Raw genomic sequence first — 56333 nt, 5'->3', positions numbered from 1 at the left:
GCTCGGGCGCAGGGAAGATCGGCTGGCCGGTCCGCCGGTCGAGCACGAACAGATTGCCCGTCTTGGTCGACTGGATCAGCGCCGGCACGCGGCCACGGCCCGGCAGGTCGAGGTCGATGAGCGCGGGCTGTGCCGGCACATCCATGTCCCAAAGGTCGTGGTGCACGGTCTGGTAGACCCAGCGCGGCTTGCCCGTCGCGATGTCGAGCGCCAGCACCGACGTCGCGAACCGCTCGGTCGTCGCGGGCCGATTGCCGCCCCATTGGTCGACCGCCCCCATGCCCATCGGCAGATAGACGAGACCCAGCGCCTCGTCCGCCGCCGGCGTGCTCCAGCTGTTCGGCGACGATGGCGTATAATGCTTGCCCGCCCCCAGCGGCGCGGTGTCGTTGGGATTGCCCGGATCGAAATTCCACACCAGCTTGCCGGTCGCCGCGTCATAGCCGCGGATCACGCCCGACGGCACCTTGGTAGAGATGTTGTCGAACACCGCCCCACCGGTGACGACCAGCCCCTTCGCCACCAAGGGCGCCGACGTCACCTGATACCAGCCCTGGTTGTAATGCGGCTGCCCCGGCAGCAGGCTCACCGTCCCGCCCTGACCGAAACTGCGGCACAGCGCACCCGTCTTCGGGTCCAGCGCGATCAGCCGGCTGTCGTTGGTCGCCAGGAATATCCGCTGCGGACAGTCCGCCACGCTCGCGCCGGCCTTGGCACCATCCCAATAGGATACGCCGCGGCAGGTCAGATGCTGCATGTTCTTCGATGACGTCGCGATCCTGGGATCGAAGCGCCAGCGCTCCTTGCCCGTCTCGGCATCGACCGCGATCACCCAATTGTGCGGGGTGCACAGATACACCGTGTCGCCGACCTTGATCGGCGTCATCTCGTATGTCGTTTCGCCCGGATCGCCCGCGCGCTTCAGGTCGCCGGTCTGCAATTGCCAGGCGACCTTCAGGTTGCCGACGTTTGCCGGGGTGATCTGCGTCAACGGCGAGAATTTGTCGCCGCGCCAGCTGCGGGCATAGGCCTGCCAGTCGTCGTCGGGCACACCGCCCGCGTTGGCGACGGCTGGACTGCGTGGCCCGGGCAGCGTGCCGTCCAGATTGTGCACGTCGCGCAGCAGCGATACGATACCGAACACTGCCGCCAGCGCCATCGCGCCCGCCAACGGCCCCGCCGCGCGGCGCCAGCCTGTTCCCGGTACCAGCCGCTTCACCGTCCATGGCAGCACCAGCAATGCACCGAAGATGAAGATCAGGTCGCCACGCGGCACCAGCGGCCACCAGTCGGCGCCGATCTCCGCCCACGCCCAGATCACCGTGCCGATCACCAACACCGCGAACAGATGCAGCGCCGCCACCCGCCGTCGCCACAGCAACGCCGCGGTCGCCAGCATCGCCAGCCCCGCCACCGCGTAGAACAGGCTGCCACCCAGCGTCGCCAGCCACAATCCGCCGGCCAGATTGAGCAGCCCCACCGCACCGATCACCACGGCAAGGATATGGGGCCACCGGGCGGGGTGGCGGGCTTGGATCATGGACGAACGCTCCGGTTGCAACTCCCGATACTACTGCTGCGCCGCAGCAATGTTCCGTTACAATCGGGCGTTACGGTATGATTTTGGCGCTATTGGCCCAACCAACCGGTCCGGAACGCCATCTGCGCCGGCGTCACCGCCACGCCCGCCGTCTCGCCGCGGACCAACTCGAACGTCGGATCGACCGCCAGCCGCAACGTCGCGCTCCGTTCGATGCCCCGCTGGCGATAGCGCACAGCGATCCGGTCACCCGGCCGATGCGCGGCCAGCATCGCCCTCATCGCCGCCGGGTCGCTCGCCACCATGCCATCAAGGCTCAGGATGATGTCGCCGCGTTCCAGCCCCGCCGCATAGGCCGGCGCGTTCGGCCACGGCGTCTCGCCGACCGCCACGCCGCCATCATCCGCCACCATCGTCAGTCCGGCCCAGCCGCGCGTTGCGGCGGCGGGCCGCAGTACCAGGCCCGCCTGGCGCAGCAACGGCGCGTAATCGGGCAGGGCGCTGGCATGCACGCTCCGGTCGAAGAACGCCTTGGCGAACGCCGCATCGTGCGTCACCTCGGCCAGCCCCCGCTCCAGGTCGGCGGGCGTATATTTGCGTTCCGGATCGCCCATCGTCGTCCACAGGTGGCGCATATACGCATCCAGCGTCAGCCCGCGCTGGCGCAGCTGCAGGTCGAGCGCCAGCGCGATCATCGCGCCATAGGGATAATAGGATACGTAGATGTTGGGATTGACCTGATCGATCGCCTTCGCCGCATCGACGAACGGCGCGCGCAGGCTCATCTCCTCCGGCCCGCCATAGCGCCGCGCCGGCCGGTTGACGACGGCGCTCAGCGTGCTGCCGAGCCCGGCGAGGAAATCGTCGACGCTCGTTTCGCCCGCGCGCCGGATCATCAGCGGCCCGTAATATTGCGTGAACCCTTCCGCGAACCACAGGCTGGGCGTGGGATTGGCGCGGGTGAAGTCGAACGGTTCCAGCTCGGCAGGGCGCAGCCGCTCGACGTTCCAGCTATGGACGAATTCGTGGCTCAGTGTGTTGATCTGGGCGAAGTTCGCCGCGCGCAGCGGGCGCTGGTCGGTGATGATCGTCGAATTGCGATGCTCCATGCCGTCGCCGGCGATCTGCGGCATGTAGTCGGCGATGAACGTGTACGTGCCATAATCGTAGCGCGGAGCCTGCCCGAACAGCGCGTAATGCTGTGCGATCACTCGCTGCGCCTTGGCCGCGAAGGTATCGACATCGGCCTCCGAGCCGGTGTGATGCACCGCCAGCCGCACTAGCTGCGTCCGCCCCTTTGCGTCGGTGACCGGCCATTGCCGCAAAGCGAAGTCGCTCAGCTCGGTCGGACTGTCCATGAAATACTGGAAGTTCGGCGCCCAGAACGTCCCCGCATCCCTGGCCGCGGGCAATTGCGTCGCCACCTTCCACCGCGGGTCGAAGGTGCGGAACCGCACCCGGATCGCCTTGTCCTCATATCCCGGCGCCCACAGGAACGTCGCGGGCATGTTGAGATGGGCATGGGTCGCGTCGATCTGCGCATAGGTGCCGTCGCCCCAATCGCCGAACAGCGTGTAGGTGACCACCACCGTCCCGTCATGCCCCGCGACGCTCCAGCCATAGGGGTCGTTGCGCCCCACGTTCAGCGCCCGCCCGGCCCCGTCCCTGGCGGTGACGTCGTACACGTTCTTGGCGAATTCATGGATCGCGTAACGCCCCGGCGAAGACCGCGCCATCTGCACCCGCAACGGCCCCGGCGGCACGCCGCGGAACGTCGCGGTCACCTGCGCCTCGTGGTGGACCGCATTGGGGAAGGATACGTCGTACACCACCGCCGCCGCAGCCCCCGGATCGAGCGCCTGCTGCGATGCGATCGCCCTGGCAGCCATCGTCGCCGCGTCCGCTGCCGATGTCGTGGCCGTCGGCGTGCGCGCCTGCACGTCCACCGCCGCCAGCGCCAGCACGCCCGCCAGCCAATATCCCGCCTTCATCGCCACGCCGCGCATCCTTCGTCCGTTCGGGCATCTATCTGCACGCGCTGCGGAACGTCTGGCAAGCGTCTGCCCTCACGCCGCCCGGCGCAGCACGAACCCTCCCGCCGCATTGGCGACATGGCCCAGCCGTTCCAGCGCCTCCAGCGTCGCCTGCACCCGCCGTTCCACCCGCCGCCCCTGCGCATGGCGCCGCGCGATCCCCTCGGCGGTCGCCGGGCCGCCGACGCGCAGCGCCGCCAGCACCGCCGCCGTCTGGCCGATCGCATCGCGCGGAAAGGCCGGCTTGCGCGCCTGCGCCGCCGGCAACATCGCCTCGATCTGCTCCGGTCCGGGTCTGCCGGCCGGCAGCGCGGTCAGCCCGGCGCGGGCGATCTGATAGTCCGGCCGCAGCCAGCGCACCCGCCCGCCGCGTTCCTCCGCCCGCCGCCGCAGGTTCAGGTCGATCAGCCGCGCGACGATCGCCGCATCGTCCAGGTCGGTCGGCCAGCCATAGGCGTCCGCCACCGCGACATCGATCCGGTCGTGCAGTTCGATCAGGATATCCACCCGCCCACGTCGTCGCCGATCCTCGTCGACCCTGGTCAGCACCGCACCCGAACGGATCCGCTCGCGCACATTGTACAGCCCCGTCAGCGTCAAGTCGTCATGCTCCGCCAGCACCGCCTTGCGCGTCGCGTCCAGTTCCTCCGCCAGATCGCCGATCGCCTCTGCCTGATCGTCGGTCAGGTCCGGGAAGGGAAAGGGATCGAACGCCAGCGTGTTGTTGTAGCGTGGCCGATCCTCCAGCGTGCCGCCCGACGCCAGCGCCCAGGCGACATGCACCCGCGCATTGAGCACGCCCAACATAGCCGCATCGTCGCTGACGATCGCCATGATCCCCTGATCCGGCATCACATCGCCGTCGATGAACGCGAACAGGCGGTATTTCGCGGTGACGATCGTGCCGATGTAACGGCGCAGGTCGCGGGTCCCGTCCCGCAACTCGGCATGCGGCAATGCCAGCTTCCACCATTCCTCGCGCCGCCGTCGCACCGGATTGTTCGCCCGGCTCGGCTTCGCGGTGGTCAGCAGATGCTGGTACACCGCAGGATACCGCCGCCGCAGCCCTTGTTGGTCGAGATCGTGCAGGTCCAGTACGTGCACCGGTCGCACCTGCCCGCTTTTGAGATCCCCCGCGGTCATGAAGCGTCGGCAATGATGCGGAACGTCCCCTCCCGGAAACAGCGTCCGCCGCAGCTTCGATGCGATGACATAGCCATCGCCGTGGAATTCGACGCCGCGCACGCTCAGGAAGCCATTGGCCATCAGCGGCTGGGCGATGCTGCTCGACGCGCCGATGCCAAGGTCCGCGTTGATCGTTCCGACCCGGGCGTTGAATTCCACCTGCGGTGCGTCGGTTCGCAACCCCCGCTCGCTGGCAAGCGTCAGCAGCGTGCCCTCGCCCGCCCCCGCCTCCGCCACCGTCATCGCGATCCGCACCGCTGCGGCATCGCGGCTCGCCTTGGTCCAGGGGTGGTCGGGCACCGCCATGGTCAGGCTCACCGCCCTCGCCCCCGCCAGTCGCCGCGCGATCACCCGCCGGCTGAAATCCTGCGTGATCGAATTGGTGGTGACGAACCCGAACCGCTTCAGCCGGGTACCCGTCTCGGTCAGTCGCTCGGCCGCGCGGTCCCACCAGTACATCACGAAATCCGCCGACCGGTTGATCTTCGGATGCGCCTTCCACAGCGCCGTCGCATAGGCATCGCCCAGCCGCCCGCGCAGGTCCTTGCCGCCGATGAAGGGGGGATTGCCGACGATATAGTCCGCCTCAGGCCAGTCCGGCCGCCGCGGCCGGTCGGCGGTGCCGCCGAGCACCGCATCGCGCACCACGATATTATCCAGCCGCTCCAGTACCGGGTCAGCGACCACGCCGCGATTGCGCAACTGCCATTGCAGATAACCCAGCCATAGCACCAATTCGGCGATCGCCGCCCGCGGATTGAGTTCGATCCCCAGGAACTGCTGCGGATGGACCGTCGCCGTCTCCAGCGCCAAGGCCTCCTGCCCGCCCAGGTCGGCGAGCACCTCCAGCACGTCGCCCTCCAGCCGCTTCATCAGCTCGAGCGCGACGTACAGGAAATTGCCCGTCCCGCACGCCGGGTCGAGCACCCGCGTCGCCGCCAGCCGCTCGTGGAACTCGTGCACCGCACGGATCGCTGCGCCCACATCCTGCGTCCGCTCTCGCTCGACCGTGCCTAGGACCACGCTTTCCCACTCGCGCTGCAGGGGTTCAATGATCGTCGCGATGACCAGCCGCTCGACATAGGCACGCGGCGTGTAATGCGCGCCCAGCCGCCGCCGTTCGACCCGATCGAGCGCCTGCTCCAGCATCGTGCCGAAGATGGCCGGCTCGACGTCGCGCCAGTCGTGGCGGGCCGCGGCGCACAATTCGCCGATCTCCTCGCGCTCCAGAGGGATCGCGTGGCAATCGGCGAACAGCCCGCCGTTGAACCGGCGCACGCCGCGGCGCAACAGCGCCGAAAAACCGCCGGTGTCCATCGTCCGCCACAGATCCTCCAGCATCGGTGCGAAGGTGTCCGGGTGCTCCAGCGCATCGGTCAGCACCTGGCTGAAGCTGCCGGGTTCCAGCAGGCCGGTGTCCTCGGCAAACATCGTGAACAGGCAGCGCATCAGGAAATGTGCGACCGGCTCGGCGGCATGGCCGCGATCTTCCAGCCGCTTGCTGACGTTGGCAAGCCGACCTGCAATATCCCTGGTGACCTTGGCGGCATGGCGCGACGGGTCGAGCGTCTGCGGCTCCAGCCAGATCGCCCGCAACCGCTCGCGCACCGCCGGATCGCGCAGGTCGTCCAGATAGATGCGGAACCCGGCACGGTCCGGAAACTGCCGGTAGTTCTTACCCTGCCCCGAAAAGTCGGCGAACACCTCGATCGCATGGCCGACGTCCACCACCAGGATGAACGGCGGCCAGCCATGGCTTTCCGGCAGCGCCCGGGCATATTGCTCCGCCTGCTCGCGGGCGTTGCGCATCAGCACGTCCCAGCCGCGATGCGCGCTGCGCCGCCCGCGCGGCACCTCGATGCCCGGCAGCGTGGCCTGCGCATCGCCCAGCGCCACCTCCTTCGCGCCGCCCCGCTCGCGGCTCTGTTTCGCCTCCAGCACGAAACTGCCCTTGCGATACAGGTCGATCCGTCCGTGCCGCCCGCTGCCGGCCGCGTCGGGAAAGGTCACCGCGCGCTCGAACACATAATCGTTGCGCGCATGGGTGGCGTCCGCCGGGTCGGGTGGCGGCAGGTCGAGCAGCGCGCACAATTCCGTCAGGAACAGCGGAAAGTTCGCCCGTTCCGCGCCGCCTTCATTGCGGCGCCATCGCTCGACGAACCGCTCGATCGCCTCGTCCATCCCCGCCGTCCCCCGCTGCCCAGGGCAGGCAGGGTGGCGTGGATCGAGCGCAGCAGGCTATCGAAGACACATCCGCTTACATCCGAAACGGAGGGAGGATCAGGCCTTCTTTCCCCCGAACAGCCGGCCCAGCATCGCTTCGGCCGCCTTGCCCACCGCTTCGGCGATCGCCTGCGGATCGGGCTGCATCTGCGTGCCCTGCGGCGGCACGGGCGGCACGGGCGGCGTCGGCGCTTCCGGCTCAGCCGCCGAAGGGGCCGCAGCCGGCGCGTCCGAAGCCGCCGCCGCCGCCTCGCGCTTCGCCCGCCCCTTCGCCACCGCGGCGGTCGCCGCCGCCGCCGCCATCGTCAGTCCGGCCGCCAGCATCTCGCGTCCCTGCGGGCTCTGCGCCTTTTCCAGCAATGCGCCGCCGATCTCGCGCACCTCCCTGGGCAGCTTCACCCCCATCACTTCCTTCGGCAGCTTCGCCTTCTTCGTCTTCTTGCCCATCGCCGCAGCCTCATCAATGTGTGTCGGACAGGTAAGACACCGGCTCGGCGCTTTCAATGCGGCTCGCGCGTTCCTACTTGCGCAGACTAGCCCCCGGCACAGAACAGAAGTAGAACCAGCCACATGCTGACCAAGATTTCCGTACGCGGCGCGCGTGAACACAACCTCAAGGACGTCGACGTCGACATCCCCCGCGATACGCTGACGGTCATCACCGGCCTGTCCGGGTCGGGCAAATCGTCCCTTGCCTTCGACACCATCTATGCCGAGGGGCAGCGCCGCTACGTCGAATCGCTCAGCGCCTATGCGCGTCAGTTCCTCGAACTGATGCAGAAGCCCGACGTCGACCATATCGAGGGGCTGTCCCCCGCCATCTCGATCGAACAGAAGACGACGTCGCGCAACCCGCGCTCGACGGTGGCGACGGTCACCGAGATCTACGACTACATGCGCCTCCTCTGGGCGCGCGTCGGCATCCCCTACAGCCCCGCCACCGGCCTGCCCATCGCTGCGCAGACCGTCAGCCAGATGGTCGACCGCGTCCTCGCGCTGCCCGAGGGGACGCGCGCCTATCTGCTCGCCCCCGTCGTCCGCGGTCGCAAGGGCGAATATCGCAAGGAACTGGCGGAATGGCAGAAGGCGGGCTTCACCCGCGTCCGCATCGACGGCGAGATCCATGAGATCGACGAGGCCCCCGCGCTCGACAAGAAGTTCAAGCACGACATCGAGGTCGTCGTCGACCGCCTCGTCGTCCGCGGCGACATCGGCACCCGCCTCGCCGAATCCTTCGAAACCGCGCTGAAGCTCGCCGACGGCCTCGCCTATATCGACCCGGTCGACCAGGTCGAACCGCACACCCCCAAATCCGAAGTGCTCGGCGACAACGCGCCCGCCGGCCGCATCGTCTTCTCGGAAAAGTTCGCCTGCCCGATCAGCGGCTTCACCATCGCCGAGATCGAACCGCGCCTGTTCAGCTTCAATGCGCCCCAGGGCGCCTGCCCGGCCTGCGACGGCCTCGGCGAAAAACTGCTGTTCGACGAGGACCTCGTCGTCCCCAATCACGGCCTCAGCATCAAGAAGGGCGCCGTCGTCCCCTGGGCGAAATCCAACCCGCCCAGCCCCTATTACATGCAGGTCCTGGGCTCCCTCGCCCGCGAATTCGACTTCAGCCTCGACACCCCATGGTCCGACCTGCCCGAAAGCGTCCACGCGCTTATCCTCAACGGCAGCAAGGGCAAGCCCGTCACCCTCACCTTCGTCGACGGCAAGAAGAAGTACGACGTCAAGAAACCGTTCGAGGGCGTCGTGGGCAACCTCAACCGCCGCCTGCTCCAGACCGAAAGCGCGTGGATGCGCGAGGAGCTGTCGAAATACCAGTCGTCGCGCCCCTGCGAGGTCTGCCACGGCGCGCGCCTGAAGCCCGAAGCGCTCGCGGTGAAGATCGCGATGCAGGACATCGCCTATGCCACCCATTTGTCGGTCGTCGACGCGCTCGCCTTCTTCACCGATATGCCCAACCACCTCGGCGACCAGCAGCGCGCGATCGCCGAACGCATCCTGAAGGAGATCGTCGAGCGCCTGGGCTTCCTCAACAACGTCGGCCTCGACTATCTCAACCTCGATCGCACCAGCGGCACGCTGTCGGGCGGCGAGAGCCAGCGCATCCGCCTCGCCAGCCAGATCGGCAGCGGCCTGTCGGGCGTGCTCTACGTCCTCGACGAACCCTCGATCGGCCTGCACCAGCGCGACAACGACATGCTGTTGAAAACGCTGCGCCGCTTGCGCGACCTCGGCAACACCGTGCTGGTGGTCGAACATGACGAGGATGCGATCCGCACCGCCGACTACGTCATCGACATGGGGCCGGGAGCCGGCGTCCACGGCGGGCAGATCGTCGCGCAGGGCACGCTCAAGCAGATCCTGAAAAGCAAGACCAGCATCACCGCCGATTACCTCAACGGCACGCGCGAGGTGCCCGTCCCCTCCACCCGGCGCAAGGGCAACGGCAAGCAGTTGACCGTCCACAATGCGCGCGCCAACAACCTCACCGGCGTCACCGCCTCGATCCCGCTCGGCACCTTCACCTGCATCACCGGCGTCAGCGGCTCGGGCAAGTCGAGCTTCACCATCGACACGCTTTACGCCGCCGCCGCGCGCGCGCTGAACGGCGCGCGCATTCTCGCCGGCAAGCACGACAAGGTCACCGGCCTCCAGCATCTCGACAAGGTGATCGACATCGACCAGTCGCCGATCGGCCGCACCCCGCGGTCGAACCCGGCGACCTACACTGGCAGCTTCACCCAGATCCGCGACTGGTTCGCCGGCCTGCCGGAATCGCAGGCGCGCGGCTACAAGCCCGGCCGCTTCAGCTTCAACGTCAAGGGCGGCCGGTGCGAGGCGTGCCAGGGCGACGGCGTGCTCAAGATCGAGATGCACTTCCTCCCCGACGTCTACGTCACCTGCGACGTCTGCCACGGCGCCCGCTACAACCGCGAGACGCTGGAGGTGAAGTTCAAGGGCAAGAGCATCGCCGACGTGCTCGACATGACGGTCGAGGATGCCGCCGAATTCTTCAAAGCCGTCCCGCCGATCCGCGACAAGATGGAGATGCTGGTTGAGGTCGGCCTCGGCTACGTCAAGGTCGGCCAGCAGGCGACGACCCTCTCCGGCGGCGAGGCGCAACGCGTCAAGCTCGCCAAGGAACTCGCCCGCCGCGCCACCGGCAACACGCTCTACATCCTCGACGAACCGACCACCGGCCTGCACTTCGAAGACGTCCGCAAGTTGCTCGAAGTCCTCCACGCACTGGTCGAACAGGGCAACACCGTCGTGGTGATCGAACACAACCTGGATGTCATCAAGACGGCGGATTGGGTAGTCGACCTCGGCCCGGAAGGCGGCGTGAAGGGCGGCGAGATCGTCGCGGTCGGCACGCCGGAAGAGGTAGTGAAGGAACCGCGGAGCTTTACAGGGAAGTATTTGGCACCATTACTAAAAAAATGATGCACTATGCTTTATGACAATGATAAATCTTCTCTGCTCAATAGCCCGTCAGAAAACCCTTTCATTACAATATACGGCCTCATTAGGGGTGAAACAAATCGATATCTGAAGCGCCGGGTTTGCCCTACGCGTTCGATAATTTCACCTCTTTTTAATTCACTGAATTCTTTAAGGTGATTTGCAAAACTTGGGATGTCGTAATCTTTACCTGAACCAGCTTTTAGAGGAGATTTCACAGAAGTAGCTGTAAAGTATCCAAAATCATCCGTTTCTGCCATCGCACACGCCAATAGGACCTGTTGAAATATATTACCCGGCTGTGAACTCAGAACTGCTTTGTAATGTACGGCCTTGACCGATTGCTGCCATTGCTCAAGCGCATTTTTGATTCCTTTATCAAGATCTTGCTCTTTTATCTCAAGGCGCTCTTCGTCAATTGCAGCCCTTGAGACATGGAGGCCCAAAAGGTGGGTGACGTAAGGCAAGCCTTGCGATAAAGATATTAGCTCTAACCGTGATTTGGCCTGAATTTTCATACTAAGGCGAGTTAAGCCTTTATCGATAATTTGCCCGATCTCGTTTTTCGACATTCGGGGCAGCGCCACCTGGACTAATGCGCGCTCGACCGAGGCGTGATTCTCGATTAACGAGTCAACAGATTCAGCAACCCCGACGATCAAAATCGTTGCCTTAATGGCCGCGTCTGAAAGCGTCTTGATCGTGTCGGCCATCAGCCCGGTTACGGATTTTGTAGTAATACGGTCAAACTCGTCAAATATTATAAGTATATCAGATGCACTTGATATACTTGCTAGTAGTCTCTTAATGTCATTTGGTGATGATTTATCGGGAAGATTGAACTCTAGCGATGTCGTTCCCATTCGATCAGCCTGACCGAATCCAAATCCTGGTTCAATCGTATAAACAGAAAGTTCTTGAAATGCTTTTCGCCAAAGCGACTCAAAGTTATCCCCGGCGTCACACGTGACTTTACAGGTCGAGAGCGTGCGTCCAGCAATCTGCATTGCCGACATGACGTTCGACAGAGACGTCTTGCCCACACCCCTGTCGCCAAACAGAACTGCGTGATAGCCTACTTGAGTTACGGCATCGCTAACTTTGCGTAGCTGATCGATACGACCAGCAAACAAATCGCGATCATTAACCGGCGTTCCCGGCGTGAACGTTGATCCCGCCAGCGCGTACAGTTGCTCAAAGTCCAGCTTGTTGTTCATAAACACCGCACCCGTTTATCATAAGCGACAAACACTAGCGGCATAGAGCAACTGCGCAATCTATTTTAGCGGTTCATCTGTTACGTGAGGCGTAATGGCGCTGAACCCTGCCGCCTTGCGCAGCGCCGCGTTCATCCGGCCCTGCCACCCCGGCCCGTCCGCACGAAACCGCTCGATTACATCGGGATCAAGGCGCAGCGTCACCTGACGCTTGGTAGCGGCGCCGATCGGCGGACGGCCCGCGCTTCGCCAGGCACCCGGCCGGATAACCCGGTCGCCGACCGCGACCTCTGCGGTGGCGAACATCTCTTCGGTCCATTCCGGCGCGTCGTCGGGATCAGTCCAATTGCCCGAACCAGTGCTGTTCTCGCTCATTGCACTTCCTCATCGAAATGATCCGCCGCCCGGTGTCTGTCTCCGCCCACACCACCATCACCAATCGTTCGTCGAGCGACCCATAGGTCTGGAACCGCGCCTCGGGATAATCGAACCGCTCGTCCGGGCGCGTATAGGTCAGCCCCGCGAACAGCCGCGGCGCATCCGCAAAGTCCAGCCCGCGTTCTGCCAACGTGATCGCGCGCTTGGCGGAATCGAAGCTGATGTCGTCAGCCATTATGTAACTACATAATTGCCGCCGTCAACGTCGTTACAGATGTCCCGCCCAATGCTCCTCCGACACGATCGCGATCGGCATCCCCGATTCGCGCCAGTCGACCGCCTTCACGATTTTTGTTCCGAAACTCGAATGTTTCCACGACTCGGTCGCGTAGATGCCGATCACAAGGACGTCCGTCTTCTGCGTCAGGCTACCTGCCGATCCGCCACGCGCCGCTACCGCCTCTTCGCAATCACGGCGGCCGCCGTAATTGAAGGTGCCGGTAAAACAGTATCGATGGCCATCAAACTGCAACGACGGCGCAGGATTACACAGCGGCAACGTGGTAGATTTCAGCACCTCACCGAGTTCGAAATCGCGATTGGAAAAGCTGTTGAGTGTGTCGAGTAGGTCACGGCATTCTTCGGGATCGGCAATGCCATCAGCCGTGATCGTGTCGACCCGATCGTACAGCCGCCGAATCATTGGCTGGCCGCTGATCGCCACGTTGGCAGCAAGCCATTTTTGCAGGAACTCGACTTCGGACTGATTGATAAGACCATCCGCAGCAATTCCGCGTGCCAACCCCACCAGTTCATCGATCTGGCGCGATGTAATGCGGTCACCGCCGACACGGTTATAAAAATCATCGTCGATCACACCGAGCCTCCCCCGATTCGCGAAGCAGACTGCCCCCCTGTTGGACGCCCCGCAAGACAAACTGTCCTACACGCCCCGTTCCTGCATAGACCCGCGGTCCCACGACACAGAAAAGGGACGGGCATGGCCAAGGAATTTATCCCCTGGAGCAGGGAAAAGAACGCCCGCGTGCTGGCCCGCGACGAGGCACAGCGGGCGGAGACCGACCGTTGCATCCTTGCCGGCATCGAGGCGAGCGAAAAGGGCGAGGATATCGCCACCGCCGTCAACGCCGCGCGCGACAAGCCCAAGCGGATGAAGAACGGTGACGACCCGGAGGATTTCGCGCCGCTGCTCGAACCGCGCAAGATCCGCGCCGATGGCTGGACGCCGGACATGCTGCGCGCCTTCATCACCGCCCTCGCCGAGACGGGATCGGTCAGCGAGGCGGCGCGCATCGTCGGCGTGTCGCGCAACACCGCTTATGCCATGCGCCATCGTGCGCCGCATTCGGTGTTCTCGCTCGCCTGGGACGTCGCGGTCCAGCTGTCGCGCAAGCGGTTGCTCGACGTGGCGATCGAACGCGCGACGCAGGGGCAGGAGGTCGCGGTGTGGTATCACGGCGAACAGGTCGGCACCCGCGTCGTGCACAACGACCGGCTGCTCACCTTCCTGCTCGGGCAGACGCCTGCGCCGGTGCACCCGACGCTGCCGCCGCACGAACTCGCCGCGATGTTTCCCACGATGCTCGCCATGATCGACACGCAACTGGCCCACCCGGTGGCGATGCGCCTCAAGGACGAGCGGGAGGCGGCAGAGGCGGGCGAAGATGACGATTATTGAAACGATCGGGGCGCATCGTTTCCACACGAGTGCCCCACTTGTTCATGTTGTTCAACTTCGCCGCCCGCCGCCGCTCACCGATAGCGGTAATCGAGCGACGCCGTGGCGCCCGCCCCCAGCCGCACGCGCCAGGTGGCGATGCCGTCCACCTCGGCCAGCGTACCGGCCATGGCATCGACCGCCTGCGCCTTGCCCCCCTGCCCGGCGGTCGCCTGTCCCTTGATGTCCTGTCCCGCCCGCCCGATCGGCAGTTCGACCTCGACGGCAAAGGGGTTGGCATTGCGCACCGTCACCCTCGCACGGCCGCCATCGCCGCCGCTGCCGCCGCCACTACCACCGCCGGTCCGGCCATCCCGTGCGCCGACCGTGATCGCCTGCTGGTCCACCGATACCTGCGCGCTTGTCCCCGCCGCGATCCGCACGACCTGACCCGTCGCGCGATCGCCGATCGTCCCGGTGCCGAGCAGCAGCCGGCCCGAACCGCCGCGATCCGCATACAGCGCCGTCGTCCCCGCCGGCAGCGGCAGGCCGAGCCGGTCTTCGCGGCGGTTGCGCATCACCAGCACGATCCCCGTCGTCGCCCCCTCCAGCGTCTCGCCCGCGACGATGCTGCGCCGGTACCGCCGCTCGAACGGCACCCGCCCGGCGGCGAGCAGCGCCACCTGCTTCTGCCCGCGTGGCGCCACCGTCACCGCCGCCGGCACCGTATAGAGCTTCAGGTCGCCCAGATCCTCGGGTGGCGGCGCCATCATCGCCGGCGCGGGCGCGGGCGCGGGCGGCGGCGGCGGTGGCGGCCCCATCATCCGCATGCCGGTGACCACGATGTCGTTGGCATCGTCCGCCTCCGCCGCCTCCGGCAAGGCGATCTCCGGCAGGTCCGACGTCGTCGTGCCGAGCGGGTAGCAGCGCAGCGCCAGGTCGCCTGCCGCCCGCATCCACCCTTCGGTCGCGGTCCGGTTCAGCCGCCCCGCCACCGCCTTCACGTCGGCATGCACGAACGCCTGCGGGTTGCCGTTCGCCAGCGTCAGCCAGGCGAACAGGTCCAGCGTCTCGCCCCCGCCGCCAGGGTCGGCCGCCACCGTCGCCACGTAACTCGCGCTCCAGTCGAACCCCGCGGTCAGGTACGACATTGTCACCGTCACCGTGCGCGTCGACGGCGTGTCGGTCGCGACGCTCAGCACCGGTTTCGCCGACAATCCCGTCGGCACGCCGCCGAACCCCAACGTCTCCGGCAGTCCGGCGCAGCGCAACGCCTCGATCCCCGCCGCGGTCTTCACCACCACGCCCTGCGCGGCTCCGGCGACGATCGTCGCGGCCTCGCTGTGTCGCTTGCCGGTCGCCGGATCGGTACGGGTCAGCGTCACGCCGCGGCCCAGCGTGCCGTCGACCAGCGATGCCGGCGACAGCAACCGTGCGTCGCGGTTCTTCTCGATCGTCCCGCCGGGCAGCCCGTCGATGATCGCGCTCACTGGGACGATGCCCTCGGCCACCCCCTCGAAGCGCAGCACCGCCCGCCCCTTTGGCAGGCGCACCGTCCGCGTCTCGGTCACCAGCGCGAAACCCTGCAGCCAGCGCAGGTCCATCGCCTCATACCTGCCCCGCGCCGGGTTGCGATAGACGGTCACCGCCACCGTCCGTGGCCCTGCCGAGATGACCGTCACCGGCCCGCCCGGCGCCGGTGCCTGCGCCGCTGCCAGAGCGTGTGCCTGAGCCTTGGCCGGCCCCTGCACCTGAGCGCCGGCCGCCGTCGACGCCAGCATCCCGCCGAGCGCCAGCAGGCGCATTGCCGGCCGCATCAGAACCGCGTGTCGAACGTCGCCGTGACGATCGTCTCGCCGTTCGCCGGCACCGGCACCTGCCACACCGCCTGCCCGGCGTTGCGCCGTTCGCTCTTGCGGCTCTCGTCCGTGATCCGCGTGTCGGTCCAGTCCAGCCCGCCCTGCACCAGCTCCACCGTCACCGGCCGCGCCTTGGCGTTGGTCAGGGTATAGCGCATCGCCGTCTTCCACCGCGTGTCGCCCACCTTGGTGCGGCTGACGACCACCGGCAGCACCTTCACGTCGAACGCATCGCCCGTGCTCAGCGCGATCTGCGATCCCTGCGGCGTATGGTCGATGCGGTTCTCGCCGGTGAACTGCGCCTGCCCGCGCGCATCCTTTACGTATACGCGCACCGTCCCTGCCGGCAGCGCATCGCCCAGCCCCGCCGCGCCCGAATTGGCAAAGCGCAGCACGCTCGCGGCGCTGCGCGGTTCGCTGGCGGTGCCCAGCCAGCCGTTCTCGAACGCATAGCCCGACTGCGCCGTCGCGCCCTTCACGTCGAGGAAACTGACCTGCTTGGTCTGCTTGTCCGCGATCGTCGTCCGGCCGGGCAGTGGATAGAGGTAGAAATCGCCCAGCTGCTCGCGGTTCGCCGTCTCGGTCCCCGCCTGCGTCATCCGCCCCAACCGGCGCGGCGGGCGCGGGCGATAGCCGTTCTGTTCGCCGTCGTCGCTCGCCACCTCGCCCGCGACCAGCAGGGTGCGTGCGTTATCGAACGTCGTGCCGCTGGTATTCTTCAGCGTCACCCAGCCCTGCACGTCGATCCGCCCGCTCTTGTCGTCGAACAGCGCGACGTAATCCGCGTTCCAGCCCAGCCCCCGGCTCAGGTACGACAGCGTGGCGGGCCGCGTCCCCGCCCGGCTGCTGTCGAGCGTCACCGACAGCGTCGGCCGTGCCCGCAGCGATTCGGGCACCCGGTCGAAGATCGCGCGCACCGGCAGGCCGTCGTCGCGCAGCACCTCGATCCGCTCGCCGATCTGCAACACGACGCCGCCGTTCACCGCCAGCACCTTCGCCCGCTCGCGCGTTTCGGCACCCGTCGCCGGGTTGGTGCGCAGCAGCGTGATCGTCTCGCCCACCGCCTTTTCCATCAGGCTGGTCGGGCTGAGCAGGTCGTAATCGAAATTCTGCTCGACGATCGTCGCATCCGCCGTGTTGAGCGACACCGTCTCGGGACGGATGCTCGCGCTGACATCGGGGAAATCCTGCCGCACCTGCCCACGGCCCAGCGCCAGCGGCCGCACGTCCTGGATCAGCGCGACGTCGTTCGTATAGATGGTGACCGACACGTCGCCCTGCGCACTGCGCCCCACGCCCGGCGGCACCTGCGCGTCCTGGGCCAGTGCCACGCCCGGCAACATCACCGCCGCCAGTCCGATGATCCCCGTCCGCATCCGTCGCTCTCCCTGTCCCGGTCCGGACATTGGACGGAACGTGCGCCGCTGACAACGTCAATCCACCCGCGCCAACCGCTGCAGGATCGCCCGGTCGACGATCGCGATCCGGGCATAGGCCAACCGGATCGCGCCTTGGTCCGCCAGGCTGCGCAGATGCCGGTTCAGCGTCTGCCGCGACACGCCGAGCATCACCGCCACCTCTTCCTGCCGGACGTGAAGCACGCCGTCCTCGTCGTCCAGCCGCCCTAGCAACAGCTTCGCGAGGCGCGCACCGACCGGCAGCGACAGCGTCTCGGCGATGAAGTCCAGCGCGATCCGCTGGTGCTGGCACACCAGCCGCCCCACATCATGGTACAGCGCCGGCATCCGTTCGGCCGCCCGCTGGAATGCCGCCATCGGCACGTGCAGCACGCGCACCGCGCCGAATGCGGCGGCGTCATGTGGTCGCGGGCCGCCATCCAGCGTCGACACCTCGCCGAACCACGTCCCCGGCCGCAGGATCAGCGCCAGGAATTCCGCCCCCGCCGCCGGATAACCCTTCAGCCGCACCTGCCCCTCGATCACCGCCCACAGCCCGTTCGGCGCATCCCCGGTGGCATAGATCAGCCCGCCCGCCGGGATCGCCCGCACCCGCGCTTCCGCGATCAGCGCATCGCCGCGCTCGGGCGTCAGCGTGCCGAACCAGCGGTCGGTATCCAGCAGGGCGCGGTCGATCACGGTCACCGGCGAAAACAACGCATTCGGGCGTGCTTTGTCAACTTCGCGACAGTCTTGCGCGCCCGGCCGTGGCATGTCCGCGGCAACGATAGAATGAGAGAGGACTTGCCATGGCGACCGCACTCAAGCCGACGACGCTGCGCGACACCGTTTCCGCCGAGGAATGGGCGCTGCGCGTCGACCTCGCCGCCGCCTATCGGCTGGTCGCGCTGTACGGCTGGGACGATCTGATCTTCACCCATTTGTCGGCGCGGGTGCCCGGCCCGGAACATCACTTCCTCATCAATCCCTATTCGATGATGTTCGAGGAGATCACCGCATCCTCGCTGGTCAAGATCGACGTCGACGGCAACAAGGTGTCGGACACGCCCGCGCCGGTGAACCGCGCCGGCTTCGTCATCCATTCAGCGATCCACGCCGCGCGTGAGGATGCGGTCGCGGTGCTCCACCTCCACACCCCGCATGGACAGGCGGTGTCGGCGATGAAGGAGGGGCTGCTGCCGCACACCCAGACCGCGATGATCGCCGGCCACGATGTCGCCTATCACGACTTCGAAGGCATCGCGACCGAACTGGACGAACGCGAACGCCTCGTCGCCGACCTCGGCTCGCGCAACACGATGATCCTGCGCAACCACGGCACGCTGACCGTCGGCGCCAGCGTGCCGCAGGCGTTCCTGCGCATGTACTTCCTCGAACGCGCCTGCGAAGCGCAGATCCTGATGCTCAGCGCCGGCCGCGACGGCCTCAACAACCCCAATCAGGGCGTCGCCGAAAAGGTCGAGGAACAGTCGAGCGGCCAGGGCATGGCGATGCTCGCACAAGGGCTGGCGTGGCCAGCTCTCCTCCGCAAACTCGACCGCCTCGACCCCGGCTTCCGCGACTGATGCACCCGGCGCGGCGCGTGACCCGCGCGGAGCCATCGCCTCGGCCGCATTTGAACCGTCCCGCCGGGTCCGCGCGGACCTCATCATGAAAGGGATCGGCCTTGCCCCATTACGGCGATTACCAGAACGCGATCTACGGCGCCGGCCTGGCCGGCGTCGTTCCCAGGGTGCCAGTCGATTTCGCCACGCTGGAACGCCGCGCGGCCGCCGCGCTGCCGGCATCGACCCTCGACTATGTACAGGGCGGCTGCGGTGACGAACGCACCCAGCGCGTCAACGCGGACGCCTTCCACCATTGGGGCATGACCCCGCGCATGATGGTCGATTGCACCACGCGCGACCTGTCCGTCGAACTGTTCGGCACGGCCTTTCCCAGCCCGGTCTTCATGGCGCCGATCGGCGTCACCGGCATCTGCACGCAGGATGGCCACGGCGACCTCGCCGCCGCCCGCGCCGCAGCGGAGACGGGCGTGCCGCTGATGGCGTCCACCCTGTCGAACGATCCGCTCGAAACCGTCGCCCGGCAGATGGACGATACGCCGGGGTTCTTCCAGCTCTATACGCCCAAGGACCCCGATCTCGCCGCCAGCCTCGTCGGCCGGGCCGAAGCGGCTGGATACAAGGCGATCGTGGTGACGCTCGATACCTGGGTGACCGGATGGCGCCCGCGCGACCTCAACACCGGCAATTTCCCGCAGCTGCGCGGTCACGTCCTCACCAACTATTTCAGCGATCCGGTCTTCCGCGCCCGGCTCGCCGTGCCGCCGGAACAGGACCCCGCCGCCGCCGTCCGCCATTGGATGGGCGTGTTCGGAAAGGTGCTGACCTGGGCCGACCTGCCGTGGCTGCGCTCGCTCACCAAGCTGCCGCTGATCCTCAAGGGCATCTGCCATCCCGACGATGCCCGCCGCGCGATCGACGGCGGCGCGGACGCCATCTACTGCTCCAATCACGGCGGCCGCCAGGCGAACGGCGGGATTGCCGCGATCGACCTGCTGCCCGGCGTGGTCGCCGCCGCCGGCGATACGCCCGTGCTGTTCGATTCCGGCATCCGCTCCGGCACCGATGTGGTGAAGGCGGTCGCGCTGGGCGCCCGCATGGTCGGCGTCGGCCGTCCGTATAGCTACGGGCTGGCGCTCGACGGCACCGCCGGTGCGGCCCATGTCCTGCGCTGCATCCTGGCAGAGGCGGACCTGTTGATGGCGGTCAACGGCTATCCTGACCTTGCCGCCGTCCGTGCCGCCGGCGCGCAGCGGCTGCCCTGACGCGCCGTCAGCGTATCCGGCGCACCCGCGCGGCACGACGACCGGGCGCCGTCGCGATATAGCTGCCCAGCGACCCCGCCTTGATCGTCACCACGTCGCCCCGGCGCGGTGGCATCATCACCTGTTCCGTCGTCTCCCATTGCCCGCCATCGTCCAGCGCGAAGCGGATCAGCCCGCCGGGCAGGACGGTCGAGGCCTGCATCGTGCCGACCAGTTGCTTTAACTGCGCATCGTCCTTGCCGTCGCCGAACAGCTTGATCGACGGCAGCGAAAATCCGAACAGCGACTTCTTGGCCTTCTGCACCTCGCCGCGGTCGAGCACGACGATCGCCTTGTCGTCCCGCGCCTCGATCACCGCCTTTGCCGTGCGATCGAAACAGGCCAGCCGTGCATCCGATGCAGCGATGGCGCGACACGCCGCCAGATCGTCGATCAACCTCGGCGCGGGAGCGCTGGCGGCCTGGGCGGCAGTCAGCAGGATGATCGATAGCATGCAGTGATTCCCATACGGCCGGGCGCGACATGCTGCATCGCCTGTTCGCCGCGCCGCCGCAAGTCCGTTCGGTGCGGCCGCATTCTGTATGTGACAGATCGGCAACAACATTGTTTCAAAAATATTGTGCGCCGCAAACGACCATTGCGGCCCCTTCTCGTTCGTGCCTAACCTGCGCGCAGAACCGGATGCACGCACATTCCGGTCGAGATCGCCGGCGACATCGACGGCAAAAAGGGGTTCCAAACTATATGACGTCACGCACCCGTATTCGTCTGCTCAACACGACGTTGTTCGTCGGCGCCGCCATGGTCGCCACGCCGACGCTCGCGCAGACCGCGCCTGCCACGCAGGAAACGCAACAGCAATCGACCCCCAACGCATCCGCGCCTGCGGAAGAGGGTCAGGACATCGTCGTCACGGGTACGCTGATCAGCAACCCCAACCTCGTCTCGTCCAGCCCGGTCAACGTGGTGTCCGAGAACGAGCTGACGCTGCGCAACGTCAACAACGTCGAACAGATCATCCGCGAACTGCCGGGCGCGGTTCCGGGCATCGGCTCGGCCGTCAACAACGGCACCGGCGGCTTTGCGACGATCAACCTGCGCAACCTCGGTTCGCAGCGCAACCTCGTGCTGCTCGACGGCGATCGGATCGTTCCGGCAGCGGCCGGCGGCACCGTCGACCTCAACAATATCCCGACCGCATTGGTCCAGCGCGTCGACGTGCTGACCGGCGGCGCCTCCACCACTTATGGTGCGGACGCGGTGTCGGGCGTGGCGAACTTCATCACCAAGAAGAACTTCGCCGGCATGGAGGCGACGGCCAGCCAGCAGATCACCGAGAAGGGCGATTCGAACTACTTCCGCGCGGACCTGACGGTCGGCGCCAACTTCGATGACGGCCGCGGTAACGCGACCCTAAGCCTTGGCTATCAGGAAGCCGATCCCCTGTATCAGGGCAAGCGCGACGTCTCGGTGTTCAGCATCAACGGTGCCAGCGGTGTCGCCGCCGGTGCGTCGCCCACCTCGACGCCGACGCGCATCGCCATCGCGGGCCAGGACCTTCAGGTCAACTCGGCCGGCACTGCGCTGGTGCCCTTCTACAACGGCTTCAACTTCAGCCCGTACAATATCTTCCAGACGCCGTTCAAGCGCTACAACATCTACGCCCAGGCGAACTACGAGGTGAACGACAACCTCGAAGTCTACACCCGCGGCCTGTTCTCGAAGAACACCATCCGGTCGATCATCGCACCGTCGGGCATCTTTGGCGAAGCGCTGACGATCCCGGGTTCCAACCCGTATCTGCCGGCCGGTATCCGCGACCAGCTCTGCACGCTCAACGGCATTGCACTTGGCGCCGCCTGCAACACCAACACCGCAATCCCGCTGCCGGAAGTATATCGTCGGTCGGTCGAACTCGGGCCGCGCGTCTCGACCTACACGACGACGATCTTCGACTATAAGGCGGGCCTGCGTCTGCGCTTCTCCGATCACGTCAAGCTGGACGTGTCGGGCGCCTATGGCGAAAGCAACCTCGACCAGTCGCAGACCGGCTATGTGCTGCGCAGCCGCGTTCAGCAGGCGCTGAATGCGAACAACACCACGACGTGCACGGTCACGACCAACGGCTGCGTCCCGCTCAACCTGTTCGGCGCGGCGGGCTCGATCAGCGCTGATCAGGCGGCCTTCCTCAGCGGCGAAAGCTCCATCGCGATCAACACGGCGCTGTCGCAGTTCCGTGGCGTCTTCAACGGCGACTTCGGCACGACCTCGCCGTTCGCCAACGAGCCGATCGCGTTCGCGGCCGGTGGCGAATATCGCAAGTACAGCTACAACCGTATCCCGGATGCCTATGCGCTGGTTCCGGGCGAGCTGGGCGGTGCCGGTGGTGCCGTGACGCCGTTCTCGGGCGGATACGACGTTCGCGAGGCGTTCGGCGAAATCATCGCGCCGCTTGTCGCCGATCGGCCGTTCTTCCACTCGCTGACCCTCGAAGCGGGCGTCCGCTATTCGGACTACAAGGTGCAGGCGACGAACAATCCCAAGTTCAACGCGACCACCTACAAGTTCGGCGGCAGCTTCGAACCGGTTCAGGAAATCAAGTTCCGCGGCAACTATCAGCGCGCCGTTCGCGCGCCGAACATCTCGGAACTGTTCACGCCTGTGTCGACGTCGCTCGACAGCCTGCCGCCGGGTCTTGACCCCTGCGTCGGCGTCAACGTGCGCAACATCGCCAACCTGCGTGCTGCCTGTCTGGCGCAGGGTGCACCGCTGAGCGCCATCAACAGCACGACCGGCATTCTCGAGCCCGCCTCGGGCCAGCCGAACGTCACGGGTGGTGGCAACCCCAACATTCGTCCGGAAAAGGCGGACACCTATACCTTCGGCGTCGTGATCCAGCCGCGCGGTATCGTGCCGGGCCTCAGCATCGCGGTCGACTACTTCAACATCAAGGTGAAGGACGCGATCACCTCCGCCACTCCGGGTGACATCCTGGCGCAGTGCTTCGGCACCAGCCCGGCCTCGATCACGGCGGCGCAGGCTGCGTCGGCGGCATGCACCAGCATCCGTCGCAGCACCACGACGGGCCGCCTCAGCGGTTCCAGCGCCACGGTTGCGGGTCTGCCCCAGCCGCTGACCAACCGTGGTCGTCTGCGCACCGATGGCATCGACCTCAACGCCAACTACACGCGTGAGTTCGGTGATGTCGGCCTGAACCTCAGCTTCCAGGGCACCTGGACCGCTCATCGCTATTTCCGTGCATCGGAAACCGCGTATGACCGCGACTGCGTCGGCTATTACAGCAGCAGCTGTGAATCGATCCAGCCGGAGTTCCAGTGGAACCAGCGCACCAGCCTGAGCTTCGGCCCCGGCACGCTCTCGCTGCTGTGGCGCCACATCGGCAAGGTTCAGTACGAAGCGCTGGCACCCGACGCTGCCGCTCGCCTGATCTCGACCCCGCTGTTCAGTGGTACGGTTACGGGTCCGACCCCGCTCGCCGGCGGCACCTACAATTTCAACCGCATCGGCGCGTACGATTACTTCGACCTCAACGTGCAGGTCGAAGTGAACGACAACCTGACGTTCACGGCTGGCGTCCGCAACCTGCTCGACAAGCAGCCGCCGCTGGTGGGTGCATCGATCGGATCGACCGCCTACAACAGCGGCAACACCTATCCGTCGACGTACGACGTGCTGGGTCGCCTGTTCACCGTCTCGGGCAAGCTGCGCTTCTAAGCGTCGCCGCCTGACCGGACCCTTGAAAGGGGCAGCTCTCGCGGGCTGCCCCTTTTTCGTATATGCTCGATGTCATTCTAAGGCCGCGACACCCCATGACCGATCTGCCGCCCCCCGCCCGTACCTTGATGGCTCAGGCGATGACCGCACGCCAACGTGGCGATACAGCAGGCGAGCGCACGTTGCTCGACGACGCACTCGCGCTCGCCCCGGATCATCCGCATGTGCTCAACGCGCGCGGCATGCGTGCACTGGCCGACGAGGACCTGCCGCGGGCCTTGGCGCTATTCGGCGCCGCCGCCGATGGCGATCCCGGACAACCTGTCCTGTGGATCAACCAGGCCACCGTCCACCGCTTGCTGGGGCAGGACGCGGCAGAGGCGCAGGCGCTGGAGCGGGCCCTTTCCATCGACAGGCTGAACTTCACGGCACAATTGCGCATGGCCGAACTACACCAGCGCTGCGGACGCGACGCCGCCGCCGCACAGGGGTGGGCGGCCGTCGTCCAGATGGCGAGCGGGATGGTCGAACGCGCGCCGATGATCGAAGACGCGCTCGTTCGTGGCAAAGCCTTCCTCGCCCGACATACCGCCGACCTCGGCCAGGCGATCGATGCCGCGCTCGGTGGTGCGACGTCGCGGCGCATGGCGGCATGCATCGATCACATGCTGGGGCGCCGCGCGATCTACGCCAATCAATGCGCCGGCGTTCACGTCCCGTTCTTGCCTGCCGACGAATTCTTCGATCGTGCGCATTTTCCATGGTTCGCAGCTTTGGAGGCGCGCGTTCCCGCCATTCGCGCGGAAGCCCTCGCGCTGTTGCAGAACGATGCAGGATCCGTCCGCCCCTACGTACGGCAGGACGCCGGAACCCCGCGCAACATCTGGTCGGGGCTCGACAACAATTTCGACTGGAGCGCCTGCTTCCTATGGGAATACGGCATTCGCAACGATGCCATATGCTCGCGTTGCCCGGAAACGACGGCCGCACTCGCCGCCGTTCCGCAGAACGATGTGCCGGGCAAGGCACCGACAGCCTTCTTCTCCATCCTCCGGCCCCACGCCCACATCCCCGCCCATACCGGCGTTACGAACAGCCGCGCGATCATCCACCTGCCGCTGGTCGTGCCGCCCGACTGTCGCTTTCGCGTCGGTGGCGAAACGCGGTCATGGCGCGAGGGCGAAGCCTTCGCTTTCGACGATACGATCGAACACGAAGCCTGGAACGACAGCGATCATCCCCGCATCGTCCTCATCTTCGACGTCTGGAACCCGCACCTATCGACCGATGAACAAGCCGCGTTGAAAGAGATCTTCCACGTGACCGGTCGTGAGATGATGGCCTCCTGATCCGACGCCCTCATCGCGATGGCGATCACCGTGCCGGCAAGAACATCTGCCGGACCATCGATCGCGTGATGTGCCTGTCTGAGCGCAGCGGCAGCCCGATCGTCGTGAACATGTCGATCATCGTGAACGACAACATGCATCGGTTCCTTGCAATGATCTCCGTATCCGACGGCAGTGGTCGAATACCTCGTTTTTACAGGAGCCGATACGCAAGTTTATGAATTCGCAGGGTTGACGCATAGAAGCGTCGGCGTACGGCGGTCCTCGGTCAAAGGAGCAAACTATGACTGATGAAACGTCCGACCTGAATGCTGTCGAACTTGCAACCGAATTGACGATTGCTTGGCTCGCCAATCCCAACACCCGCACTTCCGCTGACGAGGTTCCAGCGTTCCTCGGCAAGATGCATGACACCGTGTCGGCGCTGCTTGGCACGACCGGTTCCTCTACGGAAACGCCGCCAGCCGCCGAATATACGCCGGCAGTATCGGCCCGCAAATCGCTGGCGTCCAAAGATCACATCATTTCGATGATCGACGGCAAGCCCTACAAGACCTTGCGGCGCCATCTGGCGACCCATGGCATGACGCCGGCGGAATATCGCGAACGCTACGGCCTCAAGGTCGATTATCCCATGGTCGCCGAAAGCTATTCGGAAAGCCGTCGGGCGATGGCGAAGAAGATCGGCCTGGGCCGCAAGCCCGGCGCGCGCAAGACCGACGATGGCGCCGCCGCTACGCGTCGCACGCGCAAGTCTGCGGATACGGCGGACGCCTGAGCAATCTCGCAGCCTGCCGCTCGGGCAGGCTGCGAGGCCAGGCCAACGCGGATGGTGACGACAATCCCCACCCGGCGTTCGCGCAGACCGTCGTGTGTCGACGGTTACGAGCCGAACAGGCCCTTGCGATAAAGCAGGGTGATCGCCACCCGGCGGTTGCGGGGATCACCGGGATCGGCGGTGATGATCGGCTCGCGGTCGGCAACGCCCTCGATCCGTTCGAATCGCGCTTCGGGAATACCGCCCGATGCCAGCCGGCGCCGCGTCGCCTCTGCCCGACCGGACGATAGCATCCAGTTGTTCATCGCTCGCGGATCGCCATACGGCAGGCTGTCGGTATGCCCGCGGATCATGATCGTGTTCGGCGTACCGGCGATCGTGCCCGCGATCATGCCGATGAGTTCCGACGCCTTGGCATCGAGCGCGGTCGTGCCGAGCGCGAACATGGAATAATCGGCGTCGTCGACCAGGTCGATGCGCAGCCCGTCCTGCGTCGGCACGAAGCGGACGTGGCTGGCGAGCTTCGCCAGTCGCGCCGATCCCTTGATCTGCTTTTCCAGCTGATCCTTGATCGCCTTGAACGCCAGATTGTCGACCTGCATCGCGGCGGGATTGCGCAGCGATCCCTTGTCGCCGGTGCCGCTCCTCTCGCCGCCCTTCGCCTCCATGGGTATGCCGATCGAGGCGACCGCCGCCGCCGCCGCCTTCGGTCCCAGCTTGTTGTTGCTCATGATCGATTCGCCACCCAGCGGGCCGCTGCCGCCGAGCCCGATGATCTTCTTGTCGAGCAACGTCGGCGCGAAATAATCGGCGATGCCCTTGCGCTGCTTCTCGGTCGTGGCCCCGAGCAGCCAGAGCAGCAGGAAGAACGCCATCATCGCCGTCACGAAATCGGCGTAGGCGACCTTCCACGCACCACCGTGATGGCCGCCATGGCCACCGTCGATGATCTTCTTGACGATGACGATCTTGGGCGGCTGGTTGGTGCCGTGAGGAGCAGCGCGGGCCATGGCTCAATTCTCCCCGCGCTTACTTGCCACGCAGGCCATCGAACACCTCGGCAAAGCCGGGCTGGTTCTTGTGCGCGATGCCGGAGCGTGCCGCCTCGATCACCAGCGGCTGCGGGTGGCCATGCAGCGAGGCGATGATGATCTGCTTGACGACGTCGTAGATGGCGGCATCGGCATCGATCACCTGCTTCAGCCGGCCGGCCAGCGGCGATACGATGCCATAGGCCAGCAGCACGCCCATGAAGGTGCCGACCAGCGCCGATCCGATCATCCCGCCGAGCACCGATGGCGGCTTGTCGATCGACCCCATCGTCTTCACGATGCCGAGCACCGCCGCGACGATGCCCAGCGCGGGCAGCGAATCGGCCAGGCTGGTGAGCGTGGTGTGCGGCCCCTCCACCTCATGATGGTGGGTCTTGATCGAATGATCCATCACCTCCTCGACCGCATGCACGTCGAGCGTTCCGGACGACACGACGACCAGCCGCAGCGTATCGGCGATCAGCGCGACGAGCGTGTGATCGGCGAGCAGGCGCGGATATTCGCTGAAGACGGCGGAGGACTTGGGATCCTCGACATGCGGTTCCAGCGCGATCGGGCCATCCATGCGCAACATCTTCATCAGCTTGCTGACGAGGAAGATGACGTCGAGATAATCCTGCTTCTTGTACTTGGGGCCCTTGAACACCTTGGCAAGGCCGCCGCCCATCGCCTTCAGCTCGGTGCCCGAATTGCCAATGATGAGTGCGCCCGCGGCCGCGCCGCCGATGATGAGCATCTCGTGCGGGATCGCCTCCATGACGGGGCCGAGCGCACCACCGGTGATGGCGAAGCCGCCGAACACCATGACGAGAAGGACGACGAGACCGATGGCAGGAAACACTGTGGGATACCCCGTTTGCGCCGGCATGCCGGCAAACCCGATGGCACAGGGTTAACCGCATTTCCTAGACAAGTGGTTACCAGGCGCGAAGGTTTTGCTACCGGAAGGGATCGTGCAGGCGGCGCCGTTCGATGGCCGCTCTCGCGACGGCACGCCGCGGACGAAACGCCCGTTACTTCAGGTAATCGAACAGCGACAGGCCGGAGAGCTTGCTGAAGCTGGCCTGCGTCGCGGACAGCGCCGTCATCATCTGCTGAAGCTGGACGACGGCATCGGTGATGTCGACCTGTTCCAGCTTGCCGCGCAGGTCGGCACGATCGGTATTGGCAGTGGTCAGCAATTGCTGCTGCAGGTCGACGCGCGCACCGCGCGCACCGACCGATGCCTGCACGTCGGCGACCTTCTCGGTCGCCGCGTTCAGACCATCGAGCGATGCCGACGTCACGGCGGACACGTCGCCGCCCGCCGTCAGCGCGGCGGCCAGACGCGTGAGCATCGCCAGCGTATTGTCCTTGTTGCCGATATCGAAAATGCGCTCGGCGCTCTCGGTCGCCTGCACGCTCTGGCCATCGGCGATCGGCACTTCCGATACCGCCGGCGTCGCGGCGGCGAAGGTGAAGCTGGTATTGCCGCTGGCGTCCGTCGCGGTGGCCACCGCCGCGCCGCCGGCGGCGTTGCCAAACAACGGCTGGCCGCGGACGTTCTTCGAATTGGCCAGCGCCACCAGCGATTCGACGATCGATTTCAATTCGGTGCCGATGACCTTGCGCGTCGCATCGGTCTGCGTTCCCGTTGCCGCCTGCACCGTAAGCTCGGTCGCGCGATTGAGCTGCGTGGCGATCTGGCCCAGCACGCTGTCGGCCTGATTGAGCAGCGACCCGGCCAGCGTCATGTTGGCGCCATAGACTACGGCATCGGCATCCTTGCGGTCCAGTTCCGCGATCTGTTGCGATGCGGCGGGGTCGTCGGACGGCTTGATGATCTTCTTGCCGGTTGCGATCTGGGTCTGCAATTCGGATGCGCGCTCGCCCATCTTGGACAGGCGGTTCGATGCATTGCTGTAGAACAGGTTGGTGGAAATCTGCATCGCGCGTCCTACCGGATGTCGAGAATGGACTGCATCGTCTCGCGCGCGATCTGGATCACGCGGCTGGATGCCGCATAGGCCTGCTGAAAGCGGATCAGGTCGACCGCTTCCGAATCGAGGTTGACGCCCGTCGACGCGGACAGGGCGGTCGCCGCCCCATCGCGGATCGCAGCCTGCGCATCGGCGATCGTGTTCTTCTGTTTGTAGGCGGTCGCATTGTCGGTGACGAGCGTCGTCAGCGACGCTTCGAAGCGGAGCGAATTGCGGGTCGCTTCCAGCGCGGCGAGATTGCTCGCATCACGCACCCCGCCCGCAGGTTTCGTGCCGGATGCACCGGTCGCTGCGGCGATCTTGCTGCCATCGGTGAACTTGTCGGAAATCGTGATGTCGGTCGCGGAATCGCCGGCCACGAACAGGTTGATGCCGGCCGCCCCCTTTTGATCGGCGCCCGCGCGCTGATTGTCATTTACCGCGGCGACGAAGCTTTCGGCCACCGCGTTCAGCGACTGGCGAATGGCGGATACGCGCTGGGCACCGTCGGCGATGCCGGCGAGCGTACCGCCGTTCGGCGTGATTTCGGTGGTGGTGTTGCGCATCGTGACGGCAAAGGCGGCGGTGCCGTTCTCGTTGCGCGTATAGCTGACCGTGCCGGTCATCGCGCCCTGTACGAACGCAGGCCCCTCCGCCCCGCCGAGCTTCACCGTCGCGCGCCCGATCGGGTCCATCTTGACGTCGACATCGACCAGTTCGCTCATCTGCGACAGGATCGTGTCACGCTGGTCCATCAGCTGCGCAGCGGCGGTGCTGCCCGGTTGCGAGCGGCTCAGCCCCTCGTTGACCTTGGTCAGGGAATTGCCCAGCGACGTCAGGGTCTGCGCCGCCTGGGTCCCCGCCGTCTGCAAATCGGCATCGACCTGGTCGAACGCCTGACCGGTCGTCCTGAACGCCAGCGCGGCCGACGATGCGGCACTCAGCATGCCGGTGCGCAATGCGGTCGAATCGGGTTCGGCGGCAAGCGCCTGCGCCGATCCGAAGAATGAGGTGACACGTGTCGTCAGCTGGTTGCCGGTCAGCGCATTCTGGATGCGATCGAGCCATTCCGCACCCTTGGTGGTGCGGGTCAGGTCGCTGGTCGTGGCCCGGAGCGCCGTTGCCGAATAGACGTCGGTCGATCGATTGACCCCCGACAGATACACGCCGTTGCCGGCGCCATAGCCATTCACCGAACCGCTGCCGCCGGCGACCTCGTTCAGCGTCACCGCGCGTCGGGCATAGCCCACCGTGCCCACGTTGGCGATGTTCTCGCCAACGGTCGCTAGCGCGGTCTGGTACGCGCGGACGCCTGACGCGCCGATCGACAGCATGTCGCTCATTGCGGCGGGTCTGCCTTGGACTCGTTAAGATCGGCTTGCGATTTGCTGAGAAAGTCGGTCATCGCCTTGCCGATGCCGAGCGGCGTCGTCTCCGACATGCTCTGTGCGACGCGCGCATCCTGCATCTCGGTAAAGGTGTCGAGCGCCTTCGAATCGAACAGCGGGTCGGCAAGCTTCGCCTGCCGCATGCTCTTCAGCATCATGCCGGTGAACACCGCCTCGAACTGCTGCCCCGCCTTCTTGAGGTTGTCGGCGCTCTTTAGGCGGGACGTGTCGGTCGAAATGCCGCCGACGGTCGAAACGGGTGCGATACTCACAGGACGATCAGTTCGGCACGCAGCGCGCCGGCTTCCTTCAGCGCCTCCAGGATCGCGACGAGATCGGCAGGGGACGCACCGATGGCGTTCACGGCCTTCACCACATCCGCCAGCTTGGGGCCGGGAGCGAGCAGGAACATCGGCTTCTTCTCCTCTTCGACCGACACGTTGGACTTGCGCTCCAACGCGGTCTGGCCCTGGCTGAACGGTGCCGGCTGGCTGATCCGCTGGTTCTCGTCGATGCGCACGGTCAGCTTGCCGTGCGTCACCGCGGCAGGACCTACCCTGACCGCAGAATTGATAACGACCGTTCCGGTGCGCGCATTTACAATTACTTTTGCCGACGGCTCGGCAGAGGTCACATCGAGGTTCTCGATCGTCGACATCAGCGTCGCGCGCGTATCCGCTCCGGGCGGCGCGCGCACCGCGACCGACACGCCGTCGACCGCCTGCGCGGTGCCGAAACCGAGCTTGGCGTTGATCGCCTGCGCGACGTTCTGCGCGGTTGTGAAATCGGACCGGGCGAGGTTAAAGGTCAGCATCGGCGCGGAATCGAAGCCCGTGGCCACGGCGCGCTCGACGGTGGCTCCTTCGGGAATGCGGCCGGTGGACGGTACGTTGACGACGATCTTCGACCCGTCCGCGCCCTCCGCACCCAGGCCGCCGACGGCAAGATTGCCCTGCGCCATCGCATAGATCTGGTTGTCGGCACCGAGCAGCGGGGTCAGCACCAGGCTGCCGCCGCGCAAGGACTTCGCCTTGCCCATCGAGGCGACGGTGATGTCGAGCCGCTGGCCGGGTTTGGCGAAGGGCGGCAGTTCGGCGGTGATGAGCACGACTGCGGCGTTCTTCATCCCCGGATTGGCGCCCGGCGGCAGCTGCAGGCCGAAGCGCGAGGCGACGGCCTTCAGCGACTGCACCGTATATTCGAGGTTGTCGTCGCCGGTGCCGGGCAGGCCCACGACGACGCCGTAACCGGTCAGCTGGTTCGAACGGATGCCCTGGAAACCGCCCAGGTCCTTGATCCGGTCCGCCGATGCGGGCGCGGCAGTGCACAGGGTCGCGATCAGCGAAGCGAGAAGACAGCGGAACATGACGGACAGCCTGCGCATCAGATGGTTAACGGAGCGTCAAAATGGCGAGACGACGGAGAAGAACCGGCTGAGCCAGCCCTGCCGTCCGGCACGGGCGACGTCGCCCTTGCCGGTGTAGGCGATCTGCGCATCGGCGACCCGGGTCGACAATACGCGGTTGTCGGCGCCGACGTCGGCGGTGCGGACGATCCCCTTGATCCGGACGAATTCGTCGCCGCGGTTCAGCGTGACGCGCTTCTGCCCCTGCACCAGCATCGTGCCGTTGGGATAGACCTCGGCGACGGTGACGGACACCTCGCCCGACAGCGAATTGGCCTGATCCGCCTGTCCCTGCCCGTTGAAGCCGCGACCGCCGCTCAGCGTCGCATCGGTAGGGCTGAACAGGTTGAGCGCGCCGGTGGTCGGCAGCGTAATATTGCCCTGACCCTTCGAATCCAGCTTCGAACTCGACGATTTCGACGCCGCGGTGCGCTCGACCAGCACGATCGTCAGCGGATCGCCGACCCGGCGCGCGCGCCAGCCCTCGTACAGCGCGGCATAGCCATCGCTCGCCTGAAAGATCGAACCGTTGGCGGGCACGGGCGGCGGCGCGATTGGCGCACGCACGACGGTGAAGTCTTCCGGCGGCGTCTTCTTGCCGAAGATGCTGGCGTCCGCCTGCCCCGGCACGAGCGCGGCAAGGACGAGCAGGCCCGATGCTGCGGCCAGCGCGATCTCGGCCCAATGACCGGCGATGAACGCGCCGGGGCGAAAAGGATTGGGTGCGGATGCCATCTTACAGGTTCTGATTCACGTATTTGAGCATTTCGTCGGAGGAAGAGATCATCTTGGAATTGACCTCATAGGCGCGCTGCGTCTCGATCATGTCGACGAGTTCCTCGACGACGTTGACGTTGGATGCCTCCAGATTGCCCTGACGCACCCGGCCGCGACCGTCCTCGCCGGCGATGCCGAGGTTGGCGGCGCCCGACGATGCGGTTTCCTTCAGGTAATTGTCGCCGGTCGATTGCAGCCCCGTCGGGTTGGCGAAGCTCGCCACCTGGATCTGGCCGATGTTGGTGCCTTCGGTCTGGCCCGGCACCTGCGCGGTGACGGTGCCGTCGGTGCCGATCGTCACCTGCGTCGCGTTGGTCGGCACGGTGATGCCGGGCATCACCTGATAGCCTTCCGACGTTACCAGCAGGCCTTCCGGGCTGCGGTTGAAATTGCCGGCGCGGGTGTAGCCCAGCTCGCCGCCGGGCAGCTGCACCTGGAAATAACCATCGCCGTCCAGCGCCAGGTCGAAGCTGTTGCCCGTCTGCGTCAGCGACCCTTGCGTGTCGATGCGGGCGGTGCCCTGGACCTTCACACCGGTGCCAAGGTTCAGGCCGGTCGCGTATTTGGTTTCCGCGGTCGACTGCGCGCCGGGCGCGGTGATCGTCTGATAGGCCAACGTCTCGAATGCGGCACGATCCCGCTTGAACCCCGTCGTGTTGACGTTGGCGAGGTTGTTCGAGATGACCCGCATGCGCGTATCCTGGGCGTCGAGCCCGGTACGCGCGATATGCATGGCGGAAGAGGACATCGTGTCTGTTCCTTAACTCGGGAGACGCATCACGGATGTGCTGCTCTCGTCCATATCCTTGGCCGATTTCATCAAATTGGCCTGAACCTCGTAATTGCGCTGGTTCTCGATCATGTCGACCAGCGCCTGCGTCATGTTGACGTTGGAGCCTTCCAGCGCCCCGCCCTGTACCTTGGCGTCCAGATTGGCCGGCAGCGTGCCGCCGCCCTTCACGCGCAACAGATTGTCCATGCCCTTCAGCGTCACCGACCCTTTGGTATCGACCAGCTTCAGCCGGTCGAGCACCTGCGGGTTCTTGGGGTCGCCTCCCTGCGGCACGATGGTGATCGTGCCATCGGCTGCGATCGACAGGCTGTCGTGCGGCGGCACCGTGATCGGGCCCGACTGACCCTGGACGATGAAGCCGTCGCCGGTCTGGAGCACGCCCGATGCCGCAACGTCTAGGTCGCCGCGACGCGTATAGGCTTCGCTGCCGTCGCCCGCCTGCACCGCCAGCCAGTCGCTGTTGCCGGTGATCGCGACGTCCAGCGCGCGTCCGGTCGACTGGATCGCCCCCGGCGCGCGATCGGCGTCGGTCACCTCTTCGCTGGTCGGCATCCGCGCTTCCAGCTGTGTGCCACCGCCCTTCAGCTCGATCCGGTCGAAGATCACGCGGTCGGCGCGGAAGCCGGTGGTGGACGCGTTCGCCATATTGTTGGCGATCGCCGCCTGCGCCTGCATGTGCGCACGCAGGCCTGTCGCCGCCGTGTAGACCAACTTGTCCATTTAGGGCTCCCGCGCTCCGCTGTCGCTTAGTTGCGGATCTGGATGATGGTCTGCGAGACCTGGTTCGCGGTATCGAGCGCCTTCGAATTCGCCTGGAAGTTGCGCTGCGCCGCGATCAGGTTGACCAGCTCTTCGGTGATGTCGACGTTCGATCCCTCGATCTGGCCCGACATCAGCGAACCGAAGCCGTCCGCGCTCGCCGACCCCATCGTCGCCGATCCCGACAGGCCGGTCGCCGACCAATAGCTGTTGCCGATCTGCCTGAGGCCCGTCGGCGTTGAGAACTTGGCCAGCGCCACCTTGCCCAGCGGTACGATGTCGCCATTCGAGAAGCTCGCCTGGATCAGGCCTTCCGAATTGACCGTCACGCCCGACAGCTGGCCGACGGCGACGCCGTCCTGGCTCTTGCTGTTGACCGCGAACGCCGACGACAGCTGCGTCGAATTGGCGAGGTTGAGCGAGATCTGCTGTTCCGCGGCGCCCGAAAGCGGGATGAACTTGTCGTATTTGATCGGTGTCAGCGGCTTGGTGATCGCCCCGGTGCTGCCGAAGGTGATCTCGACCGGATCGGTGCTGCCACCCACTTCCAGCGGCTTGTCGCCGATGTAGGTGTGGACCTCCCACGTGCTCTCGGTGCCGGCGGTCGCGTCTGGCACCTTGGTGCGGACGTAATAGCTGGTCATCGTCATCGGATTGCCGTTGGCATCGTAGATGCGCGTCGCGACCGAATTGTTGTAGGTCGTCGTGTCGGTACGATCGAACTTCGTCGTCTTGACCGTCGAGGTGCCCGACACGTTGATCGAGGTGGCGACATCCTTCGTCGCTTCCGGCGTGCCGCTGGTCTGTTGCAGCTGCAGGTTGGTGAGCCCGTCCTCACCCGTCGCGGTGACGTTGCCATCGCCGTCGACCGGATAGACCATCAGGAAGCTGCCCTGGCCATCGACGACGTTGCGGCTCGAATCGACCGAGAACGCACCGTTGCGGGTATAGGCGATGGAATCACTGGCGCCCGTGGTCTTCACGGTGAAGAAGCCTTCGCCCATCACGGCGAGGTCGAGCGCGTTGGTGGTTCCCTGAAGGTTGCCCTCCTTGAACTGCTGCGTCGTTGCCTTCACCACGACGCCGGAACCGACCATCTTGCGCGGATCGGTCGACACGCTGGAGGCGATGACGTCGGAAAATTCGACGCGGCTCTTCTTGAAGCCCGTCGTCGAGACGTTGGCGAGGTTGTGCGAAATGGTGTTCATGTCGGTCTGCGAAGCCTGGAGACCGGAGAGCGAGGTGTAGAAGGACATCGGATTACTCCTTGGAATGCAATTGTCGTTGGATCGGGATCAGGTGGCGGAGCGGACGTCCGACGGATCGACATCACCGATCCCGACGACCTTGAGCTTGGGTGCGCCGCTGGAGGGCAGCGACACGGATTCGACCGGCGCCCAGACGAGCGTGCGGCTGGTGACCGTCTTGTCGCCGCTGGTGGCGAAGGTGGTAATGGTGAAGGGACCCGAGCCGACATCGTTGCCGGCGCCGTCCTTGCCGTCCCAGTCGAAGGTGGCGGTCCCCTTCTTCTGCGCGCCGAGCTGGAGCGAGCGCAGCGTGCCGCCCTTCCCATCGGCGATCGAGACGGTGACCGAGGTCGCGGCGTCGTCGAGCTCGACCGCGCCGTCGATGCCGCCGGTCGACTTGGGATAGGCGGTCGACCCTTCGGTCAGCACCGTCTTGCCGACATAGCTCATCGCATCGCTGGCGGTGGTCGAGCCCAATTTGGTCGCGACGCCGCTCAGCGTCTTGTTCATCTCGCTGATGCCCGCGACGGACGAGAATTGCGCCATCTGGGCGACCATCTGGGTGTTGTCCATCGGCGCAAACGGGTCCTGATTCTTCAGCTGCGTCGTCAGCAGCGTCAGGAAATCGGACTGGTCGAGCGTCGTCTTGGTCTTGCCAGTCGCCGTGGAAGCGCCGCTGGCGGTCGTGTTCGCGGTGGTCGGCGTCGAACGCTTGATGCCGAGCTGGCTCAGCGTGTTGTCGAAGGCGGAAGCAGTCGTCACCATGATCAGCGGCCCAGCTTGAGGGTATCGATGGTGAGCTGCTTTGCAGTGTTCATCACCTCGACGTTGTTCTGGTAGGAACGGGCCGTCTCCATCATGTCGACGAGCTCGCGGCTTTCGTCGACGGCGGCCTGGTAGATATTGCCATCCTTGTCGGCGAGCGGGTTATTGGGATCGTAGACCTTGGTCGGCGCTTCGCCCGCGGTGACGATCTTTTCGACATCGACGGTCGCCAGACCGGATGCCGCATCGAAGCTGGTGCGGAACACCGGCTTCATCGTCTTGTAGGCAGTGTCCGCCGAACCGGTCGTACCGCCGGCGTTCGCCAGGTTGGACGCGGTCGTGTTCATGCGAACCAACTGCGCGCTCATCGCGCGGCCAGCGACCTGGAACACGCTGATGGGGTCGGCCATGGCTTATTCTCCCTTCAACGCGCGGGTGATCTGGCCGATACGCCCGTTCAGGAACGACAGCGTCGTCTGGTACTGAACGGCATTCTCGGCGAAGGCGGTCTGCTCCTGGTTCAGCTCGACGGTGTTGCCGTCCATCGACGTCTGCAGCGGCACGCGATATTTGGTGGCGGCGGCGATCCCCCGATCGCCGCCGTCCCCTTCCATCGACGCAAGCGCCGACTTGAAGTCGATATCCCGCGCCTTGAAGCCGGGCGTCGAGGAGTTGGCGATGTTCGATGCCAGCACGCCCATGCGCTGCGAACGCACTTCGAGGGCGGCCCCATGAACTCCGAACAGACTGTCTGCGGCCATCGGCCCAAATCTCCGGCGCACCATTGCGCTGCCCCGAACCTAAGCAACCCCCGTGCCAACTTTGGAAACGACGGGTCGGAAACGCCGTTTTTCATGCTTTGCCGAACCGATGCCCGCAACCGGCAAGGCGGCCGGCAAGCCGTTGCCGCGCATTGCCGCCGCTTGCCGGACATGCGGCAAAGGTAACCGACGCTTTAACGAACCGGGTGCGTCGGTGCTGGAGCCGGGCTGCGACGACCGGATGGAATTCCTCATGCGGCGCACCGGATATTCCTCCTTTCTCTATGGTGCGCCAGCTCCGCCTCGCGACCGCGGACATGCGAGCTGGGGCAAACTGGCCTGCCCCTTGCATTATACGGGGCATGTTGATCGCCCAGCTCTTCGATCCCGTCGCGCTCGCCATCGTCGGCGGGGGTACGTTGCTCGCGACGCTATTGCGGGCGCCCGCGCGGGATGCCGCGAGGGCCGTGTCGGCATTGCGCGTACTGATCCGTCGTCCGTTCTGCGCCGATGCCTTGCTCGACCAGATTGCGGCACAGGCGCGGATCGCCAAGCGCCACGGCATCGTCGCGCTCGATAAATCCGTGATCGCCGATCCCGACGTCGCGGCCGCCATCGCCGCGATCGTCGACGGCGCCACGCCGCGCGAGACCGAAGCCTTGCTGCGCTACCTCCGGCAGGCGCGGATCGAACGGCACGTGGCCGCCGCCGACATCTGGTCCGCCGCTGCAGAGGCCGCACCGGCGATGGGCATGGTCGGAACGCTGATCGGACTGGCCGGCATGTTTGCCAATATGACGGATCCCAAGGCGATCGGCGGCGCGATGGCGATCGCTCTCCTTGCGACGCTTTATGGCGCTCTGCTGGCCAATCTCTTGCTGATGCCGATTTGCCACCGCCTGCGTGCCGCCGGTCGCATCGAAGCGTTCGAACGCGCCCGTATCGAGGGGCCGCTGGTCGCTCTCGCCTTGCGCGAGACGCCTCGCCACCAACTGCAAAGCGTCGCATGATCAACGCCGCGCTCTATCCCGACCCGCCGCCGTCGAAGCCACTCTGGTTGGTGACGTTGGCCGACCTGGCGTTGTTGCTGGTCGGCTTCTTCGTCCTGCTTCAGGCGAGCGAGCGACCAAAAGCGGTAACCGATGCCCTGCGGGCCAGCTTCGGTGGCAAAGCTGCCCCGGGCGACGCCGCTGCGCCCGTCCCGCTGCCGGTCATGGCGGCGGGACTGCTCGACTTCGGTGCCGGTTCCGCCACATTGCCGGAAAGCCCCGCCGCGGTCATCGCCTGGGCGCGCGAGGCTGCCCGCGATCCACGCGTCGCGCTTACCGTGACCGGCTCGACCGACGGCTCCCGTGCCGACGTCGACCCCGGCACCGGCAGTGCCGCAATCCTCGCCGCGGACCGCGCCCGCGCGCTGGCGGCGGCACTGACCGGCACCAGCCGCCGGATCACCGTCACCACCACCAATCGCCCCGGCCGCCGCGCCGCGATCGTCACGCTCGCCTTTGCCGGCGAACAGCCTTCGGACCATCAGCCATGACCCTGTTCCCCCTCCTGCTCGCTCCCTTGCTTGCGGCCGCTCCGATGGGCGGCGTCGTCGCCTTCCAGGACATCGGCGGTCTCGATCGCGCCGTCGCCGCCTTCACCAGCCGGCCGGTCGGCGCGGAAGGGGGCGCGCGCACGCCGATCGATCCGCGGCTGCGGCTGGCCCAATGCTCCACCGTGGCGCTCGCGTGGCGTACCGAGGCGCATGATGCCGTCGTCGTCTCGTGCTCGGGACCGGACTGGCGCATCTTCGTGCCGGTGATCCGCGCCGTGGCAGTGGCACCAACCACGGCAGCGCGCCCCGCGGTCGCCGCTGCGGTGAAGGCGGAACCGGTCATCCGTCGCGGCGACCCCGTCGTTATCGAGGCGGGCTCCAATGGCTTTTCGATCAGCCGCGAAGGCGTGGCGATGGCAGATGCCCCGCCCGGTGGTCGCTTCATGGTCAAGGTCGAGGATGCCAAGGGACCGGTACAGGCGATCGCGATCGAGCCCGGCCACGCGACGCTTCCCGGCTGGGGCGAATGACGCGTTAAGCCACGTAAACTTTTTTGCTAAAGTCGCGTTCGACCCAGCCGTTTATCCCTGTGTCAGGCAACACAGATAGGTGCGGACATGGTGGAATCGATCGGCTCAACGCCGCTGAACGGAAGTGGGAGCGTCTCACGCGTCGCCGCACCCGCGGCTGCGCCGACGGTGCAACCGACGCTGACGAAGGCGGCGCAACAGGCGCCGGTGACGGCGGATACGCAACTCAGCAATCTGGCCAAGACGCTCGCCGCGTCGCCCCCGGTCGACAGCGATCGCGTCGAGGAGATCAGGAAGGCGATCCAGAACGGGTCGTTTCCCATTCTGCCCGCGACGATCGCGGACCGGCTCCTTGCCCTCAAGATGAACTGGGACGGCCATGAAGCGGCGTGAAGCCCTGATCCGCGTCATCGACGCGCTGCATGAAGAGATCGCCGCGCTGAAATCCAACGACGTGGTCGCGTTGGAACGCGCTACGCAGGACAAGCTGGCCGGCATCGAACAGATCGCGGCGCTCGGCACGGGTCCAGCAGGCGATGAGATCCGCGAGCTGGCCGACGAGGCGAACCGCCTGAACGAAACCTGCCGCATCTATGTGAATCTGATGGCGGCAAATGTTCGCCGCCGCCTGCAAATCCTGACCGGTGATGCCGGCCATGGTTTCCGCCCGACGCTGGTGTCCGCCTACGCCTGACGGCGTTTCATGCCGTGCGTCAGTCCTGCGAGTGACGCGGCAACACCTTGGGAAAACTGGCACGGCTCTTGCTGAACACCCTCTGACAACAGGGGTGTGCTTCTTTCGCAATGACCGTCAATCCGATCTCTGCCAGCCGCGTTCAATCGGCGATCGCGCTTGCAAGCAGCAAGACGGGCGTGGATTTCGACTATCTCCTCGGCCAGGCCAAGCTCGAAAGCGGGCTCAACACCAACGCGCGTGCCGGCACCTCCTCGGCATCGGGCCTGTATCAGTTCGTCGAACAGAGCTGGCTGGCGGTGGTCAAGAAACACGGCGCGGAACATGGCATGGCCTGGGCCGCCGACAGCATCGGCCAGTCCGCCGGCGGCCGCTACACGGTGGGGGACAGCGCCACCCGTTCCGCCATCCTCAACCTCCGCAACGATCCCACGGCCGCCTCGATGATGGCGGCCGAGCATGCCTCCGACAACAAGGACGTGCTGGAGGATGCGCTGGGTCGCTCCACCAACGGTACCGACTTGTACATGGCGCATTTCCTGGGGATCGGCGGCGCCAAGAAATTCCTGTCGGCGATGCAATCCAATCCGGGCGCGACCGCGGCGTCGCTGTTCCCGCAAGCTGCCGGCGCCAACCGCTCGATCTTCTACGCCTCGAACGGGCAGCCGCGCACCCTCTCGGCGATCTACCAGCGCTTCGCCGACAAGCTCGGCGCGGCGAACGGTAGCGATAGCGTCAGCGAAACGCGTCGAGCCAATCTCGCCTTCGCCGCACAGGCACTCGATGTCGACGGATCGACCGTCGTCACCGGTAACAACGAAAGTGCCGAAGACGCCCTCGCCTGGGCGACGCAGGCCATGACCCGGATGGGCGGACGTTTCAGCGCTGGCGCGGCGATGCCGAACAGCCTGCTGCGTCCATCGCCCAACAACGCAAGGCTTGCCTATATGATGCTCGCCAGCATGGGGGGCCGCTGACGTGAACAAGCTCCTCCGCCACGGTCGTGGCGCCGCGCTGCCGCTCGCCATCCTGCTGCTCGTCGTCGTCATGGTCGTGCCGATCCCGGCGTTCCTGCTCGATATCTTCTTCGTGGCCAATATCGCGATCAGCCTCGCGGTGCTGATGGTCTCGCTCAATGCGCAAAAGCCGCTCGACTTCTCGTCCTTCCCCACCGTCCTGCTGTTCGCCACCCTGTTCCGCCTCGGCCTCAACGTCGCCTCGACGCGCATCGTACTGGTCCATGGACATGAGGGCGAAGCCGCCGCCGGTCACGTCATCGAGGCGTTCGGCACGTTCCTGATCGGCGGTGACTATGTCGTCGGCATCTTCGTCTTCGCGATCCTGATGATCATCAACCTGATCGTCGTCACCAAGGGCGCCGGCCGCGTTTCGGAAGTCAGCGCGCGCTTCACCCTCGACGCCCTGCCCGGCAAGCAGATGGCGATCGACGCCGATCTCAACGCCGGCCTCATCACGCCGGAAGACGCCAAGAAGCGCCGTGTCGAGGTCGCCACCGAGGCCGATTTCTACGGCTCGATGGACGGTTCGTCCAAGTTCGTGAAGGGCGACGCGGTCGCCGCGATGCTGATCCTCGCCGCCAACGTGATCGGCGGCCTGATCCTGGGTCCCGTCAGCCACGGCATGACGATCGCCGCCGCGGCGAAAAGCTATATCCTGCTCGCGATCGGCGACGCACTCGTCGCGCAGCTGCCGTCGCTGATGCTGTCGATCGCCGCCGCCGCCATCGTCACCCGCGTGTCGTCTGACAAGGACCTCGCCGGCCAGATCGGCGGCCAGTTCGGCTCCCCGCGCACCTGGACCCCGGTGGCGATCATCCTCGGCTTGCTCGGCCTACTGCCCGGCATGCCGCATATGGTGATCCTCACCACCGCCGCCATCGCCGGCTTCGCCGCCTGGAAACTGCGCCAGATCGAACGCCGTCCGGTCGTGGCAGCGCTGCCAGCAGTCGCCGAGGAACCCGTCGATCCGTCGAAGATCGGCTGGGACGAGGTGACCGACGGCATGCAGGTCAATTTCGACATCGGCTATGGCCTGGTGCCGCTGGTCGATCCGCGTCGCGGTGCGCCGCTGATGGGCCGCATCACCGGCGTTCGCCGCCAACTCAGCCGCGACCTCGGCTTCGTCGTGCCGCAATGCCGGGTGCGCGACGACATCAATCTCGCACCCTACACCTATCGTATCGTCGTCAACGGTGTCGTGCTGGGCGAAGATCAGGTCTCACCGGACGAGATGCTCGCGCTCGATACGGGCCAGGCCTATGGCGACCTTACCGGCAAGAAGGCGAAGGACCCGACCTTCGGCCTCGATGCGACGTGGATCCCCGCCGGCGATGCCGATGCGGCGACGGGCGCAGGCTTCCTTGTCGTCGACGCCGGCACCGTCATGGCGACGCACCTCAACCACGTGCTCGGCGCCCACGCCACCGATCTGCTGGGGCCGGACGAGGTCCAGTCGCTGCTCGACGGGCTGAAGGAGCGCGCCGCGCAACTGGTCGCGACGCTGACCCCCAACCCGCTGCCCCTTACCACCCTCACCCAGGTCCTGAAGGGCCTGCTCGCGGAGAACATCCCCTTGAAGGAGTTCCGTCGTATCGCGCAGGCGATCTCCGTCGCCGCCACCCGCAGTGCCGATGCCGAGGAGATCATCGAACTGATCCGTCCGGAGCTGGGTCAGCTCATCATCCAGAAGCTGTGCGGCGTGCGCGAGCCGTTGCGTGTGATGACGCTGGAGGGCCAGTTGGAAGGGCTGCTCGGCCAGGCGGCGCGGGCCGACCAGTCGCGCCGCCACGTGATCGAGCCCGACCTTGGCCGCCGTATCGTCGATGCGTTGCAACAGGCAGCGCAGCCGCTGATAGCCGAGGCCAAGCCATTTGCGCTCGTCGTCCAGCCGGCGATCCGCATCGCCATCCGCAAGCTGGTGAAGACCGTCTTGCCCGACACGCCGGTCCTCTCCTTCTTTGAAGTACCCGAGGAAAAAGCGGTCGAGGTCGTCGCCGTCATCGGCGCACCGCAGCAGCATCAGGCGCTGGCGGCATGAGCGCCGAACCGATGAAACTGGCGTTTACCGACGCCCATCCGGCGCCACCGGGCATGATCCCGCCACAGCCGCTGACCTACACGCGAGTAACGCGGCCCGGCGGCGATCAGGAAGCGATGATCCGGCAGTATCTGCCGCTCGTCCGCCGCATCGCCTGGCACGTCCACGGATCGATGAGCACGATTGTCGATATCGAGGACCTCGTTCAGATCGGCCTGGTCGCGCTGGTCGAGGCGGTCGGCCAGGCGGCGGAGCAAGGTGCGCAGTTCCGCGCCTATCTCCAGACACGGCTGCGCGGCGCCATGATCGACGAACTGCGGCGACAGGCGACGACGACACGCGGCGCGATGCGGCGGCGGCGGCAATATCAGGCTGCGATCGCGACACTGACGGCCAGGACAGGCCGCACACCGGGCGAGGCCGCATTGGCGACGGAGTTGGGCGTATCGGTCGACAAGCTGCGCGCCGACTATGAGACAGCGGACGCCGTACGGTTCGAATCGATGGACGACGTCTATGCCGACGACCTGCCATGGTTCGCCGACGACACGCCCGACGCCTTCGAACAACTGGCGGAAAGTGACCTGCGCGACGCGCTGATCGCGGCGATCGGCGCTTTGCCCGAACGCGAGGCGCAGGTCGTCCAGCTCTATTATGTCGAAGAACTGAATCTCGAGGAAATCGGCCAGGTCTTGGGCGTAGGCTCGGCCCGCGTGTGCCAGATCAAGGCCGCCGCGCATGCGAAACTGAAAAAGGCGCTGGCGCGCAAAATCTAACCCTCGAACCTTCGTCATCCCCGCACAGGCGGGGATCCATACTGGCTGACGTATCGGATCCATCACCCCGTTCAGCCACCATGGATTCCCGCCGCCGCGGGAATGACGAACAATAAGGTTACGCCACCACCACCTTCAACCGAGCGGCAAAGCTCTTCCTCAGCTTCTGCAACTTCGGCGGGATTACCGCCATGCAATAGGGATTCGAGCGCCCCGACGTGTCCCAATAATCCTGATGGTAATCCTCCGCCGGATACCAGGTCGCCATTGGCTCTACGGTCGTCACGATTGGCTTGGGCGAATCCGCCTGCGCCCGCTCTATCGCCGCGCGCATCTGCGCTTCCTGGGCTTCGTCCGCAGGGAATACCGCCGAGCGATATTGCGTGCCGACGTCATTCCCCTGTCGATTCAACTGCGTCGGATCATGTGTCGCAAAGAAGATGTCGAGCAGGTCGCCAAGCTGCAATTGTTCGGGATCGTAGCCTACCCGGATCGCCTCGGCATGGCCGGTGTCACCGCCGCAGACCTGCTTATAGGTCGGGTTCGGCACGGAGCCGCCGATATAGCCGCTCTCGACGCTTTCGACGCCGATCACATCTTTGAACACCGCTTCGGTACACCAGAAGCAACCACCGGCCAGCGTTACATATTCCGTCATCACATGTCTCCTTTGCTCCCATGTAGGAACCGGCTAGGGCGCCCGAAAGGCGGGAGCACAGATGATGGCGTTGAACGGTAAGGTCCTGGTCACCGGCGGAGCCGGCTATATCGGCAGCCACGCCGTGCTCGCATTGCTCGACGCCGGCCATGACGTCGTCGTCGTCGACAATCTCGTCACCGGCTTCGACTGGGCGGTCGATCCGCGCGCAACGCTGGTGCGGGCGAATATCGAGGACGACGCCACCGTCCGCGCAACGATCCGCGATCATCGGGTCGTGGCTATCATGCACTTTGCCGGATCGGTCGTGGTGCCCGAATCGGTCAGCAATCCACTCAAATATTATCACAACAACACCGTCGCGACGCGAGCCCTGCTGGAAAGCGCCGTTGTCGAGGGCGTGCCGCACTTCATCTTCTCGTCCACCGCCGCGACCTATGGCACGCCGGTGAAGGTTCCGGTGCAGGAGGGCGATCCAACCGTGCCGATCAATCCGTACGGCATGTCGAAGCTGATGACCGAGGCGATGCTACGCGACGTCGCAGCCGCGCATCCGATCAACTATTGCGCCCTCCGCTACTTCAACGTCGCCGGCGCCGATCCACAGGGCCGCTCGGGCCAGTCGACGGTGGGCGCGACCCACCTCATCAAGATCGCGGTAGAAGCGGCGACCGGCAAACGCGATACGGTGTCGGTCTTCGGCACCGATTTCGACACGCCCGATGGCACCGGCGTGCGCGATTACATTCACGTCAGCGATCTGGCCGCGGCGCATGTCGCCGCACTGGAACTGCTCGTCGCCGAACCGACGCGTAGCCACACGCTCAACGCCGGCTACAACCGCGGCTTCTCGGTCAACGAAGTGCTCGACGCGGTCGATCGGGTCACCAATCTGACCATTCAGCGCCGCTACGAAGGGCGACGCGCCGGCGATCCCGCTGCGCTGGTCGCTGACAACAGCGCGATTCTGGCCGCGTTGCCGTGGCGCCCGCAACGCGACGATCTGGACACGATCGTCAGGGACGCCCTCGCCTGGGAGCGCAAGCTCGCTGAACGGGACTAGCGCTCTCCACCGATCGCCGCGCGCGCTTGCGCGGTGGCGGTCCACCAGCCGATCGCCCAAAGCGTGCCGAAGCTCCACCCGGCCAGCACGTCGCTAGGCCAGTGGACGCCCAGATACACGCGACTGCATCCGATCGCGCCCGATAACAGCACGGCAACGACCAGCAGGTAGCGGCGCGCGGCGCGATCGGGCGTCACCTGCCCCGCCAGCGCTGCGAGCGTCAGGTAGACGACAGCGCTCGACGTCGCATGACCGCTCGGGAAGCTGTACCCGCCTGCCTCGACCAGATGCGGCACCAGATCGGGCCGGGCGCGCAACACCTGTCCCTTGATAAGGTCGATGGCCCAACCACCGGTCAGACTTGCCAGTGCGATAGCGAGCGCGGTCAGCCACAAGCGCTGGATTAACAGCAGACCTGCCACGATCACGACGACCAGCGTCAGCACGACGCCGCCGCCCAGCGCTGTTACGTCGGTCGCGACTTTCGGCAGCCACGCCGGTCCATGCCACTGGCGAAGCCCGACGATGAGACTGCGGTCGAAATCGAACGGATAATGGGCTGTCGCAAACGCCCCCACGAGAACGATTGCAAGCCCAAGAGCGATGAACGCCAGGCCTGCGAGCAGTGGGGGCAGGCGCCGTGCGCCGATATGGGGAGTAGCCGGTGTCTGGGTCATCGATGCGGCACGAACGCATCAGCAATCACGTGGTGCCGAACAGGCTCGAACAACCCCGTGCGACGATAGGAGAACCACGCCCGGCGCAAGGCGCTGTCCGGCCGTCCTTATCTATCGAAATCACCATCGCGCATCGACTGCCGTGCGTCGGATAATTCACACACCCAGCCCCCTGACGACAAGATAATGATAACGACTTGCAATAGCCTGATCAGCCGCTATTCGATCGCGGAGTTCACGGAGTAAGACAACATGACTGCCCTCATCGCCCTGCTGGCCGCTACCGCCGCAGTTTCGCCGACGATGCCCGACCCGGTCGCCGCACCGGTCACCGGTTCCGAGGATCCGCAGCGAAGTGAGGACATCATCGTCACCGGCCAGCGCAGCGAAGGCAGCGATGATTACGGCGTCAAGAACCAGCGGACCGCCACGCGCCTGCCGCTCAGCCAGCGCGAGACGCCTCAATCGGTCAGCGTCGTCACCCGCGCGCAGATCGAGGATTTCCAGCTTAACGACGTCAACGCGTTGTTGACGACCGTACCCGGTGTCAGCGTCTTCGCCGGCGAGACCGATCGCATCTATTATTCGGCGCGCGGTTTCGATATCCAGACGTTCCAGATCGACGGCGTCGGCCTGCCCTTCTCGTTCGGCATCCAGACCGGATCGATCGACACCGCGATCTACGACCGGATCGAGGTCGTGCGCGGCGCCCCTGGCCTGCTCTCGCCGACCGGCAATCCGTCAGCCGTCATCAACTTCATCCGCAAGCGTCCGTATCGCGAACTGAAAGCCTCGGCGAGCGCCCAATATGGCTCGTTCGACACGCTGCGACTGGACGGCGACGTCAGCGTGCCGCTGACGACCGACGGCACCGTGCGTGCCCGTGCGGTCGGCGCCTATACGAACGGCGACAGCTATCTCGATCGCTATAAGCTCAAGCGCTGGACCGGCTATGGCATCGTCGAGGCGGATCTCGGGTCCAACACCGTCGTCAGTGCCGGCTATGGGCATCAGGAGCACAAGAGCCGCGGCGCCATGTGGGGCGCGCTGCCGCTCTACTATACCGATGGCACCCGCATCGATTACGATCGATCCGCCAATTACGCACCCGATTGGTCGAGCTGGAACGTCATCGATCGCCAGATCTTCGGGGACATCACGCATGACATGGGGAACGGCTGGACGGCCAAGCTATCGGTGCTGCGCAAGGCAACGGCCGAAGACAACAGCCTGTTCTACGTCACTGGCAATCCGAACCGCACGACGGGTCTGGGCATCACCAGTTATCCCGGCGCCTTCCTGGGCGAAACCCGTAACCTGACGATCGACGCCTATGCCGGCGGCCCGGTCACCATCGCAGGCCGGAAGCACGACGTGATGTTCGGCGTCATGCGCGGTGCCGAACGCTATCGGCAATATTCCAGCTATGACAATGCAGCGATCGGGGTCTCGCTGCCGCTTTCGACGTTCCTGAGCGGCTCCTTCGCCCGACCCAACTTTCCGGCAGCCTATGATCTGAGCCTCGACACCAACACGCGGCGCGAGACGGTGTACGGGCTTTTCCGCATGAATCTCGCCGATCCGTTGAAGGTGATGCTCGGGGGCAGCTACACCCACGCCCGGAGCGAGGGCGCATCCTACGGCGCGCCGACCGCCTATGATCACAAGCGCTTACTGCCATTCATCGGAGCGACCTACGATCTGACCAGCACGATCAGCGCCTATGCCAGCTATACGACGATCTTCAATCCGCAGACGGAATTCGATGCCCAGAACCGCCTGCTCGACCCCATCAAAGGCGACAATATCGAGGCCGGACTGAAAGGCGCATGGTACGGCGGCCGGTTCAACGCCAGCGCCGCAGTATTCCAGGCGCGCCAGCAGAACACTGCCGAAGCCGTTGGGTTCGACACGGTGCTCGGCCGCAGCATCTACCGCGGCGTCGATGCCACGTCGCAGGGGATCGAGCTGGAGGTCGGCGGCAACCCGGTTCAGGGGCTGCAGGTCACCGGCGGCTTCACGACCATGCGCGTCCGCGGCGACGACGACCAGGCAGTGCGTACGTTCGTGCCGCGCAATACCGCCCGGCTCAACGTCACCTATTCGCCCGCGCCGCTGCCGGCACTCAAGCTCGGCGCATCGATGCAATATCAGAGCCGCTTCTACATCGAACCGGGCACCAATTCCGTCACCACCGGTCAGCCGATCCGCGTCACGCAGGGCAATTACGCATTGCTCGACCTGCTCGCGCGATACGAACTGACCCCGCAAGTGTCGGTCAGCGCCAACCTGCGCAACGTCACCAACGCCAAATACCTGACGGCGCTGACGTTCGACCAGAGCCGTTACGGCGCACCGCGGAGCATCCTCGGCACGATCAGCGTGCGCTATTGAGCGCCATACAGATGGAGGCATCGGCATGATCGTCGCCGCGCTCGTAGTTGTCGTCATCGGCGTCGGGCTGATCCGCTGGGGATGGAGCGGGCGGCGGGGTGCTGCCGGCGCCGGCTGGCTACTGGCGGCTGCGGCGCTGGTGATGCTGGCCGCACGCAACGGCGCCTGGGGCATCGCGGTCGGCGCAGTCGTCGGCATTGCCGCCGCGCTGGTGCTCGTGCTCTACGCCGGCTGGACCTCGCCCGCGAAGGTATCGCGCGCCGGGCGTGAAGCCCCATCGATTACATTGCCCCGCCGCTGGCACGATCTGCGTCGCCGCGTCGTCGTATTCATGCTGGTGGTACCGATCGCCTTCTGCGCGGCGCAGTGGCTCGCCTTCGGCGCGCAGGCGATTGCCCGACGCGCCGGCGCGAACGACGCGGATACCATGGTGTTGACATTGATGCTCCAACCGATCCTGTGGGCGCTGCTGATCGCCTGGCAGATGACCCGCGCCAGCCCCGCCCGCATGGTGGCACCCCCTGCCGCCGCGGTTGTGCTCGGCACCGTCCTCTGGTGCGCGTCATGAGCGGTACCCCGGTCCAGCGCGCACTCGGCGGGCATGCCGCGATCGGCCTGCTCGTCAGCGCCCTCCTCTACCTGATCGCCCTCTCGGGCTCGATCATCGTCATCCACGATCGCTGGCAGCGTTGGGAACAGCCCGACATCGTCGAAACCGCAACGCTGTCTCCCGCTGCGGTGCAGACGGCGATGCAGGCGGCGATGATCCGCGACCGCGGCAAACCGCCGACGACGCACCTTTATGTCCGTATGCCGACGGAAGATCTGCCGCGGGGCGTGGTGACCACCGATCATGGGGCCTCGTATGTCGATGGCGCGGGCGATATCGTCGGGCGGGAAGCGCACAACTGGACCGAATTCCTCATCGGCCTGCATGAATATCTTCATCTACCGGCAACCTGGGGCCTCATCGCGGTCGGCGCACTCGGGGTCGCGCTGGCGGCGCTCGTGATCACCGGCGTGTTGGCGCACCCGCGCATCGTGCGCGATGCGTTTCGCCTGCGCATGCGGCAGGACCCGCAGATCGCCCGTGCCGACTGGCACAACCGCATCGGCGTCTGGACCCTCCCCTTCGTCCTTGCGGTCGCGCTGACCGGGGCGTTCATCGGCCTGGGCAGCATCGGGACGAGCGTGCTCGCCCGCGCCTATACCGGGGGCAAGCTCGAAGCGATCTACGCGCCCGTCTTCGGTCAGGAACCCACGCCCAACCCGGCCAAGGCCACCCTGCCTGATGTCGCCACCGCCCTCGCCGCGCTTCACACGCGGGTGCCTCATGCCGTGCCGACCTATGTCATCGTTCACGAACCCGGCACCGCGGGCCAGCACGTCCAAATCATCGCCGAACATCCGCGCCGGCTTATTTACGGCGAAACCTACGCCTTCGACGCGCGTGGCGGCTGGCGAGGACCGATCGGCCTTGCCGACGGCGCGATCGGGCAGCAGGTTGCCGCCTCGGCCTACAACCTCCACTTCGGCAACTATGCAGGCCTGCCGGTCGAAATCGCCTATATGCTGTTCGGCCTTGGGCTGTGCGTGGTCACCGCGACCGGAACCTCGCTCTGGCTGCGCAAGCGCCAGCGACGGGGGCTTGGCGGGACACGGCTGACCGCCTGCTGGAGCGTCGTGATCTGGGGCTCCCCGCTGCTGATCGTAGCGCTGGTCTGGCTGCGCGCGATCGCCGGCCCCGACGCTCCGCTCGCGACCGTTTTCTGGGTTGTGCTGGCCGGATCTCTAGCTGTCGCCGCTGCACGACCATCGTGGTTCCCGGACCGTGCATTGCGCACCATATTGGCGGCAGCGCTGATCGTAACCGCCGGTATCCACCTGCTGCTCTTCCGAACCGCGCCGGCGCCCGTCCTGGTGATCGACGTCATCGTCCTGGGATCGTCGCTAGGAGCGCTGATGCTAGGACGACGGAAAACGGCCTGACGCGTCTGTATCGGCAATCCGGAAAAACGATGGTGGGTCCGCCGGGGCTCGAACCCGGGACCTCTCGATTAAAAGTCGCTTGCTCTACCGACTGAGCTACGGACCCCCGCCATCGATCCGGCGCACCTAAGGGCGGGGGCGCGGTCGGTCAACCGCATGTGCCAATTGACGGACGGTTCGCCCGCCGACCGGATCGCGCCAACCGGGAGCGATTGCGCTCAGCGGCGCCAGGACGAAGGCCCGCGCGTGTAGGGCTGAGTGCGGAATGGTGAGGCGATTGTCGTGCCAGACGCCACCCGACCACAGCAGAATGTCGAGGTCGATCACGCGCGCGCCCCAGCGGCGCCCGCGCCGCCGCCCGAATGCGGCCTCGATCCGTTTCAGCCGATTGAGCAGCGCCGGCGGCGATTCGGTGCTGGCGATCAGCACGGCGGTGTTGGCGAAGCGTCGGATCGAGGGGCCGAGCGGCGCCGAATCGACGATCGGCGCGCGAGCGACGACGCCACCGATCGCAGCGATCGCGGCATCCACTTCGAGCCTCGGGCTGCCGTGCCGCCCCCGCCGGTTCGAACCGATCCCGATCGCATAGATTGCCGTCGCCATCCTCCCGCCTTAGGCGAATGCGATGACCTTAGCATCCAGCCCGCTCGCTCCGATCGAGCCACCGCACGATTGCCCGCGTTGCCCCCGCCTCGTCGCCGCGCGCGAAGCCTTGCGCCAGGACAATCCGACGTGGTGGAACGCCCCCGTCCCCGCCTTTGGCGATCCCGCGGCGTGGCTGGCGATCGTCGGATTGGCGCCCGGCCTGCACGGCGCCAACCGGACGGGGCGGCCGTTCACCGGCGATCATTCCGGCGCGCTGTTGTTCGCGACGCTCGGCCGGTTCGGCCTCGCGACCGGCACCTACGCCAACCGGGCGAACGACGATGTCGTGCTGACCGGCGCGATGATCCTCAATGCGGTGAAGTGCCTGCCGCCCGCCAACAAACCGACGCCGGAGGAAATCCGGACGTGTCGCCCGTTCCTGGACAATGAGATCGCGGCCCTGCCCAACGTCCGGGTGGTCGTCGCACTGGGTCAGATCGCCCACCAATCCGCGGTGAAGGTCCTGGGCGGCCGTCTTCCCAAGGCCAATTTCGCACACCTTGCCGAACATCGCATGCCCGACGGCCGCGTGCTGATCGATAGCTACCATCCCTCGCGCTACAACCAGAATACCGGCCGGCTGAACGAGGAGATGTTCGACGCCGTGTTCGCACGCGCCGTGGCGCTGGGTCCGAAGCCCGATCAGATATCCTGAACGAGGCGGCCGTACAGTTCGGGACGACGATCGCGGAAGAAGCCGAAGGCGGCGCGGTGCCGCCTGATCCGGGCGAGATCGAGCGTCGCGACGATCACCCCTTCCTCTTCGCGACCGAGTTCGGCGAGGATGTCGCCGCGCTCGTCGGTGATGAAACTGGTGCCGTAGAAGGTCTGGTCATGCTCCACGCCGATCCGATTGGCGGCGATCACGGGAACGACGTTGCTGACCGCATGCCCGACCATCGCACGCCGCCACAGTCGGGCGGTGTCGAGGCTGGTGTCATGCGGTTCGCTGCCGATCGCGGTCGGATAGAACAGCACCTCCGCCCCCATCAGCATCATCGCGCGCGCGGTTTCGGGATACCATTGGTCCCAGCACACGCCGACGCCCAGCTTCCACCCCGGGGCGGAAGGAGGGGCCGGCCACACCTTGAACCCGGTGTTGCCGGGTCGAAAATAGAATTTTTCTTCGTAACCAGGGCCATCGGGAATGTGGCTCTTGCGATATACACCCTGGATCTCGCCGTCGGGGCCGATCATCGCCAGGCTGTTGTAATGATGCGGGCCGTCCGCCTCGAAGAAGCTCGTCGGAATGGTGACCTTCAACGCTTCGGCCAGGGCCTGCATCGCCAATACCGCCTTGTGTTCGCCCGCCGGCGCCGCGTTGGCGAACAGGCCCTCGTCTTCGACCCGGCAGAAATATTCGCCCTCGAACAATTCCGGCGGCAGGATCACCTGCGCGCCCTGCCCCGCCGCCTCACGCACCAGGCGCGATACGTTGGCGATATTGGCGTCGATGTCGGCGGAAAAGGCGAGCTGGAGCGCGGCGACGGTGATCTGGGTCATGCGCGTGCATGTAGTGGGACGGAGGGAGATCGTCACCCCTCCGCCCGGATGCGGTGTCAGTTCGCCGGAATTTGCTGGCTGATGCAGTGGAAGCTGCCGCCGCCCGTCAGGATGTGATCCGCGCGAAGCCCGGTGACGCGGCGATCGGGAAACAGCGCCTGGATCGCCGCCACCGCGGCCGCGTCGTTCTCGCTGCCATAGACCGGCACGACCACCGCGGCATTGCCGATGTAGAAGTTCATGTAGCTCGCAGGCACCACCTCTTCGTCCCGCAGGACGCGGCCCGGCGAAGGGATCGTCACCACGTCGAGCCCGGCAGCCTTGGCGTCGCGCATCGCGTGGCTGTAGACTTGCCAATTGGGGTCGTTCTCCGCCGCTTCCGGCAGCGCCAGCCGGCCTTCGCCGACGAAGCGCGCCAGATTGTCGACATGGCCATCGGTATGGTCGTTGAGCAGCCCGTCGCCCAGCCACACCACCTTGGTAAAGCCCAGGTCGTCGCGCAGCCGCGCCTCGATCTGCGCCTTGCCGAGCGTCGGGTTGCGATTGGGATTGAGCAGGCATTGTTCCGTGGTGACGACGACACCCGTGCCATCGCCGTCGATCGCTCCGCCTTCGAGCACCCAATTGCAATAGCCGACGGGCTTTCCGCGCTGCTGGGCAAGCCGCAGTCCGATCGTATCGTCACCGGGCAGGTCGTACTTGCCGCCCCATCCGTTGAAGCCGAAATCGCGCGCTTCGCCGTTGCCGAGCACGATCGGGCCGGTATCACGCAGCCATATGTCGCCAAACGGTTCGACCACCACTTCGGCGAACGGTGCCATGGCGGTGGCCGCGGAGCCGCCCTCGGCGTCGGCAGCGACCAGGATCACCGTCTCGCCCGCGCCATCGGCATGAATCGCCCGGGCAAAGGCGACGACTTCCTCACGCGCCGGTTCGAGATCGTCCTGCCACAGATCCGGATGGCTCGGGAAACCGATCCATACGGCCTTGTGCGGCGCCCATTCGGCCGGCGGCACGGGCATGTTTGCGCTCATTTCGTCCCTCCCGCCACGGTGGCGCGGCTCTTGTCGCGAATGGCACGGAATTCGTCGCCCGGCATCCAGTTCGGCCAATCGCGCCCCTCGGCGAGCGCGCGGCTCAGCGCATAATAGAGGCCGACATCCTGCTGCACGCCGGTCCAGTCCCAATTGGGATCATATTCGTCGGAGGGGGCATGATAGCGATGCTCCTCGTAATCTTTCGCCGCTGCGCGTCCCGCGGCAACACCGCCCTTCAAGAGATCCTGGCCGGTTTCGAAATAGACCATCGGCACGCCATGCTTCGCCAGGCTGAAATGGTCGGAGCGATAGTAGAAACCCTTTTCCGGCGTCGGTTCGGGCGTTGCGGTGCGTCCCTGCGCCTTCAGCGCCGCATTCAGGTAGCCGTCGAGCTGCGACTTGCCCGGCCCGATCACGATCACGTCCTTCGCCGGGCCGTACATCGCGAGCGCGTCCATGTTGGCACCGCCGACGGTCTTCGCGAGCGGGTATACCGGGTTCTCGCCATAATAAGCGGACCCCAGCAGCCCCGATTCCTCGGCGGTCAGCGCGACGAACACCATCGACCGGCGTGCGGGGCCAGCCTTGGCATTCGCCTCTGCCAGCGCGACCAGCGCGGCGGTACCGTCCGCATTGTCGACCGCGCCATTGCAGATGCCATCACCATTGACCGGCGTGCATCGGCCAAGGTGATCCCAGTGCGCCGACAACAGGACATATTCGTCCGGCGCCTCGCGGCCCGGCAGGATGCCGACGACGTTGTGCGAGATCTGTTTCCTGATCTGGTTATCGAAGCTGACCGATGCCTTCAGGCCGAGCGGAACCGGCTTGAAGCCCTTCACCTTCGCCGCCGCCGCGAGTTGGTTGAAATCCTTGCCGGCACTGGCGAACAATGCACGCGCCTTGTCCAGCTGGATCCAGCCATGGGCGGCGGTGTCATCCATATGGCCGTTGGCGGCATCGGCGACATGTTCGGCACCGGTGTTGCTCGACTGGACGACGTTCCAGCCATAGGCGGCAGGCTCGGTCTGATGGACGATCAGCACCGCGGCCGCGCCCTGCCGCGCCGCTTCCTCGTACTTATAGGTCCAACGGCCGTAATAGGTCATCGCGCGGCCGCCGAAATCGCCGGTCAGTCCCTGCGTCTGCCAATCGGGATCGTTGATGAGGACGACGACCGTCTTGCCCTTCACATCGAGGCCCGCGTAATCGTTCCAGCCCTTCTCCGGTGCGACGATGCCATAGCCGGCAAAGACGATGTCGCTGTCCTTCACGTCGATATGCCGCGTGACGCGATAGGTACCGACCACCATGTCAGGGCCATATGCGAGGGACAACGGGGTCTTGCCGCCGGTGATCGTCAGCGGGGTGACGTTCTGCGCGGTGATCTCGACCAGCGGCACGTCCTGCAGCCATCGCCCCTTGTTGCCGGGCTTCAGGCCTGCCTTCGCGAACTGCTGCTGGAGGTAGGCGAGCGTCTTTTCCTCGCCCGCGCTGCCCGGCGCGCGCCCTTCGAACGCGTCCGAGGACAGGGTCTTGGTCACCGCCTTCATCGTATCGACGGAAATGGCCGGCGTGGTCTGGGCCGCCGCCATGGCGGGCGTGGCGAGCAGGGCGGCGAGGATGAGACGACGCATCGGAGACTCCGCGAAATGGGTCAGAATAGCCGGCCTTGTGACGCGGGAGCGGGCGTATGTCCACGGGCACGCGAAGGACCGGCGCCGCATGGCGAGATGGCACCGTAACCGACGGTCCTGCGGGGGCGGGCGCAGGCCTCGGAAACGGCCGCCAAACAAAAAGGGCGGCCCCGCAGGACCGCCCTTTTCATCGACAGGAACCGTCGATCAGCGCGAATAGAATTCGACGACCAGGTTCGGTTCCATCTTCACCGGATAGGGCACCTCGTCGAGCGTCGGGACGCGGACGAAGGTGATCTTGGCATTGCCATCCGGCGCGACATAGTCGGGGATGTCGCGCTCTGCGAGGTTCTGCGCCTCGAGCACCAGCGCCATTTCCTTCGCCTTGGTACCCAGCGTGATCTCATCGCCTACGAAGCAGCGACGCGATGCGATGTTGCACTTCACGCCGTTGACGCGAATGTGGCCGTGGCTGACGATCTGGCGCGCGGCGAAGATCGTCGGCGCGAACTTGGCGCGGTAGACGATCATGTCCAGGCGCTGTTCGAGCAGGCCGATGAGGTTCTGGCTGGTATCGCCCTTCATCCGGGCGGCCTCGTGGTAGCACGCACGGAACTGCTTCTCGGTGACGTCGCCGTAATAGCCCTTGAGCTTCTGCTTGGCGCGCAGCTGGATGCCAAAGTCCGACACCTTGCCCTTGCGGCGCTGGCCGTGCTGGCCCGGGCCGTATTCGCGCTTGTTGACCGGCGACTTGGGGCGACCCCAGATATTCTCGCCAAGACGGCGGTCGATCTTATGCTTGGCGCTATGGCGCTTCGACATTCTGTATTCCTTGCAAACGACAATGACGTAGACCGCCCGATCGCTAACGATCGGATGGCCTGGTCCCGGTATCGCGCTGCTGATCCGTCAGGAGGCAGGCCCGCCGCTTCACCGGGGTGCGGGGGCATTGCGAAGGCGGGCGCCTAGCCGGGGCGTGGCGGCAAGTCAAGCTGGACAGCGGCCCGACGGGCCGTCACACGACCCGCCATGACGACGATCCTTTCCGCCCCCGATTGCGCGACGATGACCGAGGTTCGCGCGGGCGTCGATGCCCTCGACCGCGAGCTGATGGCGCTGCTGGCGCGCCGCTTCGCCTATATGGACGCCGCCGCCCGCATCAAGCCCGAACGCGGCCATGTCCGCGACGAAGGCCGCAAGGCGGAGGTGATCACCAACGCCCGCGCCGAAGCGGAGCGGCTGGGCCTGCCCGGCACGGCGATCGCCGATCTGTGGGAACGCCTGGTCGAGGCGTCGATTGCCTATGAACTGGCGGCGTTCGATCGACGACGGTGACGCGGCGAGGCGCTATCACCGACCATGACGATCCGCGAATCGTCAGTTCTGACCTGTGCCCCGCATGGCGCCCGCGCCATTGACGTTCCGCGAAAAGCTATTCGATTCCAGCTGCCGCCATTCCTCCGCGGTATGGCATACCCGCTTGCTGGCACCCATGCGGCTGCCGGTCTGCTCCATCCGCTTGCAGATCTTCGGCTCA

At 65.8% G+C, this 56333-nt stretch carries 54 protein-coding genes and 1 tRNA gene (2 of these 55 only partly in view); 21 read left to right on the top strand and 34 right to left on the bottom strand.

The window, feature by feature from the left end; translation table 11 throughout:
- From GTH33_RS07625 to GTH33_RS07610, 4 genes are all read right to left on the bottom strand, one after another.
- Positions 1–1540: the 5' portion of a membrane-bound PQQ-dependent dehydrogenase, glucose/quinate/shikimate family gene (locus GTH33_RS07625; RefSeq protein WP_163957905.1), read on the bottom strand. The gene continues 848 nt to the left of window position 1, outside the view; the window shows 1540 of its 2388 coding nt (coding positions 1–1540); it begins with the start codon at positions 1538–1540; its stop codon lies beyond the left edge, outside the window.
- An 89-nt stretch (positions 1541–1629) separates the two neighbouring features.
- Positions 1630–3531, bottom strand: coding sequence for a M61 family metallopeptidase (locus tag GTH33_RS07620; protein WP_243848420.1), 1902 nt, complete (start codon positions 3529–3531; stop codon positions 1630–1632).
- A gap of 75 nt (positions 3532–3606) precedes the next feature.
- Entirely contained in the window at positions 3607–6939 is a 3333-nt protein-coding gene (locus GTH33_RS07615) for a class I SAM-dependent DNA methyltransferase (protein ID WP_163957903.1), read from the bottom strand.
- A gap of 99 nt (positions 6940–7038) precedes the next feature.
- Complete coding sequence (locus tag GTH33_RS07610) at positions 7039–7428, bottom strand: hypothetical protein (RefSeq protein ID WP_163957902.1); 390 nt, start codon at positions 7426–7428, stop codon at positions 7039–7041.
- A gap of 123 nt (positions 7429–7551) precedes the next feature.
- Here GTH33_RS07610 and uvrA point away from each other — a divergent pair, with 123 nt between their 5' ends.
- Positions 7552–10431: an excinuclease ABC subunit UvrA gene (uvrA, locus tag GTH33_RS07605; protein ID WP_163957901.1), complete on the top strand. Its 2880-nt coding sequence runs from the start codon at positions 7552–7554 to the stop codon at positions 10429–10431.
- An 11-nt stretch (positions 10432–10442) separates the two neighbouring features.
- Here uvrA and GTH33_RS07600 read toward each other — a convergent pair whose 3' ends face one another.
- From GTH33_RS07600 to GTH33_RS07585, 4 genes are read right to left on the bottom strand one after another with little or no spacing between them, the layout of a single operon-like run.
- Positions 10443–11666 carry an nSTAND1 domain-containing NTPase gene (locus tag GTH33_RS07600; RefSeq protein WP_163957900.1) on the bottom strand — a complete coding sequence of 408 codons (1224 nt, stop codon included), beginning with the start codon at positions 11664–11666 and terminating at the stop codon, positions 10443–10445.
- Between the two features lie 60 nt (positions 11667–11726).
- Entirely contained in the window at positions 11727–12041 is a 315-nt protein-coding gene (locus GTH33_RS07595) for a BrnA antitoxin family protein (RefSeq protein WP_163957899.1), read from the bottom strand.
- Positions 12004–12279 carry a BrnT family toxin gene (locus tag GTH33_RS07590; protein ID WP_163957898.1) on the bottom strand — a complete coding sequence of 92 codons (276 nt, stop codon included), beginning with the start codon at positions 12277–12279 and terminating at the stop codon, positions 12004–12006. Before GTH33_RS07590 ends, GTH33_RS07595 begins: the two co-directional genes overlap by 38 nt.
- Positions 12280–12312: 33 nt before the next feature.
- On the bottom strand, positions 12313–12921 hold the full coding sequence (locus GTH33_RS07585; RefSeq protein WP_243848398.1) for a BRCT domain-containing protein: 609 nt from the start codon (positions 12919–12921) through the stop codon (positions 12313–12315).
- Positions 12922–13044: 123 nt separating this feature from the next.
- Between GTH33_RS07585 and GTH33_RS07580 the strand changes: the two genes are divergently transcribed.
- Positions 13045–13743, top strand: a complete 699-nt coding sequence (locus GTH33_RS07580) for a hypothetical protein (protein WP_163957897.1) — start codon at positions 13045–13047, stop codon at positions 13741–13743.
- Between the two features lie 74 nt (positions 13744–13817).
- On the opposite strand, the gene GTH33_RS07575 is transcribed toward GTH33_RS07580, so the two are convergent.
- The 3 genes from GTH33_RS07575 to GTH33_RS07565 are packed head-to-tail and all read right to left on the bottom strand — an operon-like array spanning position 13818 to position 17683.
- Complete coding sequence (locus GTH33_RS07575; RefSeq protein WP_163957896.1) at positions 13818–15539, bottom strand: DUF4139 domain-containing protein; 1722 nt, start codon at positions 15537–15539, stop codon at positions 13818–13820.
- Positions 15539–16957, bottom strand: coding sequence for a DUF4139 domain-containing protein (locus tag GTH33_RS07570; protein WP_163957895.1), 1419 nt, complete (start codon positions 16955–16957; stop codon positions 15539–15541). The genes GTH33_RS07575 and GTH33_RS07570 overlap by 1 nt, the downstream gene beginning before the upstream one ends.
- A 57-nt stretch (positions 16958–17014) precedes the next feature.
- On the bottom strand, positions 17015–17683 hold the full coding sequence (locus tag GTH33_RS07565; protein ID WP_163957894.1) for a Crp/Fnr family transcriptional regulator: 669 nt from the start codon (positions 17681–17683) through the stop codon (positions 17015–17017).
- Between the two features lie 104 nt (positions 17684–17787).
- Between GTH33_RS07565 and GTH33_RS07560 the strand changes: the two genes are divergently transcribed.
- Positions 17788–18564, top strand: coding sequence for a class II aldolase/adducin family protein (locus GTH33_RS07560; protein ID WP_163957893.1), 777 nt, complete (start codon positions 17788–17790; stop codon positions 18562–18564).
- Between the two features lie 101 nt (positions 18565–18665).
- Positions 18666–19829: an alpha-hydroxy-acid oxidizing protein gene (locus tag GTH33_RS07555; protein ID WP_163957892.1), complete on the top strand. Its 1164-nt coding sequence runs from the start codon at positions 18666–18668 to the stop codon at positions 19827–19829.
- A 7-nt stretch (positions 19830–19836) separates the two neighbouring features.
- Here the strand turns inward: GTH33_RS07555 and GTH33_RS07550 are convergent, their stop codons facing one another.
- On the bottom strand, positions 19837–20322 hold the full coding sequence (locus GTH33_RS07550) for a hypothetical protein (RefSeq protein ID WP_163957891.1): 486 nt from the start codon (positions 20320–20322) through the stop codon (positions 19837–19839).
- 251 nt (positions 20323–20573) lie between these two features.
- On the opposite strand from GTH33_RS07550, the gene GTH33_RS07545 reads away from it, so the two are divergent.
- The 3 genes from GTH33_RS07545 (at position 20574) to GTH33_RS07535 (ending at position 25691) form a co-directional block, all read left to right on the top strand.
- Complete coding sequence (locus GTH33_RS07545; RefSeq protein ID WP_163957890.1) at positions 20574–23564, top strand: TonB-dependent receptor domain-containing protein; 2991 nt, start codon at positions 20574–20576, stop codon at positions 23562–23564.
- A gap of 95 nt (positions 23565–23659) precedes the next feature.
- Positions 23660–24913, top strand: a complete 1254-nt coding sequence (locus GTH33_RS07540; protein WP_243848400.1) for an aspartyl/asparaginyl beta-hydroxylase domain-containing protein — start codon at positions 23660–23662, stop codon at positions 24911–24913.
- Positions 24914–25196: 283 nt separating this feature from the next.
- Complete coding sequence (locus GTH33_RS07535) at positions 25197–25691, top strand: Ros/MucR family transcriptional regulator (protein ID WP_163957889.1); 495 nt, start codon at positions 25197–25199, stop codon at positions 25689–25691.
- 104 nt (positions 25692–25795) lie between these two features.
- On the opposite strand, the gene GTH33_RS07530 is transcribed toward GTH33_RS07535, so the two are convergent.
- The 13 genes from GTH33_RS07530 to flgB form a co-directional block, all read right to left on the bottom strand.
- Positions 25796–26701, bottom strand: a complete 906-nt coding sequence (locus GTH33_RS07530) for a flagellar motor protein MotB (RefSeq protein ID WP_163957888.1) — start codon at positions 26699–26701, stop codon at positions 25796–25798.
- A 19-nt stretch (positions 26702–26720) separates the two neighbouring features.
- Entirely contained in the window at positions 26721–27584 is an 864-nt protein-coding gene (gene motA, locus GTH33_RS07525) for a flagellar motor stator protein MotA (protein ID WP_163959722.1), read from the bottom strand.
- A gap of 172 nt (positions 27585–27756) precedes the next feature.
- Positions 27757–28671: a flagellin N-terminal helical domain-containing protein gene (locus tag GTH33_RS07520; RefSeq protein WP_163957887.1), complete on the bottom strand. Its 915-nt coding sequence runs from the start codon at positions 28669–28671 to the stop codon at positions 27757–27759.
- Positions 28672–28679: 8 nt separating this feature from the next.
- The gene (gene flgK / locus GTH33_RS07515; protein ID WP_163957886.1) at positions 28680–30044 is read right to left on the bottom strand and encodes a flagellar hook-associated protein FlgK; all 1365 of its coding nucleotides are present in this window, start codon (positions 30042–30044) and stop codon (positions 28680–28682) included.
- Entirely contained in the window at positions 30041–30361 is a 321-nt protein-coding gene (locus GTH33_RS07510) for a rod-binding protein (RefSeq protein ID WP_163957885.1), read from the bottom strand. Before GTH33_RS07510 ends, flgK begins: the two co-directional genes overlap by 4 nt.
- Positions 30358–31455, bottom strand: a complete 1098-nt coding sequence (locus tag GTH33_RS07505) for a flagellar basal body P-ring protein FlgI (RefSeq protein ID WP_163957884.1) — start codon at positions 31453–31455, stop codon at positions 30358–30360. Before GTH33_RS07505 ends, GTH33_RS07510 begins: the two co-directional genes overlap by 4 nt.
- A 36-nt stretch (positions 31456–31491) precedes the next feature.
- Complete coding sequence (locus GTH33_RS07500; protein ID WP_163957883.1) at positions 31492–32229, bottom strand: flagellar basal body L-ring protein FlgH; 738 nt, start codon at positions 32227–32229, stop codon at positions 31492–31494.
- A 1-nt stretch (position 32230) separates the two neighbouring features.
- Entirely contained in the window at positions 32231–33019 is a 789-nt protein-coding gene (gene flgG / locus GTH33_RS07495; RefSeq protein ID WP_163957882.1) for a flagellar basal-body rod protein FlgG, read from the bottom strand.
- Between the two features lie 12 nt (positions 33020–33031).
- Complete coding sequence (gene flgF / locus GTH33_RS07490) at positions 33032–33784, bottom strand: flagellar basal-body rod protein FlgF (protein ID WP_163957881.1); 753 nt, start codon at positions 33782–33784, stop codon at positions 33032–33034.
- A gap of 26 nt (positions 33785–33810) precedes the next feature.
- The gene (locus GTH33_RS07485; RefSeq protein WP_163957880.1) at positions 33811–35079 is read right to left on the bottom strand and encodes a flagellar hook protein FlgE; all 1269 of its coding nucleotides are present in this window, start codon (positions 35077–35079) and stop codon (positions 33811–33813) included.
- A gap of 39 nt (positions 35080–35118) precedes the next feature.
- On the bottom strand, positions 35119–35835 hold the full coding sequence (locus GTH33_RS07480; RefSeq protein WP_163957879.1) for a flagellar hook assembly protein FlgD: 717 nt from the start codon (positions 35833–35835) through the stop codon (positions 35119–35121).
- A 2-nt stretch (positions 35836–35837) separates the two neighbouring features.
- Positions 35838–36245 carry a flagellar basal body rod protein FlgC gene (gene flgC, locus GTH33_RS07475; RefSeq protein ID WP_163957878.1) on the bottom strand — a complete coding sequence of 136 codons (408 nt, stop codon included), beginning with the start codon at positions 36243–36245 and terminating at the stop codon, positions 35838–35840.
- A gap of 3 nt (positions 36246–36248) precedes the next feature.
- The gene (flgB, locus tag GTH33_RS07470; protein ID WP_163957877.1) at positions 36249–36596 is read right to left on the bottom strand and encodes a flagellar basal body rod protein FlgB; all 348 of its coding nucleotides are present in this window, start codon (positions 36594–36596) and stop codon (positions 36249–36251) included.
- Positions 36597–36961: 365 nt separating this feature from the next.
- On the opposite strand from flgB, the gene GTH33_RS07465 reads away from it, so the two are divergent.
- From GTH33_RS07465 to GTH33_RS07430, 8 genes are all read left to right on the top strand, one after another.
- Positions 36962–37606, top strand: a complete 645-nt coding sequence (locus tag GTH33_RS07465; protein WP_163959720.1) for a MotA/TolQ/ExbB proton channel family protein — start codon at positions 36962–36964, stop codon at positions 37604–37606.
- Positions 37603–38136 carry a hypothetical protein gene (locus GTH33_RS07460; RefSeq protein WP_163957876.1) on the top strand — a complete coding sequence of 178 codons (534 nt, stop codon included), beginning with the start codon at positions 37603–37605 and terminating at the stop codon, positions 38134–38136. The genes GTH33_RS07465 and GTH33_RS07460 overlap by 4 nt, the downstream gene beginning before the upstream one ends.
- Positions 38133–38666, top strand: coding sequence for a flagella basal body P-ring formation protein FlgA (locus GTH33_RS07455; RefSeq protein ID WP_163957875.1), 534 nt, complete (start codon positions 38133–38135; stop codon positions 38664–38666). The genes GTH33_RS07460 and GTH33_RS07455 overlap by 4 nt, the downstream gene beginning before the upstream one ends.
- A gap of 87 nt (positions 38667–38753) precedes the next feature.
- Positions 38754–39059 (top strand): flagellar biosynthesis anti-sigma factor FlgM, encoded by a 306-nt coding sequence (gene flgM, locus GTH33_RS07450; RefSeq protein ID WP_163957874.1) that lies wholly within the window; start codon positions 38754–38756, stop codon positions 39057–39059.
- On the top strand, positions 39046–39360 hold the full coding sequence (locus tag GTH33_RS07445; protein ID WP_163957873.1) for a flagellar protein FlgN: 315 nt from the start codon (positions 39046–39048) through the stop codon (positions 39358–39360). The genes flgM and GTH33_RS07445 overlap by 14 nt, the downstream gene beginning before the upstream one ends.
- 110 nt (positions 39361–39470) lie before the next feature.
- Positions 39471–40337, top strand: coding sequence for a lytic transglycosylase domain-containing protein (locus GTH33_RS07440; RefSeq protein ID WP_163957872.1), 867 nt, complete (start codon positions 39471–39473; stop codon positions 40335–40337).
- A 70-nt stretch (positions 40338–40407) separates the two neighbouring features.
- The gene (flhA, locus tag GTH33_RS07435; RefSeq protein ID WP_243848422.1) at positions 40408–42417 is read left to right on the top strand and encodes a flagellar biosynthesis protein FlhA; all 2010 of its coding nucleotides are present in this window, start codon (positions 40408–40410) and stop codon (positions 42415–42417) included.
- Complete coding sequence (locus GTH33_RS07430) at positions 42414–43193, top strand: sigma-70 family RNA polymerase sigma factor (RefSeq protein ID WP_163957870.1); 780 nt, start codon at positions 42414–42416, stop codon at positions 43191–43193. Before flhA ends, GTH33_RS07430 begins: the two co-directional genes overlap by 4 nt.
- 118 nt (positions 43194–43311) lie before the next feature.
- On the opposite strand, the gene msrA is transcribed toward GTH33_RS07430, so the two are convergent.
- The gene (gene msrA, locus GTH33_RS07425; RefSeq protein ID WP_163957869.1) at positions 43312–43851 is read right to left on the bottom strand and encodes a peptide-methionine (S)-S-oxide reductase MsrA; all 540 of its coding nucleotides are present in this window, start codon (positions 43849–43851) and stop codon (positions 43312–43314) included.
- Between the two features lie 64 nt (positions 43852–43915).
- On the opposite strand from msrA, the gene galE reads away from it, so the two are divergent.
- Positions 43916–44914: a UDP-glucose 4-epimerase GalE gene (gene galE, locus GTH33_RS07420; protein ID WP_163959719.1), complete on the top strand. Its 999-nt coding sequence runs from the start codon at positions 43916–43918 to the stop codon at positions 44912–44914.
- On the opposite strand, the gene GTH33_RS07415 is transcribed toward galE, so the two are convergent.
- Positions 44911–45591: a phosphatase PAP2 family protein gene (locus GTH33_RS07415; protein WP_163957868.1), complete on the bottom strand. Its 681-nt coding sequence runs from the start codon at positions 45589–45591 to the stop codon at positions 44911–44913. The two genes, galE and GTH33_RS07415, sit on opposite strands and share 4 nt — an antisense overlap.
- Before the next feature lie 252 nt (positions 45592–45843).
- Between GTH33_RS07415 and GTH33_RS07410 the strand changes: the two genes are divergently transcribed.
- Genes GTH33_RS07410 through GTH33_RS07400 form a run of 3 tightly spaced genes read left to right on the top strand, consistent with a single transcriptional unit; the run spans position 45844 to position 49974 of the window.
- The gene (locus GTH33_RS07410) at positions 45844–47985 is read left to right on the top strand and encodes a TonB-dependent siderophore receptor (RefSeq protein WP_163957867.1); all 2142 of its coding nucleotides are present in this window, start codon (positions 45844–45846) and stop codon (positions 47983–47985) included.
- A 25-nt stretch (positions 47986–48010) separates the two neighbouring features.
- A complete protein-coding gene (locus tag GTH33_RS07405; RefSeq protein ID WP_163957866.1) occupies positions 48011–48553 on the top strand; it encodes a hypothetical protein in 543 nt (180 codons plus the stop codon).
- Positions 48550–49974: a PepSY-associated TM helix domain-containing protein gene (locus tag GTH33_RS07400; RefSeq protein WP_163957865.1), complete on the top strand. Its 1425-nt coding sequence runs from the start codon at positions 48550–48552 to the stop codon at positions 49972–49974. The genes GTH33_RS07405 and GTH33_RS07400 overlap by 4 nt, the downstream gene beginning before the upstream one ends.
- A gap of 30 nt (positions 49975–50004) precedes the next feature.
- Here the strand turns inward: GTH33_RS07400 and GTH33_RS07395 are convergent.
- Positions 50005–50080 (bottom strand) — tRNA-Lys (locus GTH33_RS07395).
- Positions 50081–50100: 20 nt separating this feature from the next.
- Complete coding sequence (gene folK / locus GTH33_RS07390; RefSeq protein ID WP_163957864.1) at positions 50101–50577, bottom strand: 2-amino-4-hydroxy-6-hydroxymethyldihydropteridine diphosphokinase; 477 nt, start codon at positions 50575–50577, stop codon at positions 50101–50103.
- Between the two features lie 22 nt (positions 50578–50599).
- On the opposite strand from folK, the gene GTH33_RS07385 reads away from it, so the two are divergent.
- Complete coding sequence (locus tag GTH33_RS07385; RefSeq protein ID WP_163957863.1) at positions 50600–51274, top strand: uracil-DNA glycosylase; 675 nt, start codon at positions 50600–50602, stop codon at positions 51272–51274.
- Here the strand turns inward: GTH33_RS07385 and aguB are convergent.
- The 4 genes from aguB to rpsD all read right to left on the bottom strand — a co-directional run bounded on the left by aguB (position 51262) and on the right by rpsD (position 55618).
- Positions 51262–52122 carry an N-carbamoylputrescine amidase gene (aguB, locus tag GTH33_RS07380; RefSeq protein WP_163957862.1) on the bottom strand — a complete coding sequence of 287 codons (861 nt, stop codon included), beginning with the start codon at positions 52120–52122 and terminating at the stop codon, positions 51262–51264. The two genes, GTH33_RS07385 and aguB, sit on opposite strands and share 13 nt — an antisense overlap.
- A gap of 56 nt (positions 52123–52178) precedes the next feature.
- Positions 52179–53144 carry an agmatine deiminase family protein gene (locus GTH33_RS07375; protein ID WP_163957861.1) on the bottom strand — a complete coding sequence of 322 codons (966 nt, stop codon included), beginning with the start codon at positions 53142–53144 and terminating at the stop codon, positions 52179–52181.
- A gap of 8 nt (positions 53145–53152) precedes the next feature.
- Entirely contained in the window at positions 53153–54796 is a 1644-nt protein-coding gene (locus GTH33_RS07370) for a M28 family metallopeptidase (RefSeq protein WP_163957860.1), read from the bottom strand.
- Between the two features lie 207 nt (positions 54797–55003).
- On the bottom strand, positions 55004–55618 hold the full coding sequence (gene rpsD / locus GTH33_RS07365; protein ID WP_163957859.1) for a 30S ribosomal protein S4: 615 nt from the start codon (positions 55616–55618) through the stop codon (positions 55004–55006).
- Positions 55619–55825: 207 nt separating this feature from the next.
- On the opposite strand from rpsD, the gene GTH33_RS07360 reads away from it, so the two are divergent.
- A complete protein-coding gene (locus GTH33_RS07360; RefSeq protein WP_163957858.1) occupies positions 55826–56131 on the top strand; it encodes a chorismate mutase in 306 nt (101 codons plus the stop codon).
- A gap of 42 nt (positions 56132–56173) precedes the next feature.
- On the opposite strand, the gene GTH33_RS07355 is transcribed toward GTH33_RS07360, so the two are convergent.
- Positions 56174–56333: the 3' portion of a hypothetical protein gene (locus tag GTH33_RS07355; protein WP_212592683.1), read on the bottom strand. The gene runs 83 nt beyond the window's last position; the window shows 160 of its 243 coding nt (coding positions 84–243); its start codon lies beyond the right edge, outside the window — the gene reads right to left on this strand; it ends in the stop codon at positions 56174–56176.

Origin of the sequence: Sphingomonas insulae (assembly GCF_010450875.1) — a bacterium.
Taxonomy (GTDB): Bacteria; Pseudomonadota; Alphaproteobacteria; order Sphingomonadales; family Sphingomonadaceae; genus Sphingomonas; species Sphingomonas insulae.
Note: the sequence above shows the minus strand (reverse complement) of the source record. Positions and strands in the feature narration are given on the sequence as shown.

What these genes read in the sequence shown, in the direction of transcription:
- GTH33_RS07375 (WP_163957861.1), bottom strand. Translation starts at nt 53,144, where the DNA reads ATGCCCGTGCCGCCGGCCGAATGGGCGCCGCACAAGGCCGTATGGATC.
- GTH33_RS07550 (WP_163957891.1), bottom strand. Translation starts at nt 20,322, where the DNA reads ATGCTATCGATCATCCTGCTGACTGCCGCCCAGGCCGCCAGCGCTCCC.
- GTH33_RS07530 (WP_163957888.1), bottom strand. Translation starts at nt 26,701, where the DNA reads ATGGCCCGCGCTGCTCCTCACGGCACCAACCAGCCGCCCAAGATCGTC.
- GTH33_RS07545 (WP_163957890.1), top strand. Translation starts at nt 20,574, where the DNA reads ATGACGTCACGCACCCGTATTCGTCTGCTCAACACGACGTTGTTCGTC.
- GTH33_RS07500 (WP_163957883.1), bottom strand. Translation starts at nt 32,229, where the DNA reads ATGGCATCCGCACCCAATCCTTTTCGCCCCGGCGCGTTCATCGCCGGT.
- flgM (WP_163957874.1), top strand. Translation starts at nt 38,754, where the DNA reads ATGGTGGAATCGATCGGCTCAACGCCGCTGAACGGAAGTGGGAGCGTC.
- GTH33_RS07505 (WP_163957884.1), bottom strand. Translation starts at nt 31,455, where the DNA reads ATGTTCCGCTGTCTTCTCGCTTCGCTGATCGCGACCCTGTGCACTGCC.
- GTH33_RS07580 (WP_163957897.1), top strand. Translation starts at nt 13,045, where the DNA reads ATGGCCAAGGAATTTATCCCCTGGAGCAGGGAAAAGAACGCCCGCGTG.
- GTH33_RS07455 (WP_163957875.1), top strand. Translation starts at nt 38,133, where the DNA reads ATGACCCTGTTCCCCCTCCTGCTCGCTCCCTTGCTTGCGGCCGCTCCG.
- folK (WP_163957864.1), bottom strand. Translation starts at nt 50,577, where the DNA reads ATGGCGACGGCAATCTATGCGATCGGGATCGGTTCGAACCGGCGGGGG.
- flgG (WP_163957882.1), bottom strand. Translation starts at nt 33,019, where the DNA reads ATGTCCTCTTCCGCCATGCATATCGCGCGTACCGGGCTCGACGCCCAG.
- flgF (WP_163957881.1), bottom strand. Translation starts at nt 33,784, where the DNA reads ATGGACAAGTTGGTCTACACGGCGGCGACAGGCCTGCGTGCGCACATG.
- GTH33_RS07445 (WP_163957873.1), top strand. Translation starts at nt 39,046, where the DNA reads ATGAAGCGGCGTGAAGCCCTGATCCGCGTCATCGACGCGCTGCATGAA.
- GTH33_RS07405 (WP_163957866.1), top strand. Translation starts at nt 48,011, where the DNA reads ATGATCGTCGCCGCGCTCGTAGTTGTCGTCATCGGCGTCGGGCTGATC.
- flgC (WP_163957878.1), bottom strand. Translation starts at nt 36,245, where the DNA reads ATGGCCGACCCCATCAGCGTGTTCCAGGTCGCTGGCCGCGCGATGAGC.
- GTH33_RS07415 (WP_163957868.1), bottom strand. Translation starts at nt 45,591, where the DNA reads ATGACCCAGACACCGGCTACTCCCCATATCGGCGCACGGCGCCTGCCC.
- GTH33_RS07535 (WP_163957889.1), top strand. Translation starts at nt 25,197, where the DNA reads ATGACTGATGAAACGTCCGACCTGAATGCTGTCGAACTTGCAACCGAA.
- GTH33_RS07570 (WP_163957895.1), bottom strand. Translation starts at nt 16,957, where the DNA reads ATGCGGACGGGGATCATCGGACTGGCGGCGGTGATGTTGCCGGGCGTG.
- flhA (WP_243848422.1), top strand. Translation starts at nt 40,408, where the DNA reads ATGGTCGTGCCGATCCCGGCGTTCCTGCTCGATATCTTCTTCGTGGCC.
- GTH33_RS07370 (WP_163957860.1), bottom strand. Translation starts at nt 54,796, where the DNA reads ATGCGTCGTCTCATCCTCGCCGCCCTGCTCGCCACGCCCGCCATGGCG.
- GTH33_RS07410 (WP_163957867.1), top strand. Translation starts at nt 45,844, where the DNA reads ATGACTGCCCTCATCGCCCTGCTGGCCGCTACCGCCGCAGTTTCGCCG.
- GTH33_RS07560 (WP_163957893.1), top strand. Translation starts at nt 17,788, where the DNA reads ATGGCGACCGCACTCAAGCCGACGACGCTGCGCGACACCGTTTCCGCC.
- GTH33_RS07610 (WP_163957902.1), bottom strand. Translation starts at nt 7,428, where the DNA reads ATGGGCAAGAAGACGAAGAAGGCGAAGCTGCCGAAGGAAGTGATGGGG.
- GTH33_RS07430 (WP_163957870.1), top strand. Translation starts at nt 42,414, where the DNA reads ATGAGCGCCGAACCGATGAAACTGGCGTTTACCGACGCCCATCCGGCG.
- GTH33_RS07615 (WP_163957903.1), bottom strand. Translation starts at nt 6,939, where the DNA reads ATGGACGAGGCGATCGAGCGGTTCGTCGAGCGATGGCGCCGCAATGAA.
- GTH33_RS07540 (WP_243848400.1), top strand. Translation starts at nt 23,660, where the DNA reads ATGACCGATCTGCCGCCCCCCGCCCGTACCTTGATGGCTCAGGCGATG.
- GTH33_RS07385 (WP_163957863.1), top strand. Translation starts at nt 50,600, where the DNA reads ATGACCTTAGCATCCAGCCCGCTCGCTCCGATCGAGCCACCGCACGAT.
- GTH33_RS07620 (WP_243848420.1), bottom strand. Translation starts at nt 3,531, where the DNA reads ATGAAGGCGGGATATTGGCTGGCGGGCGTGCTGGCGCTGGCGGCGGTG.
- GTH33_RS07485 (WP_163957880.1), bottom strand. Translation starts at nt 35,079, where the DNA reads ATGTCCTTCTACACCTCGCTCTCCGGTCTCCAGGCTTCGCAGACCGAC.
- rpsD (WP_163957859.1), bottom strand. Translation starts at nt 55,618, where the DNA reads ATGTCGAAGCGCCATAGCGCCAAGCATAAGATCGACCGCCGTCTTGGC.
- galE (WP_163959719.1), top strand. Translation starts at nt 43,916, where the DNA reads ATGGCGTTGAACGGTAAGGTCCTGGTCACCGGCGGAGCCGGCTATATC.
- GTH33_RS07460 (WP_163957876.1), top strand. Translation starts at nt 37,603, where the DNA reads ATGATCAACGCCGCGCTCTATCCCGACCCGCCGCCGTCGAAGCCACTC.
- GTH33_RS07440 (WP_163957872.1), top strand. Translation starts at nt 39,471, where the DNA reads ATGACCGTCAATCCGATCTCTGCCAGCCGCGTTCAATCGGCGATCGCG.
- flgK (WP_163957886.1), bottom strand. Translation starts at nt 30,044, where the DNA reads ATGAGCGACATGCTGTCGATCGGCGCGTCAGGCGTCCGCGCGTACCAG.
- msrA (WP_163957869.1), bottom strand. Translation starts at nt 43,851, where the DNA reads ATGACGGAATATGTAACGCTGGCCGGTGGTTGCTTCTGGTGTACCGAA.
- GTH33_RS07400 (WP_163957865.1), top strand. Translation starts at nt 48,550, where the DNA reads ATGAGCGGTACCCCGGTCCAGCGCGCACTCGGCGGGCATGCCGCGATC.
- GTH33_RS07360 (WP_163957858.1), top strand. Translation starts at nt 55,826, where the DNA reads ATGACGACGATCCTTTCCGCCCCCGATTGCGCGACGATGACCGAGGTT.
- GTH33_RS07520 (WP_163957887.1), bottom strand. Translation starts at nt 28,671, where the DNA reads ATGCAGATTTCCACCAACCTGTTCTACAGCAATGCATCGAACCGCCTG.
- GTH33_RS07480 (WP_163957879.1), bottom strand. Translation starts at nt 35,835, where the DNA reads ATGGTGACGACTGCTTCCGCCTTCGACAACACGCTGAGCCAGCTCGGC.
- GTH33_RS07600 (WP_163957900.1), bottom strand. Translation starts at nt 11,666, where the DNA reads ATGAACAACAAGCTGGACTTTGAGCAACTGTACGCGCTGGCGGGATCA.
- GTH33_RS07595 (WP_163957899.1), bottom strand. Translation starts at nt 12,041, where the DNA reads ATGAGCGAGAACAGCACTGGTTCGGGCAATTGGACTGATCCCGACGAC.
- GTH33_RS07590 (WP_163957898.1), bottom strand. Translation starts at nt 12,279, where the DNA reads ATGGCTGACGACATCAGCTTCGATTCCGCCAAGCGCGCGATCACGTTG.
- uvrA (WP_163957901.1), top strand. Translation starts at nt 7,552, where the DNA reads ATGCTGACCAAGATTTCCGTACGCGGCGCGCGTGAACACAACCTCAAG.
- flgB (WP_163957877.1), bottom strand. Translation starts at nt 36,596, where the DNA reads ATGGCCGCAGACAGTCTGTTCGGAGTTCATGGGGCCGCCCTCGAAGTG.
- GTH33_RS07575 (WP_163957896.1), bottom strand. Translation starts at nt 15,539, where the DNA reads ATGCGGCCGGCAATGCGCCTGCTGGCGCTCGGCGGGATGCTGGCGTCG.
- aguB (WP_163957862.1), bottom strand. Translation starts at nt 52,122, where the DNA reads ATGACCCAGATCACCGTCGCCGCGCTCCAGCTCGCCTTTTCCGCCGAC.